Source organism: Achromobacter sp. 18P8.1.1 (genome assembly GCF_057799415.1).
The window spans coordinates 1-41211 of record NZ_JBYOKH010000058.1 but is presented as its reverse complement, the minus strand read 5'-3'; the positions used below and the strand labels follow the sequence as shown (position 1 = coordinate 41211).

Genomic DNA, 41211 nt, shown 5'->3' with positions numbered 1-41211 from the left:
GCGGTGATAATGCCGGCCATGACATACCAACTTCTCAAGATGGCCCACGTGGCGGCAGTTGTCGCCTGGATCGTCGGATCGCTGTTCGTCTCCCTGTTCCTGTTGTCGTCGCAGCCGCAAGACGGCGATGACGCGCCCAAGGAACGCAAGATGCTGGGTGCGCTGCGCCGGTGGACCCTGTGGGTGACCACGCCGGCGATGGTCATCTCCTGGATGATCGGCCTGCACCTGGCGATGACCTTCGGCTGGTTCGCGATGAACTGGATCTGGATCAAGGTCGGCTGCGCGCTGGCTTTGTCCGCCTTGCTGGGCATCCAAAGCGCCGCGTTGCGCCGTATGGCGCAGGGCAGCCCGAAACGGCCGCCGGCAGTGGATCTCTACGCGCCGTTCACCGTCATCGCCTGCGCGGTCATCGTGACACTGGTCGTCGTCAAGCCGTTCTGATGCGGCACGGGCGGCTTATGCCGCCGGGCCATATCCAAAGATCCCCGTAATAAGGACTCAACGAAGTATTCGTTCGTGCCCGTCGGGGCCCTCCCTAGAATCGTCTCTCTCATAACTGCATTGACTTAGAGGCGATTCCATCATGACTACCCGTTTTCTAGGTGCGCGCACCGCGCAGGGCAACACCCCGCCCGTCAAGCGGACGCGGCTCGTCCTCAAAACGCTGTTGGGCGCCGTGCTGGCATCCGCCGCGATGTTCCATGGCCCGGCATTTTCCGCGGATCCCAAGCCCTTGAAAGTGGGCGTGCGCGGCGGGGTGGACGAGCAGATCTGGGAAGTGGTGACCCAAGTGGCCAAGAAGAATGGCCTGGCCGTCGAACCTGTGGTCATTACGGGCACCGCCAGCCCCAACGAAGCGCTGAACAACGGCGACCTGGAAGCCAACGCCTTCCAGCACATTCCTTTCCTGAACGACCAGATCAAGCAGCGCGGCTACAAGCTGGTGCCGGTGGCGAACACGCTGATCTCGCCCATCGCCTTCTATTCCAAGAAGTACAAGTCGCTGAAAGAGCTGCCGGACGGCGCCCGCGTCGGCATCCCGAACGACCCCAGCAACCAGACCCGCGCGCTGGTGATCCTGCGCGACCAGGGTCTCATCACGCTGAAGGACGGATTTGACCCGGCGACCGGCACCGCCACGCTGGCCGATGTGACCTCCAACCCCAAGAAGCTGAATTTCGTTGAAAGCGCCTCGGTCGTGCTGGCGCGTTCGCTGCCGGACGTGGACACCGCCGCCATCGTCAACAGCTTCGCCTACCAGGCGGGCCTGATCGCCACGCGCGACGGCATCGCGGTGGAGAAGAAGGAAAACAATCCTTACGTGAACATCATTGCCGTGCGCGAAAAGGACAAGAACGCGCCGTGGGTGCCCGAGCTGATCAAGGCCTACCACTCTGAAGAAGTCCGCCAGTTCATCCTGAGCAAGTACGAAGGCTCCGTGATCCCGGTCTTCTGAGATGCAGCACGAATTCTCCAACCCCGGCCCGGCGGTAGCGGCCGGGTCGCCTGCTGGGCCAGACTCCCACATCGTTTTCGACGGGCTGCAAAAGCGTTATCAAAGCCCGCAAGGCGCGGTGGCGGCGCTGTCTGATGTGTCGTTCTCGGTGGCGCGGGGCGAGGTCTTCGGAATCATCGGGCGCAGCGGCGCGGGCAAGTCCACGCTGCTGCGGTCCATCAACATGCTGGAACGCCCCTCCGCCGGCCGCGTGCTGGTCGACGGGGTGGACGTGGGCCAACTGGACGAAGACGGGCTGGTGGGCCTGCGCCGCCGCATCGGCATGATCTTCCAGCACTTCAATCTGCTGTCGGCCAAGACGGTGGCCGAAAACGTCGCGCTGCCGCTGCGCGTGGCCGGCGTGAAGCCCGCCGCCGCGCGCGCGCGGGTTGAAGCCCTGCTGGACATGGTGGGGTTGCGGGACAAGGCGGACGTCTATCCGTCCAAGCTGTCAGGTGGCCAGAAGCAGCGCGTGGGCATCGCGCGCGCGCTGGTGCATGAGCCGGAAATCCTGTTGTGCGACGAAGCCACGTCCGCGCTGGACCCGGAGACCACGCAATCCATCCTGGCGCTGCTGCAGGACATCAACCGCAAGCTGGGGCTGACGGTGGTGCTCATCACGCACGACATGGCAGTGATCCGCGAAGTCTGCCACCAGGTGCTGGTGCTGGACGGCGGCCGCAAGGTGGAGCAAGGCGAGGTCTGGCGCGTGTTCGGCAACCCGCAGGCGGACGCCACGCGCGCGCTCCTGCGCCCCTTGCAGCACGAACTGCCCGCGGACCTGGCGGCCCGGCTGGTGCCCGACTTGCAGGGCCGCGATGGCGTTGCCGTACTGCGGCTGCGTTTCACTGGGCAGGGTCGGCCTGACGGCGTGTCGCTGCAGGCCTTGGCGGCAATGGGGCCGGGCGCCACCTTGCTGCATGGCGGACTGGACCGGTTGCGCGGCCATGCGCAGGGCAGTCTGCTGGTGTCGGTGCCCGCGGGCGCATTACAGGAAGAGGCCGCGCGCGCCGCGCTGGTGGCCGATCAGATCAAGGTGCTGGGTTATGTCGCTGCCGATGCTTGATAAATACCTGCAGGCGTTCCTGCAGACCCTGGCGATGGTGAGCGTCTCCGCCGTCATCGCGATCGTGTCGGGCCTGGCGCTGGCCGTGGTGTTGACGGTGACCGCACCCGGCAACCTGTACCCCAAGCCGCGCTTGAACAAGGCGCTGTCGATCACGGTGAACACGTTCCGCGCCATCCCCTTCATCATCCTGCTGGTGGCCATGCTGCCGTTCACGCGCTTCCTGGTGGGCACCACGTTGGGAACCTGGGCGGCCATCGTGCCGCTGTCGGCCAACCTGGTGCCGTTCTTTGCGCGGATCGCGCAGGTCAGTCTGAACGATGTGGATCACGGGCTGGTGGAGGCGGCGCGCGCGATGGGTTGCCGGCGCTGGCACATCGTGCGCCACGTGCTGTTGCCCGAGGCCTTGCCCGGCATCATCGGCGGCATGACGGTCAGCGTCATCGCCATGATCAACGCATCGGCCATGGCCGGCGCCGTGGGCGCCGGCGGCTTGGGCGACCTGGCGATCCGCTACGGCTACGAGCGTTATGAAACCCGGGTGATGTTCGAGGTGATCGTGATCCTGATCGCGCTGGTGTCGATCGTGCAGTTCACCGGTGAATGGCTGTCGCGCCGGGCCGACCACAAGCGGTAGGCACGGGGCGGCGATGCGGGCGGGCGGACAAATCGGGTCAGGGCAGCGCCGAGAGGATGCTGGCCAATTGCTGCTTGCCCAGTTGTTCCTGTTCGGCGGACATCTTGCCGATCGCCGCCATGTGCTGGCGGAACCGGTTCAGGTCGTCGTCGCGGTCGAACAGCAGTTCGTCGTGGTCCGCGTACCAGTGCTGGCGGTTGTCGTCCAGCAACGTGATCATCTGGCCGAACTCCTGCAGGATGCGCGTCTCAAGCGTCCAGACCTGCGCAAGGCTGGCGCTGCGCCGCGCCAGCGACGCGTCCAGGCCCGTCAGCATTTTCTGCTTTTCCGGTTCGCGGATCGCCAGCGAACGGATCATCGCGGGCATGTCCTTCAAGACCTGCAGGCTTTGCTGCTGGTATTTCGGCACCAGACGCTCGGCCTGCTCAAGAATCATCCGGCTTTCCACCAGGCCGGTGTCCCGGGCCAGCCGGTGCGCGTCCAGCAGCCGCGGCATGCCGATGTCGTTCAGGTCCTGAAGATAGGCCTTGTGCTGCGCCAGCCGCTCGCCGGCCACGGTCTTGATGATGCGTTCCAGCTCGCCGTAGAACCCGGTGGCCTTGGGCGTGGGGTCGATGACCGGCAGGGCGTCGGGCACGTCTTCCGGGCTCGTGACCATCAGCTGCAAGGTGTCTGCGACCTTGCGGATTTCGGCTGCGGCCACTTTTTCCTGCTCGCGTTCGCTGGCATTGCGCACGCCGATCACCACGGCCGACACAAGCACCGCCAGGCCGGCGAACAGCGCAATGCGCAGCCAGCCAGGCCGTGCACGCGGGGATCGCAAAGGCTTGTCCTGGGAAATCATGGCGCACCAGAAATTGGGGACACGGTTTTGAATGTAACGCAGTTTTCCGGCAAGGGCGTGACGCCTTTGCAATATCCGATGACAGGAGTTCAGCTATGTCCGACACCACGCAGCAAGGCTTTGCCACCCGCGCCATCCACCTGGGGTACGACCCACTGGAGGAACAGGGCGCTTTGTCGCCGCCGTTGTACGTGACGTCCACCTACACCCAGGACAGCATCGAAACCTTCGACCAGATCCGCCTGGGTGAAAAGCAGGGCTATGTCTATGGCCGCACGCGCAACCCCACGCAGGCGCTGCTGGAAGAGCGGCTGGCGTCCCTGGAAGGCGCTGAAGCTGGCGTCGTGACCGCATCCGGCATGGCAGCCATTTCCGCCACCTTGTTTTCGCTGCTGCAAAGCGGCGACGAGATCGTGGTGGACCAGATTGTCTACGGCACCGCGTTCACCTTGTTCACGCAAGGGTTGAGCCGCTTTGGCATCCACGCCGTCTTCGCCGACTTTACGCGGCCCGAGACGGTTGCCGCGGCGATCGGTCCCAAGACGCGCGCCGTCTATTTCGAAACGCCGGCCAATCCGAACCTGCGCCTGGTCGATATCGCCGCCGTGTCCGCCATCGCGCGCGGCAAGGGCCTGTTGACCATCGTGGATAACACTTTCGCCACGCCGGTGCTGCAACGCCCGCTGGAACATGGCGCCGACATCGTGCTGCATTCCGCCACGAAGTACCTGGGCGGCCACGGCGACCTGTTGGCAGGGGCCGTCGTGGGTCGCAAGGAACATATTGACGCCATCCGTCTGCAAGGGCTGCGCTACTTCACCGGCGCGACCTTGTCGCCGTTCACCGCCTTCCTGGTGCTGCGCGGCATCAAGACGCTGGAACTGCGGGTGCAACGCCATAGCGAATCTGCCTTGAAGGTGGCCAAGCTGCTGCGCGAGCACGGGGCCGTGGCGGACGTGTTCTATCCGGGCCTGGAAGGCACCGCCGGCGCGGAGATCGCGCGGCGCCAGCAGGCGTCGGGCGGCGGCCTGGTGGCCTTCGAGCTCAAGGGCGGGCTCACTGCGGGGCGGACCCTGTTGAACAGCCTGAAACTGGCGCGCATCGCCGTCAGCCTGGGCGACCCGGAAACGCTGATCCAGCATCCCGCGTCGATGACGCACGCCAGCTATTCGGCAGAAGACCGCGAAAAGTACGGCTTGTCCGAAGGGCTGCTGCGCCTGTCCGTGGGGCTGGAGACGCCGGAGGACATCCTGGCCGATCTCAAGCAGGGCCTGGATCGGGTGTAGGGGACGGGGCGCAGGCCTCACGCCGCCACGCGACCCATTCGCCTGCGCCGTCGAAATGACGCAGGCCGCGGGCGGCGGTTGCCCGCCCTGCGCGCAGCACGTCCATGTCCAACCCCGGCAGGTTGCGCAGCAGGGCGGGCGACAGGTGGTCGATGTCCAGCACGCGCTCGTCCAGATCCATGCGCATCAGCCCACCGCCGTCGGTAGGCACGCGCACGAACCACAAGCTTTCCATGTAGTCGCCGAACCATGGGTCGGGATACATCGCTTGCGTGAAGACGAAGCCGAATTCGTGGATGTCGCTCCAGGGCCAGAACTCCTGGATGCCCATCGCGCGCGCCAGTTCGCTTTCGCGGGTGAGGCCGGCGTCATCGAAACGCACTGTCTCGCGCAAGGGATCTTCAGGGGGCGGTGGGCCGTTCAGGAAGCGCTTGAGGCGTGACCACATGGCAGGCAAGGGGCGGAATCGGAGACAGATGGCGCAGTGTACCGGGCCGGCATTCTGTAAAAAATGTTACAACCTTTGATTCTCGTCAAATCCACGCCTCGGCGCGCACGGTAGGGTTTCGCCTTTGCCTGATGGGCCGCCGGCGATCGGCCGGCCGGCGTGGGCCAGACGACAAGCGCAGCAAGGACAGGATTGATGACAGACAAGACCCCGCAAGCCGAACAAGCCGTAGCCGCCACGCCGAACAAGCGCGCGGGGGCCGCCGCCAAGCGTACCGCCAGCACCCGCGCCGGCACCAGTTCGCGCCGGGCGCAGCCGACGGCGGCGCCGCCTGTTGAACCGGTGGTGCAGGCCCGCAAGCGCGTGGCCGCCCGGGAAGACGCCGCTCGCCAGGAAACCGTGTCGGTGCTATCCGACATCGCGCGCCGCTACACCGTCGGACCCGAGGCGCAGGCCCACGAAGCCTTGCGTTCCGTCATCGAAGACCTGTCGCCCGACGATGCGCGCGCCGTGCATCGCGCGTTGCTGGATGCCAGCACGCAGGGGCCGAGCGGCCGCCGCAATCCCGACGAGGAACTGGCGACCGATTGGCGCGAGGGCATCTATCCCTATCGCCACCGCATGCTGCGCCGCAATTACGAAAAGCAGAAGTACCAGCTGCAGGTCGAGCTTTTGAAACTGCAGGCCTGGGTCAAGGCGACCGGCCAGCGGGTGGTGATTCTGTTCGAAGGGCGCGACGCCGCGGGCAAGGGCGGCACCATCAAACGCATGATGGAACACTTGAATCCGCGGGGCGCACGCGTGGTCGCGCTGGAAAAGCCGTCGGACACCGAGCGGGGCCAGTGGTATTTCCAGCGCTATGTGCAGCACCTGCCCACGGCGGGCGAGATCGTGATGTTCGACCGGTCCTGGTACAACCGCGCCGGCGTGGAACGCGTGATGGGCTTTTGCTCGCAGCAGGAGTATCTGGACTTCCTGCGCCAGGTGCCGGACTTCGAACGCCATCTGGTCACGAGCGGCATCCATCTGGTCAAGTTCTGGTTCTCGGTCAGCCAGGAAGAGCAGCGCCGCCGCTTCCTGCAACGCAAGGTGCACCCGCTCAAGCAGTGGAAGCTCAGCCCGGTGGATCTGGCCTCGCTGGACAAATGGGACGACTACACGCGCGCCAAGGAAGCGATGTTCGCGCATACCGACACCGCGGACGCGCCGTGGATCGTGGTCAAGTCCGACTGCAAGAAGCGCGCGCGGCTCAATGCGATGCGCTATGTGCTGAGCCGCCTGCCGTACGAAGGCAAGAGTGGCGACGCCGGCATGGCGCTGGACCCGCTGATCGTGGGCCGGGCGCTGTAGGCGTTCAGGCGCCCAGGGCCTTCAGGTTCAACGTGTAGCTGCGTCCGATCCAGACCGCGCAGTCGCGGTGGTCGCGCAGCGAATCGCCGGTATTGGGATGCATGAAAACATCCAGCGCACCATGGTTCAGGGTCAGCCAGGTCGAGATCTCGGCGAAGTGCGCCGGGGTAAATGCGATCTGGTAGCTCCATTGCGGATGCGGGCCGACGGGGCGCTCATGGAAGCGCCCCATTTCCATCTTGCCGTCGAACTGCGCGATCACGCGTTCGCGCAGCGCGAACGCGGCATCACGGCTGGCGCCGTCGAAATACACATGGGCGTGCCAGCTGGCGACGCTGCTTACGGCGACATCGTTCATGGTGGTCTCGTCAGGTTCAGCCACCGGCGCGCTTGGCGCGATGGCCGCTTTTTATCAGGGTATCGATGATGCGGTCGCAGTGGTCGCCCTGGACTTCGATCACACCGTCCTTGACCGTTCCGCCCGAGCCGCAAGCGTTGCGCAGCTGCTTGCCCAGCACGCCCAGCGCAATCGGGTCCAGCGCCAACCCCCTGACCACGGTCACGCTCTTGCCGCCACGGCCCTTGGTTTCGCGGGATACGCGGGCCACGCCGTCGCCAGCGGGTACGGGAGAGGGGGCTTTGCATTGGCACTGCGCCAGCGCCTGCCGGCAATCGGGGCACATGCGGCCGCTTTCAGTGGAATAAACCAGGCCGCCGGTTGAGCTGCGTTTCATGATGGACGTTGCGGAAATTCAAGGATATGCGCCGGATTATGCCAGCCCGGCACGCCTTACTTGCCCCGCATCTGGTCGATCAGCCGGCGGTCGCGCTTGGTCGGGCGGCCCGTTTCGATCCCCAGGGCGGGTTCCGGCGCCAGGCGCCGCATCTCGGCCGCGCGCTCGCGCGCCGCGACGCTTTCCGGCGTTTCTTCGTACAACAGGCGGGCGACCGGCGCGGGGCCGCGCACGCCGCTCACCGCAACCACGCGCACCTGCAGCGCCGGGTCTTCCTTGCGGACGGTGACCCGATCACCGGGAGCGACTTCGCGCGAGGGCTTGGCGGCCTGGTCGTTCACGAAGACCCGGCCTTTGCCGATTTCCTGCACGGCCAGGCTGCGCGTCTTGTAGAAGCGGGCGGCCCAAAGCCACTTGTCGAGTCGAATCTTGTCCATCTTGGCTGTCCCTGCGCAATTCTGCTTCAAGCCATGATGATAGCTGCGCCGGCAGGACGCCGCTGTGCGAAAAAAAAGCGGCGCCCGACAAGGGCGCCGCAAGACCGGCAATCCGGCAACCGGGCTGGCTGGCCCGGCAGTACTCAATCCAGCTTCAGGTCCGCTTCCTTCACGACGCGCTGCCACTTGGCGATTTCGGCGCGGCGGAAGGTGTCCAGTTCAGCGGGCGTCGAGCCGATCGGCTCGGCGCCGATGCCGGCCAGCTGTTCGGCGATGGCAGGGTCCTTCAACACCTTGGCCAGCGCTTGCGACACCTGGTCGACGATCGCGGGCGGCGTGCCGGCCGGGGCGAAGACGGCATTCCATTCATACGTCTCATAGCCCGGCACGCCGGATTCCGCGATGGTGGGCAGGTCGGGCGCGGTCTTCGAGCGTTCCAGACCGCCGACGGCTACTGCGCGCAGCTTGCCGTTCTTTACGTGCTGCCAGGCCGATCCCATGCTGGCGAACATGACGGGCACCTGGCCGGACATGACGTCGATCATGGCCGGGCCGCCGCCCTTGTAGGCCACATGCTGCAACTGCGTCTTGGCCAACAGGTTGAACAGTTCGCCTGCCAGGTGCTGCGCCGAACCGGGGCCGGCCGACGCGAAATACACGTGGTCCTTGGCGCCGGGCTGGCCCAGCTTGATCAGGTCGGCCACCGTCTTGACCTCGTACGAGGGCGTGACGACCAGCACGTTCGGCACGCGCAGCAGCAACGAGACAGGCGCGAACGCGGTGAGCGTGTCGAACTGCATTTTGGAATGCAGCGCGGGATTCTGCGCGTGGTTCGAGGCGTCCAGCATCAGCGTGTAGCCGTCGGGCTGCGCCTTGGCGACGACCGCGCCGCCGATCATGCCGCCGGCGCCGCCGCGGTTTTCAATGACGACGGGCTGGCCCAGTTCGGCGGCCAGCTTGGGGCCGATCAGGCGGGCTACGACGTCCACGGTGCCGCCGGGCGGATAGGTCACGACCAGCGTGACGGCGCGTTCGGGATAGGCGGCGGATGCCGTGCTTGCGGCGCCGGCCAGCAGGCCGGCGGCAACGAGCAGGCCGCTACCGCGCGCCAGGCGTTTGATCAGGTGGGTCATGGTTTGTCTCCTTGGAATTGGAACAGCTGCAACGGCGTGCCGGCAAGCACGGCGTGCCGTTGCGTGGGGTCGTCGATCCAGGCGTCCAGCCATTGCGTCGCCGCAGGGTAGGACGCCAGGTGGCGGTGTTCGGTATGGGGCCAGTCGCTGCCCCACATCAGGCGGTCCGCGGTGTAGGCGGCCAGCAGTTGCTGCGCGGCCAATCGGCCGGATGCGGCACAGTCCGCGGCCTGCCAGTTGCGGTAGGGGGCCGACAGCTTGACCCACACGCGGCCGCTGCCGGCCTGTTGCAGCAGGTACAGAAAGCCGGGGTCCGACACGCCGAGTGCCGGGTCGGGCCGGCCGAAATGGTCGACGACCACGCGGCAAGCGGCAGCCAGCAAGGCGGGCAGGATATCCGGCAGGCGAGCCGCCTGGATATGGACTTCGACGTGCCAGCCCAGCGCATTCACGCGAGCCAGCAGGGCCTGCCAGCCAGGGGCGGCAAGCTCGGGCACGGGCAAGCCGATCAGGTTCAGGCGGATGCCCACCACGCCGACGTCGGCCAGCGCCTGCAATTCGCCGTCGGCGATGCCGGGGGCGACGACCGCCACGCCACGCAGGCGTCCAGAAGCAGCGCGCACGGCGTCCAGCAGGTAGCGGTTGTCGGTGCCTAGAAAGCTGGGTTGCACCAGCACGCCGTGACTGAGCCCGTGCGTATCCAGCAGCGCCAGGTAATCGGCCAGCGTCGCGTCGTAATCGGGCGTGTGGCGGCGCGTGTCGGCAAGCGCCAGGCCTTGCTGGAATACGTGCGCATGGGTGTCGACGGCAACGCCGGTCGCGAGCGGGGGCAAGGCGGTCTCCTGTTCTGTGCGCGGACGTTGTCCACGCTGTTCTGTAAGGCGGGATTCTAAGAAGTCAGGGTATAGTTTTCTATTGTGGAAAATCGCTTTTTATATATCGGATTGATATGGAAACCCGGCACCTGCGTTACTTCCTGGCGGTGGTGGACCACGGCAGTGTCAGCCGCGCATCGGAATGGCTGGGCATCGCCCAGCCCGCCTTGAGCCAGGCGCTCGCCCGCATGGAAAAGGATCTGGGGGTGCGCCTCTTTGAACGCTCGCGCCAGGGTGCCGCACCCACGCCGGCAGCGCTTGCCATCCTGGAAGACGTGCGGACCAGCGTGGCGCGTATCGATGCGGCGGCGCAGCGGGCGCGCGAGATCGGCCGCGGCAGCGCGGGGCAGTTGACGGTGGGGCTGGTGTCATCGGCGCTTTTCGACACCTTGCCGCGCGCGCTGCGCGAAATGCGGCGGCAGGCGCCTGGCGTGCGCGTGATCTTGCGCGAAATGAGCAACGCCGAACAAGCCGAGGCCCTGCAGACGGGCGAGATCGACATCGGCCTGATGCACACGCCGGTCGCCGTGGGCGGGCGCATGCGGGAACGGCAGTTGTTGCGCGACCGGCTGGTGGCCGCGGTGCCCGACGAGTTCGTCGTGGCAGAAGACGGGCAGGTATCAATGGCGCAGATCGCGCAAGCGGGGCTGGTGATGTATCCGCAGGCGCAGTTGCCGGCGTTCTATGCGGGCATCCTGGACGCCATGCGCAAGGGCGGGCACGATGCCCAGGTGGCGCAGGAGGCCAACCGGACGTTGACCGTCCTGTCCTGCGTGGCGGGCGGGTGCGGCGTGGCGCTCTTGCCCAGCTGGATCCGCACGATGAATTTCGGCGGCGTGCGTTTTTGCGAAGTGCGCGACGGCCACAGCTTGCCCAGCTTCGACCTGAGCGCGATCTGGCCGGCCCGTTCGGTGCCCACGCTGGCTGATCTTTTCGCCAATCTGGACCTCGGTCCGCGCTGATTTTCGCTCAGCCTTTCACTGCGCGTTCAGCGGCGCTTTCAGAACGCTTAAGCCTGGCTTAAAACGGCATTTTGTCCGGAACCCGGGCCATCCACCCCGTCTAACCAGAAACGGTTATTCGGGGGCTTGCCCATGGATCTGAACTGGCAGCAGCAATTGACGGAAAGCGCGCTGTGGCTCGTGCGCGCCTTCGGCATCACGGCCATCGCGATGGCCGCGATGGCGATGGTGCTGGCCCGCAGCACCGATTGGGGCCGGAAATTCTGGCGCCTGGCCTGGCCGTACCTGACGCCGCGGCGCAGTTGGCGCCCCTTGCTGACGTTGGCGATGCTGCTGCTTCTGGCGATGGCGGCGGTACGCATGACCGTGTTGTTTTCCTTTTGGTACAACGGCTTCTACAGTGCGCTGCAGGCACTCGACCGCTCCGCGTTCTGGCGCTTTTTGGGCATCTTTTCGGTGCTGGCGTGCGTGCACGTGGTGCGCACCCTGGCCGACAGCTATGCCGGCCAGTCCTTCGACATCCATTGGCGCGTGTGGCTCAACGACCGGCTGACGCGTGACTGGCTGGGCGCGGGCGCCTACTACCGCGGCCATTACGTCGATACGCCCGTCGACAACCCCGACCAACGCATCGAGCAGGACATCGCGATGTTCGTCACGGGTTCACGCACGCTGGCCATCGGCGCGTTGAGCGCCATCGTATCGTTGGTGGCGTTCACGGGCATTCTGTGGGGCCTGTCCGGCCCCTTGTCGGTCGCGGGCGTCGAGATCCCGCGCGCCATGGTGTTCGTGGTCTTCCTGTACGTGATCGTCGCGACCTGGTTCGCCTTCAAGATCGGCCGGCCCTTGATTCAGCTGAATTTTCTGTCCGAACGCTTGACCGCCAACTTCCGCTACGCGCTGGTCCGACTGCGCGAAAACGCCGAGAACGTGGCGTTCTACCAGGGCGAAGCGGCGGAGCGCGCCACGTTGTGGACGCGGTTCACGGCCTATATCGCGAACTTGTGGGCGCGGGTCTACCGAGGCCTGAAGTTCGACGGGTTCAACCTGTCGGTCAGCCAGGTGGCGGTGGTGTTTCCCTTCATCCTGCAGGCCCCGCGGTTCTTCAGCGGCGCGATCAAGCTGGGCGATGTGATGCAGACGTCGCAGGCGTTCGGCCAGGTGCAGGATGCCCTGTCGTTCTTTCGCACGTCCTACGATTCCTTTGCGCAGTACCGTGCCACGCTGGACCGGTTGAACGGGTTCCTGGATGCCAACGAAGCCGCGCGCGCCTTGCCCTCCGTGCAGACCGAGCCGCTGCCCGACGCGATGGAGATCCACGGCGTCACGGTGACGCGGCCGGATGGCAGCACGTTGCTGCGCGAACTGAACCTGCAGATGCGCGCGGGGCAGAGCTTGCTGATCAAAGGCCCCTCGGGCAGCGGCAAGACGACGCTGTTGCGCGCCTTGGCCGGGTTGTGGCCCTACGCGCAAGGCCACGTGCGCCGGCCGCAGGGCGCGGCGGCGCTTTTCCTGTCGCAGCGGCCCTATCTGCCGCTGGGCGATCTGCGCGGCGCCGTGGCCTACCCTGGTGAGGCGCAACCGGAAGACGATGCACGCCTGGCCGAGGCATTACGCCAAGTCAACCTCGGGCATCTGGCCCAGCGCCTGGATGAAGTCGCGGATTGGTCCCGCATCCTGTCATTGGGCGAACAGCAGCGGGTGGCGTTTGCGCGGGTGCTGTTCAACCGGCCCGCCATCGTGTTCCTGGACGAGGCCACGTCTGCCACCGACGAAGGGCTGGAGTATATGCTGTATAGCTTGCTGCGCGGCGCCTTGCCCGATTGCATGCTGGTCAGCGTGGGCCATCGCAGCACGCTTGACCCGTTCCACACGCATCGGCTGGTGCTGGACGGCGCGGGCAACTGGACGGCGGGGCCGATGGCGCCGCCTGCCGCCGGCACGCCGTTGCGCGCTGCGGCTTGAGGCCACCCGGCCGCGTGGGCCGGGCGCCTCGGGTGAGCTTTACGTGCCCACGCGCAGCGGCCCGGTCAGCTTGCGCAGCGCGGCAATCACGCTTTGCGCGGTGATGCGGCCGGTCTTCGGATTGGCCGACGGAATGTTCTGGATCTCCATCGAGAAAGACGCCGAATCCGACACGACTTCAACGCGATGGATATTGCGTTCGAGCGACGGGTCCGCCCAGATTTCCAGCGTGGTGCGGTCCGGCCCGATGCCCGCCAGCGACACGCTGATCGCCACGTTCAGGTTGGCCGGAAAGCCGACGGCGGCCTCGCGCGGCGAACCGCGGAAGATCAGGCGCGGTTCGGTGATGTCCGCGATGTCGATATTGTTGTCGGTCAGGTAAGGCGCGCCCAGCAAGCCGCGCACAGGCTTGCGGGTGATCATCGTGACGGAATGGATCACGCCTTCGGCGGCGGCAGTGATGGCGTCCAGGCCCAGGATGGCGCCCGACGGCACCAGGATCTGACCGTGGTGCTGGCGTGCCAGTTCGATCAGGTCGTCGTGGCGCAGCAGGGCGCCCGAGCTCAGCACCACCATCTTCTTGCCGCTGCGCAGCACCGGTTCGGCGATGTTGCGGAAGACAGCGGCCGGCGCGCATTCCACCACCACGTCGCAATGTTCGTGCAGGGCATCGATGGTGGTGAAGGTCGGGGCGGCTGGCGTCCAGGCGAAGGCCGGCGGAGCCTTGGGGTCGCGCACGGCGACGGCGGCGAGGGTCAGGCCGGGCAAGCCGGCATCCAGGGATTGCGCCACGGCTTGGCCGATGGCGCCGAAGCCGGCGATGCCGACGCGGTAGCTGTTCATAAGGGTCCAGAAGAGGGCTGCGGCGGACCGCGGCGGTTCACGGGGCGAGGGCGCCAATTCACAGGGCGCTGGGCTGCCGGCCACTGTAGCTACCGTGCCGGCGGGCGTCAATGCGCAATGAGGGGCCGCGCCCGGCCCGTCGCCTATCGCCCGGGATGTGAAATCGCGGCGCCAACGGCCCGGGGCAGGGGTCGGAGCGGCATCTCGAATTCCACACCGGCATAGTCCGGCGCGATATCGATGGCGCCCGAGGCCAATTGACCGGCCCAGTCGTCCAGCACACGGCGTTCTTCCGCGCCGACCTTGGCGCCGACCACCAGGCGCAGCGACGCGGCTTCCTCCAGTCCGAAGCGCGTGATCCGGCCAACCGCCAGCGCGCCCGCGGCATGGTCGGCAGCGGCGCGCTCCACGCACAGCCCCGAGTCCGCCAGGGCAGATGCCAGGTACACCTGCGGATCGCGGGCCACCCAGTCCAGTACATTGCCGATCTGCCACACGCCGGTTTCGCGGCATACCCGCGTCACGCCGTCGCGGCCGCCATCCATCATGGCGAACAGCACGCGGGCGTCCCGTGCGGACAGTGCGCGGGTCCAGGCCGCGCCCAGTTCCGGGTCGTGCTGGTTGCCGCAGAATGCGGTCAGCGGGTCCTGGCCGGTCACGCGCCGCACGCCATCGGCATAGGCGGCGCGGCCCTTTAACCCCGGCCGCACGCGCTCGCCCGACAGGTGGGCGGCCCGGCCGTTGCTGGCGCGCAAGCCGGCCAGCACGCCTGCCAGAAAGGCTGAGTGTTCCTGCAGGATCTCGTACGACGCGACATTGGGGCCGGTGTGGTGCCCCTGGGTGATGGCGAATTGCGTGCCCGGAAATCGCGGCGCCACCTCGGCGACGGGCGCGTCGCCCTGGCCGCCATGCACGATGACGAGATCCGGGGCCGTGTCGCACAACTGTGCGATGCGCTCGGCGCGCGTCTTGGCGTCGTTGGCGGCTATCCATTCCCGCTGCAAAGGCAGGCCGGCCTGCGCGGCGCGTTCGGCGCCTTGCACGGCGGCTTCGTTGAATCCGCCACGGCCCGGATGGCCGAACAGCACCAGTATTCGGCGGGCGCTCACAGGCTGGCTCCCGTGGCCCGCACCACCGGCCCCCAGGCCTCGGCCTGAAGACGGACGAAGTCCGTGAATTGGGCGGGCGATTTGCGTGCCAGCACAAAACCTTGCCCTTCAAGCTTCGTACGGATGTCGGGCGTTTCAAGCACGCGGCCGATTTCCTCGTTCAGCCGCTGCGACACTGCATCGGGCAAGCCTGCCGGACCGGACAGGCCGACGAAGTTTTCGGCGATCAGGCCGGGATAACCCAGTTCACCGACGGCGGGGATGTCGGGGGCTTGCGGCACGCGCTGCGCGGTGGTGACGGCCAGCAGGCGCAATTGGCCGGTCCGCAGGAACGGCAGGTTTTGCGGCAGGGCGTCGACGGCAACGCGGATCTGTCCGCCCAGCAAGTCGTTGCGCATGGCGCCGGACCCTTTGTAGGGAATGTGCTGCAGGCGTGCGCCCGTCTGTCGGGAATACAGTTCCCCCACGATCTGCCCCACGGAGGCCAAGCCGCCGCTGCCGTACTGCACGGGCTGGTCTTGTGCGCGGATCCACGCGGTCAACTCCGCGAAGGTGGCGACCGGCACCGACGGATGCACGACGAACACGGTGGGCACCGCGCCGACATAGGCGATGTGGTTGAAGCTGGAGAGCGCGTCATAGCCGCCTTGCGGCATCAGCGCGGGCGAGATCGACAAGGGCGCCGAATTCGACATCAGCAGGGTGTAGCCGTCGGCCGGCGCCTGGGCCACCAGGCTGGCGCCGATGGTGGAGCCCGCGCCGGGCTTGTTTTCGATGACGATCGGCTGGCCCAGCCGTTCGGCCAGCACCGGTGCGATGAGCCGCGCGGCGATATCGCTGGCGCCGCCGGGCGGGAACGTGACGACCAGGCGGATGGGGCGGTCGGGCCAGACGGCGGCGCGTGCGGCGCGCGGGCGCGCCAAGGGCAGCGCCAATGCGCTGGCAAGCATGAATTTTCGACGGGAGAGCGGCATGGCGGGGCTTCTACATGGCGGCCGCGCGGGCGGCAAAGGGGCGTAATGTAGAAAACCGGGCAACGCCTGACAAAGAATTTGTAGCCGTTTGCTTATGCCCGCCGCGGCAAGCCGCGGCGGGTTCACTTCAAGGGCGCATGGCCCGATCGTCAGCTGCCTTTCTGCGCGCGGGCCATATAGTCGATGGTCAGGTTCGACAAGGCGCGCACGCCGTTCACCAAACCGGACTCATCCACGTAGAAGCGCGGCGAGTGGTTGGGCGCGGCCTTCTCCACATCGGTGCCCTTGGGCGTCACGCCCAGGTAAAAGAACATGCCGGGCACCTTTTCCTGGTAGAAGGAAAAGTCTTCCGATGCCGTGGACTTCGGCTGCAGTCCATAGTTGCCTTCGCCCGCCACGCGGCGCAACGTCGAACCCATCTGCTCCGTCAGCGCCGGGTTGTTGACGGTGGCGTTATAGAGTTCGACCACGCGCACGTCGGCGCGGGCGCCGGCGCTTTGCGCGATCATCTCGGCGGTGCGGGCGATGCGTTGATGGATGTCCTTCTTCATGCCTTCGTCATACGTGCGGATGGTGCCCGTCATGGCGACGTTGTCCGGCACGATGTTCATGCGGTTGCCGCCGTGGATGGCGCCCACCGTGATGACGGCCGGCTCCAGCATGCTGTTGATCTGGCGGCTGGGAATGGTCTGCAGGCCCAGGATGATCTGCGAGCTGACGACGATGGGGTCGATGCCCGACCAGGGGCGCGCGCCGTGCGTCTGCTTGCCGGTGACGTCGATCCAGAACTGGTCGGCGGCGGCCATGGCCGGGCCGCTACGCCACGACAGCCAGCCGGCCGGGTAGGCGCTGGAGACATGCAGGCCGAAGATGGCATCCACCTTGGGATTGTCCAGCACGCCCTCCTGCACCATCATCTTGGCGCCCCAGATCTTCTTGCCGTCGGGTTCGAAGTCGGCCGGGCTTTCCTCGGCGGGCTGGAAAATGAATTTCACGCTGCCGGGCAACTGGTCTTTCATGCCGGCCAGGACTTCAGCGGTGGCCATCAGGATGGCGGTATGGGTGTCGTGGCCGCAGGCGTGCATCACGTCCACTTCCTTGCCCAGATAGGTGCCTTTGGCCTTGGAGGCGAACGGCACGTCCACTTGTTCCTTGACGGGCAGGGCGTCCATATCGGCGCGCAGCGCCACGACCGGGCCGGGCTTGCCGCCCTTGAGCACGGCGACGACGCCCGTGCCTGCCACGCCGGTCTTCACGTCCATGCCCAGCGCGCGCAGATGGTCGGCCACAAGCTTGGAGGTGCGCGTTTCCTGGTTGCCCAGTTCGGGGTGTTGATGGATGTCGCGGCGCCAGGCGATGAGCTTGTCTTCGATCGCTTTCGCACGCTGGTCGATCTGTTCGGACAGGGCGGCGTTGGGCGCGGGGGCCAACGGGCCTTGCGTGCCGGGCGCGCTTTGCGCGGCGGCGGGGCCGGCCATCAGCAGATGGGCGGCAAGCGCCAACGGGGCCAGCCGGAACACTGTCTTGCGGGACTGCATGGTCTTCTCCTCGTGGTTGTTAACCTGTTATTGGGTGAGGATCTTACCCAAGCGCCGCGCGGCCGGCAGGTTTGTTACGGATGCTTAAAATCCGCCCCGTTTGATTCCGAAAGGTGGAATTCCGAACGTCGAAATCGCACGTTCAGGCGGCGTGCAGCGCGGGTTTTGCGCCGCGCGCCACGACCCACAGCAGCATGGCTGCCACCACCGATGCACCGCCCGCGATGAGCATCGCGGCGTGAAAGCCGCCGGCCAGCGCATCGGCGAACCACGCGGCGACGCTTGCCGGCTGCTCGGGAATCACATGCCGGGTGACGGCGGCGCGCGCCACGCCGTGCGCATCGCTGACGCCGGCGTGGGCGAGCGTGCGCGTCAACGCGTCGACCGCGCGCCCGCTCATCAATGCGCCCAGCAGCGCGATGCCGATCGTCATACCCGTCTGGCGCAGCGCATTTAGGGTGGCGGACGCCATGCCCGAGCGTTCGCGCGGCACCGTGGCCATGACCGCCATGCTGGTCGACGGCACCGCCAGCCCCATGCCCAGGCCCAGCATCACCATCAGGGATCCGGTCTCGAGCCAGGGCGTGTGCGCCTCGAACCGCATCATGCCCAGCATGGCCACGCCGATCAGGCCATAGCCCGCGACCATCAGCCGCGGCAGGCCGAAGCGAAGATTCAGGCGGCCGAACACCGTGGACACCAGTCCGGCCGCGACGAACTGCGGCGCCATCCGCCATCCTGCCGCCAGCGGCGACAGGCCCTGCACATGCTGCAGATACAGGGAAAAGAAGAACAGGCTGCTGTAGCCGGAAAAGCCCAGCACGAAAGACGCGAAGTTGGTGGTGGCGAAGCCGGTGTCGCGGAACAGGGCCAGCGGCAACAGCGGCCGCGCCGCGCGGTGCTCGACGACGAGGAAAGCGGCCAGCCCCACGGCCGCCACGCAAAGAGAGACCATCGCGTCCACCGCACCCCAGCCGTGTTCGCCCGCGGCGATCAGGCCGTACGTCAGCGCGCCCAGCCACACCACGCTCAGCGCCTGGCCCGCCGGATCGAATGCCGCGTGCTCGGGGTTCGCGCTTTCCTGGATGCCCCATGCGCCCAGCGCGATGGCCAGCGCGCCGACCGGCAGGTTGATCAGGAAGATGCTCTGCCAACTTAGATGCGCCACCAGCAGGCCGCCCAGCATCGGCCCCACGATCAGGGAAATCGCATTGCATGACGCCCACACACCGATTGCCTGCGCACGGGCCTTGGGATCGGGAAACGCCTGCGTCAGCAGCGACAGCGCGCCGGGGATCAGCAGCGCGCCCGCCACGCCCTGCACGGCGCGCCCGGCCAGCAGCACGGGCAGGGTGGTCGCCCACCCGCACAGCGCCGAACCCACCGTGAACAACAGCACGCCCGCCAGCCACGAACGCTTGCGGCCATAGCGGTCGCCCAACGGCCCCGCCGACAGCATGAAGGCGGACAGGAACAGCGCATAGGCGTCCACCACCCATTGCAGGCCCGCCATGTCGATCCGCAGCGCGGCCTGCATGGTCGGCAATGCCACGTTGACGATGCTGATGTCCAGGATGGTGATGAAGCTGCCCAGGTTGACGGCCAGGACGAGGGCGCGGCGGCGGGAGGGGTGCATGGAAGAAACCGGCTAGGGAAAAGATCATTCTAATTATCGACTGACCGTCGGTCAATTGAAAATAACGCATTCTCGATACCATCCGGCAAGCGCCGCCACCGGTGCGGCGCTTGCCAAGGGGGTGACGCCTATTGCAGCTTGATGCCCAGTTCCTTGATCAGCGGCGCCATCTCGGTCCGGTCCGCGTCGATCGTGGCGCCCAGTTCCTCCGGCGTGCTGCCGATGGGGATCATGCCCAGCGTCTGCATCTGCGCACGCATCGCCGGATCTTTCAGGATGTCGGACACCGACTTCTGGATCAGCGCGACGCGGTCCTTGGGAACGCCGGCGGGCGCCATCAGCCCGATCCAGGGTTGCGGCGCATAGTCCAGGCCGGACTCTTTCAAGGTCGGCGTGTCGGGCAGGCCGCCGAATCGTTCCGGGCTGGTGATGGCCACCGCGCGCAGGCGGCCGCTGTCGATCAGGCCCTTGGCGCTGGAGGGCGCGTCCAGGCCCACATCCAGCTGGCCCCCGATCAGGTCGTTCTGCGTCTTGCCGGACGAGGACGACGGCACGTACAGCGCCTTGATGCCGGCGCGCCGGGCCGTCTGTTCCCACACCAGATGAAACGCCGTGCCGATCGAGAACGAGCCCACGCTCAGGTTGCGCGCGCGGCTTTCGCGCACGAAGTCTTCCCAGGTCTTGATCGGGCTTTCCTTGGCGACGATGAAGATGAACGGGGTGCGCGCCACCAGCGAAATCGGCTGCAGGTCCTTTTGCGTGTCGAAGGGCAGGGCATCCACGGCGAACGGCACGATCGTCACGGTGGACGCCACCACCATGCCCAGCGTGTAGCCGTCGGGCGCGGACTTGACCAGGGCGCTGGTGCTGATGATGCCGGAGGCGCCTGGCCGGTTCTCCACCACCACCGGCTGCCCCCAGGCGGCGCCCAGCTTGCTGGCCAGCACGCGCAGCATCACGTCCACCGGCCCGCCGGGCGGGTTGGACACGATGATCTTCACCGGCTTGTCGGGATACGCGGCCGCGGCGGCCAATGGCGTCAGCAGCGCGAGCGCCAGCGCAGTTTGCTTGAACATGAAATTCCCCTTGTGTTGTTGGTGTGTGCGTTGGCCGCGGACTCAGGCCAGGATGTGCTGGTGTGGCGCCATCGGCCAGCCGGGCGCATCGCCGCGGATGAAAGCGATCCAGGCGTCCTGGGTGCGGCGCGTCAGTTGGGCGGCGTGGGCCTCGGGCAATCCGGCAAGCATGGGGGCGGCCGCAAAGGTGTCCACGGTGTCGAAGACGAACGGCAGCTCGATGCAGTGGCAGGCGCCGAAGCGCGCGGTCGGCGCGACGTCGAAGCGCGCCAGCCAGGCTTGCCGGCCTTGCGCGACGGCGTCCTCGGCCCATTGGCGCGAGGGCGCGCCGAAGACCTGCTCGCCCACCTGCAGGCCGTCTGCATCGGCCGTGTGGCCGGGAAAGGCGGCCATTTCGTCGCGGGTATAAGCCACCAGCACGTCCGCGCGGCAGGCGGCTTGCTTCAGCGCAGGCGCGATGTCCTGCGGCAGAACCTGGCCGTCAAGCACCGGGCAGAACTGGCTGCGGCTGCTGCCTTCGGCGCGCAGCACGTCCTGCACGGCAGGGGCTTGCTGCGCCGCCAGCAGGGCGGACACCGGCAAACCGCGTGCCGCGTCCAGGGAGTCAACGCTTGCGGCTTGCAGGAACGCCTGTCCCAGCACGTCGGCCTGCGTGGCGCTGCGAAAACCGCGCCCCAGTGCCGCGCTTTGCAAGATGGCGCGCGAGAAGCGGGGTTGCCGGGCCAGCATGGCGCAGATCGAGGACGCGCCCGCCGACTGGCCCATGACCGTGATCCGTTCCGGGTCGCCGCCCAGGTCCTCGATGTTCTCCAGCACCCAATCGATGGCCGCTTCCTGGTCGAGCAGGCCCATGTTGGCCGTTTGGCCGGGCACATACAGCCAGCCCAGCGCGGCCAGGCGGTAGTTGACGGCCACGACCACCAGGTCGCCCCGGGCCGCCAGGCGCGCGCCGTCGTACCAGTCCAGCGCGCCGCCGCCGCTTTGCCAGGCGCCGCCGTGCAGCCACACCACCACGGGCCGCCGCGCGCGGTCCGCGCCGGGCGTCCACACGGTCAGGTGCAGGCAGTCTTCGGATTGCGGGGCATCGAAATCGCCCATGGCGCCGCGCAGCCGCGAGGGCAGTTGCGGCGCCACGGGGCCTGGGCGCGTGGCGTCGCGATCGCCACGCCACGCCGCGGGTTGCGGCGGCGCGAAGCGCAGGCTGCCCACGGGCGCCTGCGCATAGGGAATGGCGCTATAGCGGCAGATGCCGCCCGCATCGCGCACGCCAGTCAGGGTGCCGGCCCGCAGCACCGCCTGAACGGGTTGATTCATATCCTGCCCCTTGCATCGTTGTCGTGCGGCCGGCGTCCGGAGGACGCCGCAGCCGTGGGGCTATGGTAGGGATGATCGGGGCAGGGCAGCCATGCCGGTTTTGAACATTGCCATGCGCAACCCGCATGGCCGGGGCGCCGCAGGGGCACTTGCCCCCTATTTGGCGATTCGGGCGTCCAGGCTGTTGTCGGCCAGCGCTTGCGCCTGCGCCTGGGTCATGCCCAGGTGCTCGTACAGCGCATGGAAGTTCTCGTTGACGTAGCCGCCGAAGTAGGCCGGATCATCGGAGTTGACGGTGACCTTCACGCCCGCGTCCAGCAGCGTCAGGATATTGTGGTCGCGCATGTGTTCAAACACGCGCAGCCGGGTGTTGGACAAGGGGCAGACGGTCAGCGGGATCTGTTCGTCGATCAGGCGGGCGATCAGGTTCGGGTCTTCGGCGGCGCGCACGCCGTGGTCGATGCGCAGCACCTTCAGCAGGTCCAGCGCTTCCCAGATGTACTCGGGCGGGCCTTCCTCGCCCGCATGGGCCACGGCCGGCAGGCCTTCCGCGCGGGCGCGGTCGAACACCCGTTGGAACAGGCGCGGCGGGAAGCCTTTTTCGCTGCTGTCCAGCCCGACCGCGATGAAGGCGTCGCGAAAGGGCAGGGCCTCGTCAAGGGTGCGCATGGCCTGCTCTTCGGGCAGGTGGCGCAGGAAACTCAGGATCAGGCCGCTGGTCACGCCCAACTGCTTGCGGCCGTCATCCAACGCCTGGCGGATGCCATTGACCACAACGGCGAATGGCACGCCGCGGTCGGTATGGGTCTGCGGGTCGAAGAAGGGTTCTGTGTGCACCACGTTCTGCTCGCGGCACTTCAGCAGATAAGCCCAGGTCAGGTCGTAGAAGTCCTGCTCGGTGCGCAGCACGTCCGCGCCCAGGTAGTACAGGTCCAGGAATTCCTGAAGGTTGCCGTAGTTGTAGGCGCCGCGCAGGGCATCGATGTCGGGCCAGGGCAGCGCCACGCCATTGCGTTGCGCCAGCCGGAAGAGCAGCTCGGGTTCCAGCGAGCCTTCCAGATGCAGGTGCAGTTCCGCCTTGGGCAATGCGTTGAGCCAGTCGTACATGGGTGCTCCGATAAAAATGGGTGATGCAAAGGCAGAGGCCGCGCGCCTACGCGGCCAGTGCGATGTTGTCTGCCTGGATGGCGCGTTCGACCTGCTCGGTGAAGGCGCGGGCCTGCAGCGTACTGGGGCGGTCGCGGCGCCAGATGGCAGCCAGGGGCGACTTTCCGATGGCGGGGCGGGCCGGCAGCACGACGAGTTCGCCGCGGGCCTGGCGCACGGCGGCCACGCTGCCCGGCAGCATCCATAGATACTGCGAGTCCAGCAGTATTTCGCGGCTGAATTCCAGGGATAGGGCGCCGATCATATCCGGAATCGCCAGTCCGGCCTTGCGCAGGGACATTTCCAGTTCGCCCCGGATGCGGCTGCCCGGCAGCGCAGTGATCCACGGGTAGGCCACATAGTCCGCCAACGTGGTGCCGGTGCGCCCCGCCAGCGGATGGCCGGTGGCGCAGGCCAGCACCACTTGGTCCTCCAGCAAGGTAGTGGAACGGTAGATCTGCGGATTGACCGTGGATGAGAAGCGGCTGATCAGCACGTCCACGCCGCCTGCGTCCAGATCTTCGATCAGGCGTTCGTGCGTGCCGATCTCGATAGTCAGGGTGATGCGCGGATAGGCTTGCCGAAAGGCGCGCGCGGCCTGCGCGACCGGCCAGCCGGCGAACATCGAAAAGCACCCTACGGTCAGGCTGCCTTCGTCGCCGCGCGACATGGCGGCCAGGTCGATCTCGGCTTTACGGAAGTCGGTCAACAGCAGGCGGGCATGCCGGCACATGGCCTCGCCCAGCGGCGTACAGGTGGTGCCCTTGGCGGTGCGTTCGAAGAGACGGGCACCCACCAGCTCTTCGATCTCGGCGATCGCGCGCGACAGCCCGGACTGCGTGCTGTGCAACTGCGCCGCCGCCTTGGACAGGTTGCCCAATTCGGAGACGGTCAGCACGATTTCCAGGTGCCGGATGCGGAGCTTGCCTCGGAAGGGTGTCATGGCGCGCGGTCGGAGGGGATGTGTCGATTATTCTCCCGCGCCGGGCGCTTGGCAACGACGGCGCGGGATTCGGATATAGTTCGTCGCCAGGCAAAACAACGGATAACGCGGGGCACGCCAGTGGGAGCGGCCCGCAAGCCGGCTCGTAGGGAGACAGCCATGAATGCAGCGGTATTGGGCGCGCGACGGACGATCCGGCTTGCCGGCGCGGGGCTGATGGCGCTGGCCTTGAGCGCATGCGGCGTGGCCAAGGTGGACGAGGTCTCCGTCAAGTGGCCGCCTTTCCGGGACGGTACGCCCGTGGTGCTGCCGTCGGACCCGACGCAATGCCCGGATTTGACGGGCACGTACCAGGCGCAGGGCGAATACCGCTCGGGCGACCGCGAAACGAAATCCTTGAATGATCTGCGCAATTTCCTCCGTTACCCGCTGGATCTTCAGGGCATGCGCGACCCTGTGCTGCCCGAATGGCAGTCGACGCCAGCAGCCACCGTGGCCTTCACGCGCGCGGGCGGCGGATGGGACGTGCTGGCGCTTGACGGGCGTGGGGCACGGTCGGCCGCATATCTGCCTGAGCTGAATGGCGCGCAGGATACGGCCGCCCTGGCTCACGATGCCAGGGCCGGCGTGCCGGACGGCATTCGCCGGCATACCGGTTGCGCGCAGGGCCGGCTGTGGGTCAGCGTGCGGCACGATTGGCGCCAGTACGAATCCATGGGCGTGCGGCGGCATGTGGCGCTGTTTCGCCCCGAGGCCGGCGGCCTGCTGGTGACCGTGCGAAGCGAATCCGATTCCATTGGCCTCTTGCCCTGGTATTCCAACGAAGGCCGCGTGTTCCAGTATTGGTTCGCGCCGGCCGCGCGGTAAGCGCGGTTCCTGTTGCCTGCTTGTCTTTCACGTTCGGGCGGCTGTGGTCGCCCTCAACCTGCGTTATCCATGACCCGTAAAAGCCTGTTCATCTCCATCGTCTTCCTGCTTGTCGCCTTGGTGCTGACCGCGCTGTTCTGGCGGCATCAGTTCGCGCACACGCCGCCTTCGCTGCGCCATCAGGTCGAGGGGGAACTGAGTGGCGACACGCACATCTACGGCGAGTCGCCGCGCCAGGACGCCATGGCCCAGCGCGCCTTGCTGGCCGACGCGCAGCGCGGCAATCCTGGCGCCCAGTTCATGCAGGCCGTGATGCTTGAGCCGGTCGATAGGGAAGCCGCGCTGCGCTGGTACGAGGCGGCAGCCGCGCAAGGGTACGAAGACGCCATCGAGCGTTTGCGGCAGCTGCGCGAGCAGCCTGCGCTGCGGTAGGGGGGGTCTTGGACGCTCCTGCCGCCGATCCGCGCGCCCGCTTCGTGTCCGGGCCCCTGGGCCCACATGTGCTGGAAATGATCCTGACGGGCTGGGCCAGCATGCTGGCCGTCTTCGCGGTGGAATTCCTGTCGCTGTTTTACCTGGGCACGTTGAAAGATGAAGCGGTGCTGGGCGCAGTCGGTTTCGGGTCGATGACACAGTTCACGATCACGTCGGTGTGCATCGGCGTCACCGTGGGCGGCGCGGCGCTGGTGTCGCGTGCGTTGGGGTCCGGCAATGCGCGGCGCGCGCGGACGCTGGCCGGGGCGTCGCTGATCTTGATGGCGGGATCGGCGGTGGCAGCCGGCGCAATCTTCCTGGCGGCGATCGGGCCGTTTACCGCGGCCATCGGCCTGGCGGAAGACGTGCGTGGCCACTTGCTGTCGTATGTGCTGATCACGACGCCCTTCGCGGTGGTGATGGGGGTGGGCATGATGCTGTCGAACCTGCTGCGCGCGGCGGGCCATGGCCGCCAGTCCATGTGGGTGCTGCTGGCGGGCACCGCCACGGTGGCCGCGCTGGATCCCATCGTCATCTTCGTGCTGGATGGCGGCATGGAAGGCATCGCCTGGGCAAGCGGCGTGGGCCGCCTGGCCACGGTGGCGCTGGGCGCATGGCTGGTGTTGCGCAAGCATCGCCTGGTGGCCTGGCCGGCGTTGCGTGCATTGCAGGCCGACCTGGCGGCCATCGGCAAGATTGCGCTGCCTGCCGCCCTGACCACGCTGGCTACGCCCGCAGCGGTGATCTTCACCGTCTCGACGTATGCGGGCTTCGGCCCCAGCGTCATGGCGGGCGCCACGGTGGTGGACCGCGTGCTGCAATTGGCCTACTCGCTGTTCTTCGTGCTGCCCGGCGCCATCGGCCCCATACTTGGACAGAACCTGGGTTCGGGGCAGTGGGAGCGAGTGAAACAGACCGTCAGGCTGACCACGCGCTGGGCGTTGTGCTACGGCTTTGCCGCGGCCACGGTGCTGGCGGTGTTGGCGCCTTGGGTGCCGGACGTGTTCCAGGTCACGGGCCCGGGCCGCGACCTGATCATTTTCTTCTGCCGCTACGGTAGCTTCGCCTGGGCGGTGAACAGCCTGTTCTTCGTGTCGATCGCAGTATTCAACAACCTGGGCTACGCCACGTATTCCACGGTCATCGGCTGGCTGCGATCCACCCTGGGCACCTTGCCGTTCGTGTGGCTGGGCGCGCACTACGGCGGACCCGAAGGGGTGATGCTGGGGCAGAGCCTGGGCTTTGCCTTGTTCAGCGTGATTGCCATGGTCGTCTGCCTGCGCGTGCTGCGCGAGCCGCCGGCCGCGCTGTTGGCCAAGCGGGGCGCCTAGCGCCAGGTTGCGGTTCGACGGCGCACGGTTCGATTTCGGCGGCTGGTCGCGGTACGATCCTGCCTGACTTCGATTTTTCAGGATTACCATGCGCCAGCGTTCCTCAGGCCCTCGAATCGATACCTTTTCCCGCGCCTTGCTGGCTGCCGCCGTGATGGCGGCCGCCGCCGGCGCCGCCCACGCGCAATCGCCCGAGTCGGCGACCGGCTCGCGCGTCCAATCGCCCGCCCCGGCGCCGGTGCAACCGGCCTTGACGCCCAAGCGCTCCTTCGACGATGTGACGGCCGCGCAAGAGGCGGCGAAAAAGCCCGCCGCCACAGAGGTTCCGGCCGCCACGGCGACCCCGGCCCCGGCTCCGACCCAAGTGCCCGCCGCGACGGCCACAACGGAGCCTGCCGCCGCCCCTGCCGCGGCGCCCACGGTCATCATCCCGACCGAACTGGACACCAAGGCGTGCATCGCAAAGCTGCGCAAGGGCGCCACGGCAAACGGCCTGACGGTGGCCGACTGGGACAAGTACACCGCCAACGCCAAGCTGTTGCCGACGACCGTGGCATCCGCCAAGGGCCAGCCGGAAGGGCGCGAAAGCTGGTGGGACTACATCGCCAAGACGGTTGATGATGAACGCGTCAACGACGGCCGCGCCGTGATGAAGAAGGTCGGGCCGCAACTGAATGCGATCGGCCAGCAGTATCAGGTGGATCCGGCCACGCTCGTCGCCATCTTCGGTATCGAAACGAACTACGGCCGCCAGATCGGCAAGACCGACGTGCTCAACGCCTGGTTGACGCGCGCCTGCACCGAAAACAAGACGCTGTGGGAAAAGAACGCCTACGCTTCGGTGCGCCTGCTGCGCGACGGCACGGTCCCCGCCGACAGTTTCGTGGGTTCCTGGAGCGGCGCATTCGGCATGACGCAGTTCATCCCGACCTCGTTCTACGAATTGGCCGCGGACGGCGACGGCGATGGCCGCATCGACCTCTACAACTCGCTGCCCGATGCGCTGGCCTCCACCGCCAACCATTTGCGCAAGCGCCGCGCCAAGTGGACGCATGGCCTGCCGGCTGTCGTGGAAGTGCGCGTGCCGGCTGAAATCGCCGCCGCGATTCCGCCCGAGCCCGATGCGGAGTACGTGGGTTCGCAAGACCGCCGCAGCATCGCGCAATGGGCCCAGGCAGGCTTGAAGCAAGGCGACGGCTCGGTGCTCAAGCTGCCGTCGGGCAACGACGAGCAGGCCTATCTGTTTGCGCCCACCGGCGCCAAGGGCCCGGTGTTCCTGGCCACGGTGAATTTCGACGCCATCCTGCATTACAACCAGTCGCGCCGCTACGGCCTGGCCGTGTCGCTGCTGCTGAACCGCTTGCAGGGCGGCCCTGGCATCGTCGCGGCCTGGCCCACGGACGATCCCGGCCTGTCGCGCGCCGAGATCAAGCAACTGCAGGAAGACCTCTATGGCCGCGGCTATGACATCGGCGTGGCGGACGGCATTCCCGGCGCCAAGACCCGCGACGCGGTGCGCGCCGAGCAAGAGCGCCGCAACCTGCCGCAGGACGGCCGCGTGGGCAAGCGCATTTTCGACATCCTGAAGGCTGATCCGCCGTTGGCGGCGCGCGCGCTTCCGCCCAAGTAAGCCGGGTACCGTTTTCGGCTTCGACGGCGGCGTAAGACGCGGGCCGCACCGGCAGACAGGATGCCGGTAGCGGCCCGGCGACGCTATGATGGAGCCGTCCCCTCATAGGCCCGTTTGTCATGCCGCAATCCGTGTTTCCTGACATTTTCCTGACTCCCCGGCTGCGCGCGCAGCGCATGCGGCAGGGGCATCTGCCGTTCATCACTGACATGCACGCCAACGCCGATCTGATGGAGACGATGGGCGGCACGCGTGATGCGGCCGCCAGCCGGCTCTACGTGGCGCAGAACGTCTCGCATTGGGTCGAGTACGGGTATGGCATGTATGTGCTGGAAGATCGCCACACGGGTGCGCTGGCGGGCCGTGCCGGCCTGAAGTACACGGTGTCCGGCGACCAGGGCGCCATCGAGCTTGCCTACGCCTTCCAGCCCGACTGCTGGGGGCAGGGTTACGCGGGCGAGATCGCCGCCTCGCTGATCGAAATGGGGTTCGAATTGTTGCCGGTGGACGTGCTGTCAGCCGTGGCGCTGCGCTCCAACGCGGCGTCTCGCCGCGTCATGGAAAAGACCGGCTTGCGGTATGTGGGCGAAACGGGGGGCGATGATGCCAGCGCCAAGGTCCGCTATGAAATCCGGCGCAGGGAATGGCGGGCCGCCCACGCGCCAGCCAGTGCCTGAGGGCTGGCGGATCGGCGCTAACATTGCGTCATGAGCACGACGATCCTTCCCGAAGACAACGACCCGCAGCCCGTTCCGCCGGAGCGCCCCGCGCCAGAGGAATGCTGCAACAGCGGTTGCATCCCCTGCGTATACGACCGCTATGACGAGGCCATGGAAGCCTACCGCGAGGCGCTAAAGGCCTGGCGCGCCCGCCACGAAGTGCAGGTCAACCCGCCAACTTCATGTGGATGATCGGGAACGGTCGGCCCGCGTCGTCTTGGGCCGACCTGCCCACGTCTTCGAATCCGTAGTGCTTGTAGAAGCCGTGAGCTTGCGGGTTCTGTTCGTTCACATCCACCAGCAGGGTGCCGTGCAGCGAACGCGCGAAGTTCAGCAGCCGGCGGCCAGCGCCTTTGCCGCGCTTGTTGGCGTCCACGAACAGCATTTCCACCTTGTTGCCGGACAGGCCCATGAAGCCGGCGAGTTCACCGGCATCGTCTTCACAGACCCACACGCGTACCGAGGGCAGGTAGGTGTTGAGCACCTGCGGATACATGGCCTGGATTTCTTTCTCGGTCAGGAAGGAATGCGTGGCGCGCACTGAACGGAGCCAGATGTCCGCCAGGACCAGGTCGTCGCCGTGATTGCGTTCTCGGATATTCATTTTCTTATTGATTCTGTTTGTCCAAAGGCGCCGCGGTCCTTGGCCGCCGCGCCTTCATCCTGCCTACAGTCCTGAACGGTACAGCTCGGTAGCCGCCAGGACGGTTTCCATTTGCACAGTATGCGCGAAAACAAAGCGGTCGCCGTACACGGTTTCATCCGGAAACTCCGAGATCAGCGCCAGCGGCAGCTCTTCGCGATCGCTCTCGGTGATCTGCACCGGAATGCCGTTCAATACGTCGAAGCCGGATTCGAGCGCGTGCGCATGAAAGAGTTCCAACTGGCGCGCATTGAATTCCACCAGCCCCGGTACATTGCGGGCCAGCCGGGCCGTCACGCCTTCGATCAGGCGGCGCGCGCGTTCGCTCCAGCCCGGATGATGGCGCAACACCAGGAAGAAGCCTTTGGGGACCGTCCACAATTCGAAATTGCGGGGCAGGTAGCCGGATAGCGGACGCGTCCATTCGTGCGCGGGGTAGCCATGCAGGTTGATGTGCAGCTGCGCACCGCTGATCGCGTGCGCCTGGTGGCGGCCGTCGCGTTCGAAGAATGGGGCGTGTTCGCGGTAGGCGATGTCGTCGCCCAGGGCGCTGTAGCGCGACGCGTGCAGCATGTGGCGCGGATGGTGTTCGCGCAGGCGGTTAAAGAGCGCGTAGCCATCCGGATTCTCGGCGGCGATCAGCGCAAAGTGCGCGTTGCCGCGGGAGGCCAGCGTCTGCGCCGCGCGCAGGGCGCCCACGACGCCGGAGGTTTCGTTGGCGTGCTGCGCACCGGAAATGAAGACGGCGGGGCCGGGGCCGCGCACATAGGTGCCCAGCACCGGGCGGCCCTGGCGGGAGACGGCCTGGAATGCATCGCCGCCGAACGCCGCCATGCAGCCGGCGATCTGTCCGGCCGTCAGAGGTTCACGGCGCTGGTCCAGCGGGGCGTCAAGCGGCGCGGCAACAACGGGCGCCGGCGCCTCGAACGGTTCGACCGAAATCTGCACGCGCGCGGCGCCGTCATGGCGGCGGATGTCGGGAATGATCTGCCCGGGCTGCAGGCCGCGGTCGCCGGAGGGGCGGCCGGAGTGGTGCTGGAAGTGTTCCAGCAACGAAAAATACACATCCTCGTGCAGCGCTTCGAAGGTGCTGACGATTTCTTCGTCCACGGGCAGGGCGAAGTCCATGCCCGGCAGGTCGACGCGGATTTCCAGGCGGTCGAAGTACGGCTCGTGCGCACCCCAGGGGTGGTTGCGCACGGTGTCGACGATGCTGCGGAACACTTGCTGGTATTCGGTGGCCTGGGCGGCGTCGGTCTGCACCTGGCCATCGGCATCGCGTACCCGCAGCCAGCCGGTGGGCGACAGTTCAGGCTTGCCGTCCTGGGCCTGACCCAGCTGGTTGGGGGCGAAGACGCGCGTCTCTACCTTGCGGCCGTCGGCGTAGGTCAGCGTGACGTCATAGTGCAGGTCGGATGCGCCGGCCTGCATCACCACGCGCACGCCTTCCATCAGGGCGACCAGCGGGTAGGCTTCCAGCGTGAAGCGCTTGGCCTGGGCATGCTCGTGCAACGGGTAACGCACGAGGGCGGACACGAGGCCCTCGCGCTCGACGTCCTCCAGGAAGAAATGCACCAGCGGTTTGTACGCGCTGCGAAAGCGCGCCGTCACACCGGCCTGCGCCAGCCGGGCTTCCGCCGCGCGGCGGGCGTCCACGCCCTCAAACAGCCAACCTTCCACGACCGCCCCGCGCCAGGCGGGCGCCATGTAGGCGTGGGTCCAGGCGTCCAGCGTGCGGTCGAATGTTTTTTCCAGCAAAGACATGCTTTGTGTTCCTTCGGAGTTCTTTCGTCACCCGGCAATGGGAAAAATGCCCCTTGCGGGGCATTTGTGCTTTACACCTTGCCGGTGGGGTCCAGGCGGTCTCGCAGCCAGTCGCCAAGCAGGTTCAGGCCCAGTACGGTCAGCATGATCGCCAGGCCCGGGAAGACGCTGACCCACCATGCGGTCTGCATGTAGGTGCGGCCATCTGCAAGCATACCGCCCCAGCTGGGGATCATCGGATCCACGCCCAGGCCCAGGAAGGTCAGGCTGCTTTCCAGCAGGATGTTGTTGGCCACGTTCAGGGTCATCAGGATCACCAGCGGACCCAGTAGATTGGGCACGATGTGGTGGCGGATCATCGCCAGGTCGCGCACGCCAAAGGCGCGGGCGGCCAGCACGAACTCGCGTTCACGCAGCGCCAGGACCTGCGCCCGCACCAGGCGCGCATATTGCACCCATTGCGACACGATCATGAAGAAGATGACGTTGAACAGCCCGCCGCCCAGGATGGCGATGAACGTGATTGCCACCAGGATGAAGGGCAGCGCCAGCTGCACGTCGGCGAAACGCATGACGATCATGTCCCAGAAGCCGCGGTAGTAGCCGGCGATCAGACCCATGATGATGCCCAGCAGGGCGCCGCCCAGGACGGACGCGAAGCCCACCATCAGCGAAATCTTGCCGCCGACGATCACGCGGGCCAGCACGTCGCGGCCCAGCGGGTCGGTGCCGAACGGATGCGCGGCGGACGAGAAGGGCGCCATCAGGCGGGCGGCCAGGTCCATCGATTCGCCGCCGTCCGGGAACAGCCAGCCGGAGGTCAGCACCAGCAGGACCATGACGCCGGTCAGCAGGGCGCCCAGCACGAATTCCAGCGAACGGTAGCGGCTGCGCGGCTTGAAGGGCTTGGGAGCGGCGGCGGTGGGGGTGGTTGTCTGCATGATGCTTACCGCGTGCGGATACGGGGATCGACGATGCCATAGGCGATGTCGACGATCAGGTTGACCAGGACGATGACGGTGGCCAGCACGGTGACCGTGCCTTGCAGCACCGGGTAGTCGCGCCCGGAAATGGCGTCGAACGCCAGCGTGCCCAGGCCGGGCCAGTTGAACACCATCTCGATGACGACGATGCCGCCGATCAGGCCGCCAAACTGCAGGCCCAGGTAGGTGATCAGCGGAATCGCGCAATTGCGCAGCGCGTGCTTGTACAGCACCACGCGTTCCTTCAAGCCCTTGCTGCGCGCCACCATGATGTATTGCGCCGACAGCGTTTCCAGCATGGTCGTGCGCACCAGGCGGATATTGGTCGCGCTGAGGATGATGGCCATTGTCAGGGACGGCAGTATCAGGCTGGCCGGGCCGCTCCAGCCCGAAGGCGGCAGCAGCGGGAACGTGATCGACAGCAGCAGCACCAGCATCAGCGCCAGCCAGAAGTTGGGGAACGACAGTCCAACCAGCGACAGGATGCGGATGGCCTGGTCGGTGGTCTTGCCGCGCTTGATGGCCGCCTGGATGCCCAGCGGCAGCGAGATCAGGATCGAGAAGATCAGCGACGTGAAAGCCAGCATCAGCGTCGCGGGCAGCGCGTCGCCGATCAGCTTGGCGACCGACGTGCCGCCCATGAAGCTGCGGCCGAAGTCGCCGTGCAACAGGCCCTGCATGTACGACAGGTATTGCTCGTGGAAGGGGCGGTTCAGGCCCAGCGCCTGGCGGATGTTGGCCAGGTCCTGTTCGGTGACGCTGCCCGAGCCCTGGCTGAGCATCAGCGCGGGGTCGCCGGTCAGGCGCACGGCATAGGAGACAAGCAGCGTCACGGCGACGATCACAAAGACCGCCTGCAACACGCGTTTAATGAGAAATCCGGTCATAAGGCGCCGCCCCGGCTTGCGCCGGAGAGGGTCGGTAATGTTATTGCTTCACAAGGGGCACAGTGCCAGTGGGATGCCAAGGAGCCGGCTCCGCCGGTCCTTAGGCATGCCCCCTTGAGGGGGAAGCGCGTGAGCGCTTCGGGGGTGGGTTCAATCTACGCTGGCTTCAAGGAAGCGGAAACGGATGTCGCCGGGGACTTCCAGGTTCTTCACGCGTTTGTTCACGCCCACGATCGTGTTCAGGCTGTACAGCGGCAGTTCCAGCGCCTGGTCGGCCACGTAGCCGGCAATCTCCTGCAGCATGGCTTCACGCTTCTTCACGTCGTAGACGGTGCGTTGCGCTTCCAGCATGCCGTTGAGCTTGGCGTCGTTGTCGTACGGGTTCCACTTCTGGCCCGTGTGGTACATCAGGTAGGCGGTGTTGTCGTAGTCGTACGTCCAGCCGCCCCACTGGTTCTGCCACATTTCGCCGGTCTTGCCGCCCGGGATGATGTCGTTGAGCAGCACGCCGGTTTCGTACGGCTTGATGGTCGCGCGCACGCCCACGGCTTGCAGGTAGCCCGACACGGCCTGGGCCACTTCGCGGAAGTTCGAGTCGCTGCCGCGCACGTCGATCTGCACGGTGGCGCCCGGCTTCACGCCGGCCGCGGCCAGCAGCTTCTTGGCTTCGGCGGGGTTGAACGGCAGGGGCTTCTGTTCGGGGTTGTAGCCGAAGGACTGCGGGCCCTGGAAGCTGGCGATGACCTTGGCCTGGCCCAGCAGCAGCTGCTTGACGATGGCTTCGCGGTCGACGGCCATGATCAGCGCGCGGCGCACGTCGCGGTTCTGGGTGATGCCGCCCTTGGTGTTGTAGCGCAGGGCGAATGCCACCGGGCCGCCGGTCGAGATCACGTCGGCGTTGCCGGACTTCTTCACGGTGTCGATCAGGCCCAGCGGGATCAGCGTGGCGATGTCGATACGGCCGGCTTGCAGTTCGGCGACCTGGGTGCCGGGTTCGCCGATGAAGCGATACACGACCTTGTCCAGCTTGGGCTTGCCGCCCCAGTATTCGTCATTGCGCGCCAGCGTCACATTGACCTTGGGCTGGTAGCTTTCGAACTTGAACGGGCCGGTGCCGACCGGGTTCGTGTTGAAGAAGTCTTCGCCCTTTTCCTTGATGTACTTCGGCGGCACGATCATGGCGCCGTAGCCGGCCAGCTTGGTCAGCAGCACGGGGTCGGGTTGCTTCAGGATGAAGTCGACGGTGTGCTCGTCCACGACCTTGACCTCGCCGATCGAGTCGTAGTTGGACTTTTGCGGGCCCTTGGCGCCTTCCGCGCCCAGCAGGCGGTCGAAGGTGAACTTCACCGCTTCCGCGTTGAAGGGTTCGCCGTTGTGGAACTTGACGCCTTCGCGCAGCTTGAACCGCAGGCGCTTGTTCTCGTCCAGGTATTCCCAGCTGGTGGCCAGGCCCGGCTGCAGCTTCAGGTCGGCGCCGCGCATCGTCAGGCCGTCGTACAGGTTGCCGCCCACGGAACCCCAGAAGGTCACGAAGGTGTCGATCGGATCCCAGCTGCCCGGGTCCTGGTTGATGGCCACGCTGAGCGTGCCCGCGGCATGCGCGGTCGAGAAGACGGCGGGCAGCGCGCCGCCCAGCGCCAGGGTCAGGGCGGCGGCGGTGAAGGTGGTGCGTAGGGATTGCATGTTCGCTCCAGGGACGGGAAGTCGGGTCGGGCCGAGGGAAAAAGGGGGATTCAAGCCGCCCGGGCCACTTGGTGGCCGGGCGCGAATTCGATCAGGGGGAGGATGGCGGGTTCGTCGCCCACGCGGCGGACCGGGCTGGGGATTTCGCCTTCGATCAACGACGTGTCGATGTGACGGCCGGGTTCAGCCACCGGCACTGCGGCCAGCAGCTTGCGGGTATAGGCATGTTGCGGCGATTCGAAGATCTGCCGGCGCGTGCCCAGTTCCACGATCTGGCCCAGATACAGCACCGCGACGCGGTGGCTGACCTTTTCCACCACCGCCATGTCGTGCGTGATGAACAGGTAGGACAGGCCGCGGTCTTTTTGCAGGTCCATCAGCAGGTTCAGGATCTGCGCCTGAATGGACACGTCCAGCGCCGACACGGATTCGTCGGCAATGATCAGTTTGGGGTTGCTGGCCAGGGCGCGCGCGATGCAGACGCGCTGGCGCTGGCCGCCCGAGAATTCGTGCGGATAGCGCTTGGCGTGTTCGGGCTTCAGGCCCACCTGCTCAAGCAGTTCGCCCACGCGGCGGGCAATGGCGGCGTCGCCGGCGAGGAGGCCGTGCGTACGGATGGGTTCGGCGATGCTGAACTCCACCGTCTTGCGCGGATCCAGCGACGCGTAGGGATCCTGGAAGATGTACTGGATTTCCTGGCGCAGGCGCTGGCGGCCCGCGGCGTCCATCGAAAAAATGTCCTGGCCGTTGTAGCGCACCGCGCCCGAGGTGGGGGCCACGAGCTGCTGCAGGGTCTTGCCGATGGTCGATTTACCACTGCCCGATTCGCCCACCAGCGCGAGCGTTTCACCCGGGTAGACGTCAAAGCTCACTTCTTCCACGGCATGCACGCGGTGTGTGACGCGGCCGAACAGGTTGTGGCCCACATCGAAACGGGTGGTCAGCTTTTCAACGCGCAGCACCGGTTCGTCGTAGCGCGCCGTGTCCTGTTCGCGCGTTTCGCCCACTTCGCGCAGGGTGTCGCCATCCAGCACGGTCTGCGGCGTGCGCAGCGGCAGGTCGCTGCCGGTCAGGCTGCCCAGCCGCGGCACGGCGGCCAGCAGCGCGCGGGTATAGGGATGCTTGGGCGCGTTGAAGATCTCGTCGACGGTGCCTTGCTCGACCTTCTTGCCGCGCAGCATCACGACCACGTCGTCGGCCATTTCGGCCACCACGCCCATGTCGTGCGTGATGAAGATGACGGCCGTGCCCAGGTCGCGCTGCAATTCGCGGATGGTGTTCAGGATCTGCGCCTGGATGGTCACGTCCAGCGCGGTGGTTGGTTCGTCGGCGATCAGCAGGCGCGGCTGGCACGACAGGGCCATCGCGATCATCACGCGCTGGCGCATGCCGCCGGATAGTTGATGCGGATAGCGGTCCAGCAGCTGCTCGGCATCCGGCAGGCGTACCTTCTCAAGCAGCTTGCGCGCCGATTGGCGGGCGGCGGACCGGGACAGCTGCTGGTGCAGCATGATGGCCTCGACGATCTGGTCGCCGATCGTGAAGACCGGGTTCAGCGAGGTCATCGGCTCCTGGAAGATCATCGCGATGTCGTTACCGCGGATCGCGCGCATCTGCTCGTCGGTCGCCTTCGTCAGGTCGGTCTCGCGGCCGTCGTTGTCGCGGAACAGGATCTGGCCCGTGGCGATGCGGCCGCTCGTGTAGTCGGTCAGCCGCATGATCGCCATGGACGTGACGGACTTGCCCGAGCCCGATTCGCCGACGATTGCCAGCGTCCTGCCGGGCCGGACATCGAAGTCCAGGCCGTCGACGGCGCGGAACACGCCGTTGTCGGTATTGAAATCAACCGATACGCCGCGTACGGACAGCAACGGGGCGGACGAAGAGGCAGTAGTGCTAGGCAACGTGGATTCTCACAGCGAGGTGGCGGCGCGGGCAGCCTGGTCGTACAGGCCCGACAGGGTGCGCAGGGTGTTGGCCAACTGGTGGTTGGCGTCGTCCGCGGCGGGGGAGTCGATGAACGATTTGACGAGGCATTGCTCGCGCACTTCGGCGTAGCGCTGGATCGCGGCGGCGCCGGCTTCGGTGGTCGTGTAGATCACTTCCTTGCCCGTCTTGGCGCTTTGCACCACGCCCAGCCGTTCCAGCTTTTTCAGCGAATAGTTCACCAGGTGGGTGTCTTCGACATTCAGCGTGAAGCAGATGTCCGCCAGCTTCTTGCCTCGGCCGCGATGGAACACGTGGTTGAGCACCAGGATGTCCAGCGAGGTCAGTTCGGGCAAGCCGGCGCACGCCATGCAGCGCACCATCCAGCGGTTGAAGGCGTGGGACGCGATGATCAGGCCGAATTCCACCTCGGACAGCTCCGGGGCGGACGAGGCGAGATGGGCGGAGGAAACAATGGCGTCCCGGACGGATACGGACATGGACAAGGTGGCTGAGGGACGGATCGATGACAAAATGTTGGCGAATTATTGACGATTTGTTGGTATGGAGGCATTCGGGATAACCCGAGGAAATAAGGGGGCGGTTGCTGGGTGTGGGTGAGGGGCGGCGGTATCGACATTTTGGAATGTCGCGATAAGACACGAAATTCAGATTCATCTGATTTCTTTCCCGCGCAAATTCTTCTAATTTCGACGGCGAAAGTTTCAATATAAAAAGACACAAATGGATATATATCGTCCTGCTGTGGCAAAATAGGTAACTATAAATATCAAAAGTAGACAAAACAGCGCGTTATCGCAGCGAGACACACCTATGGGAGTTGCTTTGTTCAGGCGAGGGAGAGTGCTGGCCGCAGTCGCCGTGATCGGTTCTTCGGGAGCCGTTTTTGCTCAGACGCTGCCTGATGGCGGACGCGCCGCCGAGATCCAGCGCCGGCAGGAACTAGAAATCGATGCACAACGCCAGCGGGCCGCTGAACGCCCGGACGTCCTGACTCCCGAAGCCCAGCCTGCCGCAACAGTCCTGCAATTTCCGGTCGAGACTCCCTGCTTTGTCATCAAACAACTGGTTTGGGAGGGCGCGCAGCCGCCCGCATTCGTGTTGCAAGCCAGCCGCGCGGTGGTGAATCTATGCGTGGGCGGGCAAGGCTTGCGGACATTGCAGGAATATCTGACCGGTGAACTGATCGATAGCGGCAGGGTGACCGCTCGTGTGCTGGTACCCGAACAATCGTTGGCTGAGGGCAGGCTGACGCTGCGCTATGTGCCGGGGCGCATATCCGGCGTCAAAGGCGAAAACACCGTCGGCTGGTGGCGCACCGCGGTGCCGACGGGTCCAGGCGGCGAACTGAACCAGCGCGATCTGGATCAGGCGTTGGAGAATATCCGCCGGCTGGGTGGGCAGGCAGATGCAACGATAGACGTGGCGCCCGGTCCCGAACTGGGCGATTCGGACATCGTCATCCACCCCGGCTCCGGTAAGCGCTGGCACGGTTATGTTGGCGGCGACAACGGCGGCATGGACGCCATCGGCAAGTATCAGGTCAATGCCGGGCTGACCCTGGATTCGCCGTTGTTTCTGTATGACCAACTATCGGTGTCCTGGAACAGCAACGCGCGCTGGCGCGACTCAAATTCAAACACGCGTGCGGCGTCACTGAACTACAGCATTCCCTTCGGCTACTGGACGTTCTTCGCGGGCGCCAGCAAGTCGACCTACCGGCAGACCGTGGCGGGCTTTGACGAGCCCATCATCTACGGCGGCACCACCAAGCAGCTGCAGGCGGGCGTATCCGTCGTGCCCTATCGCGGCTCGGCCTACAAGGGGAATGCGTCGTTCACCTTGTTGCGCAAGCGCACGGACAGCACCCTGAACGATGTGCCCATCGATGTGCAACGTCGTGACGTTACCGGCTACGAGTTCAGCTACGGGCATCGCCAATATCTGGGGCAGTCGGTGCTGGACGTGGGGGGCGGCGTGCGCGGCACGTTGCCGCATTACTCCGTTCAACCGGGTTACGTCTACGGCGACCCCGATTGGAACGGGCGCAGCACCATCTATACCGGAAGTATCGGGCTTTACGTGCCCTTCAAGATTGCGGACCAGCCCTTCGCGTACCAAGGCAACTGGCAGATCCAGCACGCCAAGACCGCCGTCGTGCCGGCAGACTATTTCACCATCGGCAACCGCTACGCGGTGCGCGGCTTCGATGGCCAGATGACCTTGGCCGCCGAAGACGGCTGGTCGCTGCGCAATGACCTTTCGTTGAATCTGGAGAGCCTGACAGGCTTGGCGGGGCAGCAGCTCTATACCGGTGTCGATGTCGGCCGTGTCGGTGGCCCGTCCGCCGCATTCCTGTCCGGCCGCACCCTGGTCGGCGCGGTTGCCGGCCTACGCGGCCGGTTTTCCATGCCTTATGTCAATGCCAGCTACGACCTGTCTGCCGGCTGGCCGTTGAAAAAACCCGAGTCTCTAAAGACGTCGACCACCGTGCTTTCGATGGTCGTGATGTTCGAGTTCTGATCGCCCGCGCCCTTACCTTGCGGTGATGGCCCGCTCAATCCCCGAGTTGCATTCTCAGGTACGCCTTATGTCCAAGCTTCGTTCGCTGATTGTCTGGTCCGTCGTGTTCACGCAAGTGTGGACACCGCTGTTGGCCCAGACTTTGCCGATCTCTGTGGACAAGAGCGTGTCCGGAGCGAAGCCATCCGTCGGCATCACCAACGGCGTGCCCGTCGTCAACATCGCGCCGCCATCGGCGGGCGGGGTTTCCAACAACCGCTATACCCAGTTCAACGTGGGCCCATCGGGCGTAGTGCTGAACAATAGCGGCGGGGCCAGCCAATCCCAACTAGCCGGGCAAGTCGCCGGAAACGTCATGTTGGGCAACCAGCGCGCGACGACGATTCTGAACCAGGTCACGGCGCCGAATCCGTCGCAGTTGCTGGGCACGCTGGAGGTCGCGGGCAACCGGGCCAATATCATCGTCGCCAACCCGGCGGGCATCACCTGCAATGGCTGCGGCTTCCTGAATGCGGACCGTGCCACCCTGACGACGGGGCGGCCGCAAGTCGGCCCGGACGGGAGCATTGCGCTGGACGTGGGTGCAGGCAAGATCCGCGTGGAGGGCGAGGGCCTGTATGGGGCCAATGTCCGCCAGGTCGACCTGATTGCCCGAAGCTTGGAGATCAACGCAGACGTGTGGGCGGATCGGCTCAATGTGACGGCCGGTGCGTCGCGCGTCGATTATTCGACGGGCGCCGTATCGGCGCAAGGCGGCGAGGGGGCGGCGCCTGCCCTGACGTTGGATACCGCGGCCTTGGGCGGCATGTACGCCAATAGCATCCGCTTGATCGGCACCGAGGCCGGTGTGGGCGTGAACATCGGCGGCAATTTGGTGGCCCTGACGGGAGACCTGCAGGTAAACGCTGCGGGCGATGTGCGCATCGCCCCGCGCGCCACCGTGCAGGCGGCGGCCAATCTGCGCGTGGACAGCGGCCGTGACTTGACCGTGCAGGGCGCGGCGCAGGCCGGCGGAACCGCCGCGCTCGCCGCGGCGCGTGACGTCTCCGTCCAGGGCGCCGTCGGCGCGGGCGGTCTCTTGAGCGTGGAGGCGGGCGGTGACGCAGTAGTGGGCAAGGAGGGCAGTTTGCGCACGCAAGGCGCCTTGCGCATGGCGGCCGGCAAGGATCTGTCGCTGTCGGGCAATCTGCTGACCTCCGATCAGAATGTAAGCGCGGCCTCTGGCCGCAACCTGAAGGTGGCGGGCCAGGCGGTCGCGCCGCAGCCGGGTCAGGGCGGGACCGGCGGCAATGCCGGCGGAAACGGCTCTGGCACGGGCACGGGTTCCGGTTCTGGCACGGGAACTGGAAGCGGCGGGGGCGAATCCGGCAAGACGCCGGGGCCCGCTACGCCGAGTGAGCAGGGCGGCGGCGCGGCCATGGCGGCGGGCATTGTGTCTGCGAAGGAAGGCGTCACGCTGCAGGCGGGGCGTGATCTGGTGCTGCCGAATCAGGTGTACGCCTCCGGCACGCTGCAGGCGCAGGCGGGTGCGGATGTCGTGTCCGATTCCGGAGGGCAGTTGCAGGCGGCCCGCGGCATGACGATAAGGGCGGGCGAGGTTGTCACGCTGGCCGGCGCTGCCTTGACCGACGGCGCGCTGGCCATCAATGCCACTCGCGACCTGCGCCTGGAAGGCAGCGCGCTGGCTTATGGCGGCGCGCTGGAATTGAAGAGCGGCGGCGATTTGCGCCTGGGCGATTCCAGCAAGGCGCAGGGCAAGCGCGTCGGGCTGGATGCGGCGCGCGATCTGCGCGTCGGCGGCGAACTGGTGTCCGAGAGCGCGGTGGAACTCAAGGCAGGACGCGATGCGGCGGTAGGCGCGCGGGTGCTGGCGCGCGGGGACCTGGACGTGCGCGCGCAAGGCGCCGCGGCGGTGACCGGACAGCTGGAATCGCTAGGCCGCGCGC

General features: G+C 66.5%; 39 protein-coding genes. 16 read left to right on the top strand and 23 right to left on the bottom strand.

Features of this window, described 5'->3' with window-relative positions; genetic code table 11:
- The 4 genes from AC27VE_RS26655 to AC27VE_RS26640 all read left to right on the top strand — a co-directional run.
- Positions 1-444, top strand: a 444-nt coding sequence (locus AC27VE_RS26655; protein ID WP_488705449.1) for a CopD family protein, incomplete at its 5' end; no start/stop codon positions are given.
- 253 nt (positions 445-697) lie between these two features.
- A complete protein-coding gene (locus tag AC27VE_RS26650; protein WP_234818307.1) occupies positions 698-1459 on the top strand; it encodes a MetQ/NlpA family ABC transporter substrate-binding protein in 762 nt (253 codons plus the stop codon).
- 1 nt (position 1460) lies between these two features.
- Positions 1461-2564, top strand: coding sequence for a methionine ABC transporter ATP-binding protein (locus AC27VE_RS26645; RefSeq protein ID WP_488705448.1), 1104 nt, complete (start codon positions 1461-1463; stop codon positions 2562-2564).
- Complete coding sequence (locus AC27VE_RS26640) at positions 2545-3201, top strand: methionine ABC transporter permease (RefSeq protein WP_088588938.1); 657 nt, start codon at positions 2545-2547, stop codon at positions 3199-3201. Before AC27VE_RS26645 ends, AC27VE_RS26640 begins: the two co-directional genes overlap by 20 nt.
- A 37-nt stretch (positions 3202-3238) precedes the next feature.
- On the opposite strand, the gene AC27VE_RS26635 is transcribed toward AC27VE_RS26640, so the two are convergent.
- Positions 3239-4024 carry a hypothetical protein gene (locus AC27VE_RS26635; RefSeq protein WP_488705447.1) on the bottom strand — a complete coding sequence of 262 codons (786 nt, stop codon included), beginning with the start codon at positions 4022-4024 and terminating at the stop codon, positions 3239-3241.
- Positions 4025-4140: 116 nt separating this feature from the next.
- On the opposite strand from AC27VE_RS26635, the gene AC27VE_RS26630 reads away from it, so the two are divergent.
- Positions 4141-5331 carry a trans-sulfuration enzyme family protein gene (locus tag AC27VE_RS26630; protein WP_488705446.1) on the top strand — a complete coding sequence of 397 codons (1191 nt, stop codon included), beginning with the start codon at positions 4141-4143 and terminating at the stop codon, positions 5329-5331.
- On the opposite strand, the gene AC27VE_RS26625 is transcribed toward AC27VE_RS26630, so the two are convergent.
- On the bottom strand, positions 5306-5725 hold the full coding sequence (locus AC27VE_RS26625; protein WP_488705445.1) for a hypothetical protein: 420 nt from the start codon (positions 5723-5725) through the stop codon (positions 5306-5308). The genes AC27VE_RS26630 and AC27VE_RS26625 overlap by 26 nt on opposite strands.
- 249 nt (positions 5726-5974) lie before the next feature.
- Here AC27VE_RS26625 and ppk2 point away from each other — a divergent pair, with 249 nt between their 5' ends.
- Positions 5975-7129: a polyphosphate kinase 2 gene (gene ppk2 / locus AC27VE_RS26620; RefSeq protein ID WP_488705444.1), complete on the top strand. Its 1155-nt coding sequence runs from the start codon at positions 5975-5977 to the stop codon at positions 7127-7129.
- 4 nt (positions 7130-7133) lie between these two features.
- Here the strand turns inward: ppk2 and AC27VE_RS26615 are convergent, their stop codons facing one another.
- The 5 genes from AC27VE_RS26615 to AC27VE_RS26595 form a co-directional block, all read right to left on the bottom strand.
- Positions 7134-7487: a DOPA 4,5-dioxygenase family protein gene (locus AC27VE_RS26615; protein ID WP_006225753.1), complete on the bottom strand. Its 354-nt coding sequence runs from the start codon at positions 7485-7487 to the stop codon at positions 7134-7136.
- Between the two features lie 16 nt (positions 7488-7503).
- Positions 7504-7863 (bottom strand): translation initiation factor Sui1, encoded by a 360-nt coding sequence (locus tag AC27VE_RS26610; protein WP_427958208.1) that lies wholly within the window; start codon positions 7861-7863, stop codon positions 7504-7506.
- 56 nt (positions 7864-7919) lie between these two features.
- Positions 7920-8300, bottom strand: coding sequence for an RNA-binding S4 domain-containing protein (locus tag AC27VE_RS26605; RefSeq protein WP_088588931.1), 381 nt, complete (start codon positions 8298-8300; stop codon positions 7920-7922).
- 143 nt (positions 8301-8443) lie between these two features.
- The gene (locus AC27VE_RS26600) at positions 8444-9433 is read right to left on the bottom strand and encodes a tripartite tricarboxylate transporter substrate binding protein (RefSeq protein ID WP_088588930.1); all 990 of its coding nucleotides are present in this window, start codon (positions 9431-9433) and stop codon (positions 8444-8446) included.
- On the bottom strand, positions 9430-10266 hold the full coding sequence (locus AC27VE_RS26595) for an amidohydrolase family protein (RefSeq protein ID WP_488705443.1): 837 nt from the start codon (positions 10264-10266) through the stop codon (positions 9430-9432). The genes AC27VE_RS26600 and AC27VE_RS26595 overlap by 4 nt, the downstream gene beginning before the upstream one ends.
- Positions 10267-10382: 116 nt before the next feature.
- On the opposite strand from AC27VE_RS26595, the gene AC27VE_RS26590 reads away from it, so the two are divergent.
- Both AC27VE_RS26590 and AC27VE_RS26585 read left to right on the top strand, forming a co-directional pair.
- A complete protein-coding gene (locus AC27VE_RS26590; RefSeq protein ID WP_006225758.1) occupies positions 10383-11270 on the top strand; it encodes a LysR family transcriptional regulator in 888 nt (295 codons plus the stop codon).
- Positions 11271-11402: 132 nt separating this feature from the next.
- Entirely contained in the window at positions 11403-13235 is a 1833-nt protein-coding gene (locus AC27VE_RS26585) for an ABC transporter ATP-binding protein/permease (protein WP_488705442.1), read from the top strand.
- Between the two features lie 39 nt (positions 13236-13274).
- Here AC27VE_RS26585 and AC27VE_RS26580 read toward each other — a convergent pair whose 3' ends face one another.
- The 9 genes from AC27VE_RS26580 to AC27VE_RS26540 form a co-directional block, all read right to left on the bottom strand.
- Entirely contained in the window at positions 13275-14078 is an 804-nt protein-coding gene (locus AC27VE_RS26580) for an aspartate dehydrogenase (protein ID WP_488705441.1), read from the bottom strand.
- Positions 14079-14221: 143 nt separating this feature from the next.
- Positions 14222-15187: a BMP family ABC transporter substrate-binding protein gene (locus AC27VE_RS26575; protein WP_488705440.1), complete on the bottom strand. Its 966-nt coding sequence runs from the start codon at positions 15185-15187 to the stop codon at positions 14222-14224.
- Positions 15184-16161 carry a Bug family tripartite tricarboxylate transporter substrate binding protein gene (locus AC27VE_RS26570; RefSeq protein WP_488705439.1) on the bottom strand — a complete coding sequence of 326 codons (978 nt, stop codon included), beginning with the start codon at positions 16159-16161 and terminating at the stop codon, positions 15184-15186. The genes AC27VE_RS26575 and AC27VE_RS26570 overlap by 4 nt, the downstream gene beginning before the upstream one ends.
- Positions 16162-16310: 149 nt before the next feature.
- Positions 16311-17699 (bottom strand): amidohydrolase, encoded by a 1389-nt coding sequence (locus tag AC27VE_RS26565; RefSeq protein WP_006225764.1) that lies wholly within the window; start codon positions 17697-17699, stop codon positions 16311-16313.
- A 142-nt stretch (positions 17700-17841) separates the two neighbouring features.
- On the bottom strand, positions 17842-19335 hold the full coding sequence (locus AC27VE_RS26560) for an MFS transporter (protein WP_488705438.1): 1494 nt from the start codon (positions 19333-19335) through the stop codon (positions 17842-17844).
- Positions 19336-19463: 128 nt separating this feature from the next.
- A complete protein-coding gene (locus AC27VE_RS26555) occupies positions 19464-20411 on the bottom strand; it encodes a Bug family tripartite tricarboxylate transporter substrate binding protein (protein ID WP_488705437.1) in 948 nt (315 codons plus the stop codon).
- A 42-nt stretch (positions 20412-20453) separates the two neighbouring features.
- The gene (locus tag AC27VE_RS26550) at positions 20454-21725 is read right to left on the bottom strand and encodes a carboxylesterase family protein (RefSeq protein WP_488705436.1); all 1272 of its coding nucleotides are present in this window, start codon (positions 21723-21725) and stop codon (positions 20454-20456) included.
- Positions 21726-21881: 156 nt separating this feature from the next.
- Positions 21882-22832, bottom strand: a complete 951-nt coding sequence (locus tag AC27VE_RS26545) for an adenosine deaminase (RefSeq protein WP_088588921.1) — start codon at positions 22830-22832, stop codon at positions 21882-21884.
- Positions 22833-22878: 46 nt separating this feature from the next.
- The gene (locus AC27VE_RS26540) at positions 22879-23814 is read right to left on the bottom strand and encodes a LysR family transcriptional regulator (protein ID WP_488705435.1); all 936 of its coding nucleotides are present in this window, start codon (positions 23812-23814) and stop codon (positions 22879-22881) included.
- Positions 23815-23973: 159 nt separating this feature from the next.
- On the opposite strand from AC27VE_RS26540, the gene AC27VE_RS26535 reads away from it, so the two are divergent.
- From AC27VE_RS26535 to AC27VE_RS26510, 6 genes are all read left to right on the top strand, one after another.
- A complete protein-coding gene (locus tag AC27VE_RS26535) occupies positions 23974-24681 on the top strand; it encodes a hypothetical protein (protein WP_488705434.1) in 708 nt (235 codons plus the stop codon).
- Between the two features lie 69 nt (positions 24682-24750).
- Complete coding sequence (locus tag AC27VE_RS26530; RefSeq protein WP_088588918.1) at positions 24751-25113, top strand: SEL1-like repeat protein; 363 nt, start codon at positions 24751-24753, stop codon at positions 25111-25113.
- Between the two features lie 8 nt (positions 25114-25121).
- Positions 25122-26486, top strand: coding sequence for an MATE family efflux transporter (locus tag AC27VE_RS26525; protein WP_488705433.1), 1365 nt, complete (start codon positions 25122-25124; stop codon positions 26484-26486).
- 88 nt (positions 26487-26574) lie between these two features.
- Positions 26575-28116 carry a lytic murein transglycosylase gene (locus tag AC27VE_RS26520; protein WP_427961176.1) on the top strand — a complete coding sequence of 514 codons (1542 nt, stop codon included), beginning with the start codon at positions 26575-26577 and terminating at the stop codon, positions 28114-28116.
- A 119-nt stretch (positions 28117-28235) separates the two neighbouring features.
- Positions 28236-28793 (top strand): GNAT family N-acetyltransferase, encoded by a 558-nt coding sequence (locus tag AC27VE_RS26515; protein ID WP_488705432.1) that lies wholly within the window; start codon positions 28236-28238, stop codon positions 28791-28793.
- A 30-nt stretch (positions 28794-28823) separates the two neighbouring features.
- On the top strand, positions 28824-29027 hold the full coding sequence (locus AC27VE_RS26510; RefSeq protein ID WP_006225775.1) for an oxidoreductase-like domain-containing protein: 204 nt from the start codon (positions 28824-28826) through the stop codon (positions 29025-29027).
- Here AC27VE_RS26510 and AC27VE_RS26505 read toward each other — a convergent pair.
- From AC27VE_RS26505 to AC27VE_RS26475, 7 genes are all read right to left on the bottom strand, one after another.
- Positions 29002-29439, bottom strand: coding sequence for an acetyltransferase (locus tag AC27VE_RS26505; RefSeq protein ID WP_006225776.1), 438 nt, complete (start codon positions 29437-29439; stop codon positions 29002-29004). The two genes, AC27VE_RS26510 and AC27VE_RS26505, sit on opposite strands and share 26 nt — an antisense overlap.
- A gap of 63 nt (positions 29440-29502) precedes the next feature.
- Positions 29503-31242 carry a M14 family metallopeptidase gene (locus AC27VE_RS26500; protein WP_488705431.1) on the bottom strand — a complete coding sequence of 580 codons (1740 nt, stop codon included), beginning with the start codon at positions 31240-31242 and terminating at the stop codon, positions 29503-29505.
- 71 nt (positions 31243-31313) lie between these two features.
- Positions 31314-32183, bottom strand: coding sequence for an ABC transporter permease (locus AC27VE_RS26495; RefSeq protein ID WP_006225778.1), 870 nt, complete (start codon positions 32181-32183; stop codon positions 31314-31316).
- Between the two features lie 5 nt (positions 32184-32188).
- Entirely contained in the window at positions 32189-33112 is a 924-nt protein-coding gene (locus tag AC27VE_RS26490; protein WP_006225779.1) for an ABC transporter permease, read from the bottom strand.
- 150 nt (positions 33113-33262) lie between these two features.
- Positions 33263-34795: an ABC transporter substrate-binding protein gene (locus tag AC27VE_RS26485; protein ID WP_006225780.1), complete on the bottom strand. Its 1533-nt coding sequence runs from the start codon at positions 34793-34795 to the stop codon at positions 33263-33265.
- Between the two features lie 50 nt (positions 34796-34845).
- Positions 34846-36699 carry an ABC transporter ATP-binding protein gene (locus AC27VE_RS26480; RefSeq protein ID WP_488705430.1) on the bottom strand — a complete coding sequence of 618 codons (1854 nt, stop codon included), beginning with the start codon at positions 36697-36699 and terminating at the stop codon, positions 34846-34848.
- A 9-nt stretch (positions 36700-36708) separates the two neighbouring features.
- Complete coding sequence (locus AC27VE_RS26475; protein ID WP_035213506.1) at positions 36709-37221, bottom strand: winged helix DNA-binding protein; 513 nt, start codon at positions 37219-37221, stop codon at positions 36709-36711.
- A gap of 364 nt (positions 37222-37585) precedes the next feature.
- Between AC27VE_RS26475 and AC27VE_RS26470 the strand changes: the two genes are divergently transcribed.
- Together AC27VE_RS26470 and AC27VE_RS26465 are read left to right on the top strand one after the other, a co-directional pair.
- Positions 37586-39265 carry a ShlB/FhaC/HecB family hemolysin secretion/activation protein gene (locus AC27VE_RS26470; RefSeq protein ID WP_488705429.1) on the top strand — a complete coding sequence of 560 codons (1680 nt, stop codon included), beginning with the start codon at positions 37586-37588 and terminating at the stop codon, positions 39263-39265.
- Between the two features lie 67 nt (positions 39266-39332).
- A partial coding sequence (locus AC27VE_RS26465) for a filamentous hemagglutinin N-terminal domain-containing protein (protein ID WP_488705428.1) occupies positions 39333-41211 on the top strand: 1879 nt, incomplete at its 3' end.

Coding starts and splice junctions, on each gene's coding strand:
- AC27VE_RS26650 (WP_234818307.1), top strand. CDS start 698: ATGTTCCATGGCCCGGCATTTTCCGCGGATCCCAAGCCCTTGAAAGTG.
- AC27VE_RS26645 (WP_488705448.1), top strand. CDS start 1,461: ATGCAGCACGAATTCTCCAACCCCGGCCCGGCGGTAGCGGCCGGGTCG.
- AC27VE_RS26640 (WP_088588938.1), top strand. CDS start 2,545: ATGTCGCTGCCGATGCTTGATAAATACCTGCAGGCGTTCCTGCAGACC.
- AC27VE_RS26630 (WP_488705446.1), top strand. CDS start 4,141: ATGTCCGACACCACGCAGCAAGGCTTTGCCACCCGCGCCATCCACCTG.
- ppk2 (WP_488705444.1), top strand. CDS start 5,975: ATGACAGACAAGACCCCGCAAGCCGAACAAGCCGTAGCCGCCACGCCG.
- AC27VE_RS26615 (WP_006225753.1), bottom strand. CDS start 7,487: ATGAACGATGTCGCCGTAAGCAGCGTCGCCAGCTGGCACGCCCATGTG.
- AC27VE_RS26610 (WP_427958208.1), bottom strand. CDS start 7,863: ATGAAACGCAGCTCAACCGGCGGCCTGGTTTATTCCACTGAAAGCGGC.
- AC27VE_RS26605 (WP_088588931.1), bottom strand. CDS start 8,300: ATGGACAAGATTCGACTCGACAAGTGGCTTTGGGCCGCCCGCTTCTAC.
- AC27VE_RS26600 (WP_088588930.1), bottom strand. CDS start 9,433: ATGACCCACCTGATCAAACGCCTGGCGCGCGGTAGCGGCCTGCTCGTT.
- AC27VE_RS26590 (WP_006225758.1), top strand. CDS start 10,383: ATGGAAACCCGGCACCTGCGTTACTTCCTGGCGGTGGTGGACCACGGC.
- AC27VE_RS26585 (WP_488705442.1), top strand. CDS start 11,403: ATGGATCTGAACTGGCAGCAGCAATTGACGGAAAGCGCGCTGTGGCTC.
- AC27VE_RS26580 (WP_488705441.1), bottom strand. CDS start 14,078: ATGAACAGCTACCGCGTCGGCATCGCCGGCTTCGGCGCCATCGGCCAA.
- AC27VE_RS26570 (WP_488705439.1), bottom strand. CDS start 16,161: ATGCCGCTCTCCCGTCGAAAATTCATGCTTGCCAGCGCATTGGCGCTG.
- AC27VE_RS26565 (WP_006225764.1), bottom strand. CDS start 17,699: ATGCAGTCCCGCAAGACAGTGTTCCGGCTGGCCCCGTTGGCGCTTGCC.
- AC27VE_RS26560 (WP_488705438.1), bottom strand. CDS start 19,335: ATGCACCCCTCCCGCCGCCGCGCCCTCGTCCTGGCCGTCAACCTGGGC.
- AC27VE_RS26555 (WP_488705437.1), bottom strand. CDS start 20,411: ATGTTCAAGCAAACTGCGCTGGCGCTCGCGCTGCTGACGCCATTGGCC.
- AC27VE_RS26550 (WP_488705436.1), bottom strand. CDS start 21,725: ATGAATCAACCCGTTCAGGCGGTGCTGCGGGCCGGCACCCTGACTGGC.
- AC27VE_RS26545 (WP_088588921.1), bottom strand. CDS start 22,832: ATGTACGACTGGCTCAACGCATTGCCCAAGGCGGAACTGCACCTGCAT.
- AC27VE_RS26540 (WP_488705435.1), bottom strand. CDS start 23,814: ATGACACCCTTCCGAGGCAAGCTCCGCATCCGGCACCTGGAAATCGTG.
- AC27VE_RS26535 (WP_488705434.1), top strand. CDS start 23,974: ATGAATGCAGCGGTATTGGGCGCGCGACGGACGATCCGGCTTGCCGGC.
- AC27VE_RS26530 (WP_088588918.1), top strand. CDS start 24,751: ATGACCCGTAAAAGCCTGTTCATCTCCATCGTCTTCCTGCTTGTCGCC.
- AC27VE_RS26520 (WP_427961176.1), top strand. CDS start 26,575: ATGCGCCAGCGTTCCTCAGGCCCTCGAATCGATACCTTTTCCCGCGCC.
- AC27VE_RS26515 (WP_488705432.1), top strand. CDS start 28,236: ATGCCGCAATCCGTGTTTCCTGACATTTTCCTGACTCCCCGGCTGCGC.
- AC27VE_RS26510 (WP_006225775.1), top strand. CDS start 28,824: ATGAGCACGACGATCCTTCCCGAAGACAACGACCCGCAGCCCGTTCCG.
- AC27VE_RS26505 (WP_006225776.1), bottom strand. CDS start 29,439: ATGAATATCCGAGAACGCAATCACGGCGACGACCTGGTCCTGGCGGAC.
- AC27VE_RS26500 (WP_488705431.1), bottom strand. CDS start 31,242: ATGTCTTTGCTGGAAAAAACATTCGACCGCACGCTGGACGCCTGGACC.
- AC27VE_RS26495 (WP_006225778.1), bottom strand. CDS start 32,183: ATGCAGACAACCACCCCCACCGCCGCCGCTCCCAAGCCCTTCAAGCCG.
- AC27VE_RS26490 (WP_006225779.1), bottom strand. CDS start 33,112: ATGACCGGATTTCTCATTAAACGCGTGTTGCAGGCGGTCTTTGTGATC.
- AC27VE_RS26485 (WP_006225780.1), bottom strand. CDS start 34,795: ATGCAATCCCTACGCACCACCTTCACCGCCGCCGCCCTGACCCTGGCG.
- AC27VE_RS26475 (WP_035213506.1), bottom strand. CDS start 37,221: ATGTCCGTATCCGTCCGGGACGCCATTGTTTCCTCCGCCCATCTCGCC.